The sequence below is a fragment of the Phenylobacterium sp. genome, assembly GCF_041919955.1.
Taxonomy (GTDB): Bacteria; Pseudomonadota; Alphaproteobacteria; order Caulobacterales; family Caulobacteraceae; genus Phenylobacterium.
Genome location: NZ_JAYRSU010000011.1, coordinates 55,918 through 109,519 on the forward strand (window position 1 = coordinate 55,918; position 53,602 = coordinate 109,519).

Here is a 53,602-nt window from a genome sequence, read left to right on the forward strand (position 1 = left end):
TCGTGAGTATCGCGAAGGCCAGCGGTGTCCGCGACCAGCACCTTGTAGCCGGCCAGACGCATCGGCGCCTCGATCACGTCGCGCGTGGTGCCCGGGGTGGCGGTGACGATGGCCGCCTCGCGACGAGCCAGGGCGTTGAGAATGGTGCTCTTTCCCGCATTGGGCGCGCCGACCAGGGCGATCCTGAAGCCCTCGCGCACCCGCTCACCCCGTTTCACGTCGACCAGGGCCTGTTCCAGATCGCCGGCCAATTCGGCCAGGGCAGGACGCGCACGGGCGGCGACATCGGCCGGCACCTCCTCGTCAGGGAAGTCGACCGCCGCCTCGAACATGGCCAGGGCCTCGATCAGCCGGTCGCGCCAGCGCGCCTGCGCATGGCCCAGCGCCCCGCCGAGCTGATCCAGGGCCTGACGCCGCTGGGCGTCGGTCTCGGCCTCGATCAGGTCGGCGACCCCCTCGGCCTGGGCCAGGTCGAGCTTGCCGTTCTCGAAGGCCCGGCGCGTGAACTCGCCCGGTTCGGCGAGCCGCAGGCCAAGCGCCGCCAGCGCCTCCAGCAGGCTGGCGACCACGGCCGGCCCGCCGTGCACGTGAAACTCGGCGCAGTCCTCGCCAGTGTAGCTGGCCGGTCCCTCGAACCACAGCACCAGGGCCTGGTCGATGCCCTGCCCGCCCGCATCGCGCAGGGTGCGGACCGCGGCCTGACGCGGCTTCGGCGTCGCGCCGGCCAGGGCCCTCACGGCGGCCCCGGACATCGGCCCCGACAGGCGCACGACCGCGACCGCCGCACGGCCGGCGGCGGTGGCCGGTGCGAAGATGGTGTCGGTCATTTGGACCGGGCGGCGCCCATGCTGGCGTCGACCGCGGCGCTCATCAGATTGCGGAACTGCTCCTGCGCCCCGACTCCGAAGGCGGTCCAGTTCTTGATCAGCTCGTCGGGGGAGAGGATCGCCATGTTGGCGCTCATCCGCTTCTGCATCTCTTCGACGAGTTTGTCGTTGAGGACGGAGACGTCCGGCAGACCAAGGAAGGTTCGCGCTTCCTGCGGGGTGCAGTCGATTTCAATCGTCATCTTCATTCGGATAACTCTACAGCCGGGGCGGTCCTTGACCACATTGTTATGAGCGCAGCCGCGCCCTCTCCGCTAGTAGCCGCGCGAGGGCCTGGTTTTTCAAGACGGGAGACGCCGATGGGCGAGACGACGACGATCAAGACGCAGGACGGCGAGTTTTCGGCCTATGTGGCGCGTCCAGGCAATCCCAAGGCGCCGGCCGTGGTGGTCATCCAGGAGATCTTCGGCGTGAACGCCGTCATGCGCGGGGTCTGCGACGAGCTGGCCGCCGCGGGCTTCCTAGCCGTCTGCCCCGACCTGTTCTGGCGGATCGAGCCGGGCGTCGACATCACCGACCAGTCCGAGGCCGAGTGGAAGAAGGCCTTCGAGCTCTACAACGCCTTCGACGTCGACGCCGGCGTCGCCGACATCGCCACGACCATCGACCATGTCCGCGCCTTACCCGAATGCAGCGGCAAGGTCGGGGCGGTCGGCTACTGCCTGGGCGGGCTGCTCGCCTTCCTGACCGCCACTCGCACCGACAGCGACGCCTCGGCCGCCTATTACGGCGTCGGCATCGAGAAGCACCTGGCCGAGGTCGAGAAGCTGGCCCATCCGCTGCTGATCCACATCGCCGAGGAAGACCAGTTCGTGCCGAAGGAAGCCCAGGCGCTGATCCTCGCCCAGCTGAAGAACCACCCGCAGGTCCAGATTCACACCTATGCGGGCCGCGACCACGCCTTCGCCCGGGTCGGCGGCGAGCACTACGACGCGGCGGACGCCAAGCTGGCCAACGGCCGCACCCTGGCCTTCTTCCAACAGAACCTGGCCTAGGGGGTGGCGATGAAGGCGATCCGTATCGAGCGCACCGGCGGCCCCGAGGTGCTGGACGTCGCGGAGGTGGAGGTTCCCTCCCCCAAGGCCGGCGAGATCCTGGTCCGGCACGAGGCGGTGGGGGTGAACTTCATCGACACCTATCACCGCAGCGGCCTCTATCCGGTGAAGCTGCCCTCGGGCCTGGGCATGGAAGCGGCCGGGGTGGTGGAGGCGGTCGGCGACGGCGTCGAACGCTTCAAGGCCGGCGACCGGGTGGCCTACGCCTCCGGGCCGCTCGGCGCCTATTCGGAACTGCACGCGACCAGCGCCGCCCGCGCGGTGAAACTGCCCGAGGGGATCGACGCCAGGATCGCGGCCGCCTGCCTGCTGAAGGGCATGACGGCCGAGTTCCTGGTCCGGCGGACCTATCCGGTGAAGGCCGGCGAGACCGTCCTGGTCCACGCCGCGGCGGGCGGGGTCGGCTCGATCCTGGTCCAGTGGGCCAAGCACCTGGGCGCGCGGGTGATCGGCACGGCCGGATCGGAAGAGAAGGCGCAGCTCGCCCGCGGCCACGGCGCCGACCACGTGATCCTCTATCGCGAGCAGGACGTAGCCGCCGAGGTTCGCCGCCTGACCGACGGCAAGGGCGTGCCGGTCGCCTATGACTCCGTCGGCGCGGCGACCTTCGAGGGCACGATGGGCAGCCTGGCGCGGCGCGGCATGTTCGTCTCGTTCGGCAACGCCTCCGGGCCGGTCCCGCCGTTCGCCCCACTGAGGCTGTCGCAGGCCGGCTCGCTGTTCTTCACCCGGCCGACCATGTTCGACTACACCGCCACGACCGAAGACCTGGACGCCAGCGCCGCGGCGCTGTTCGAGGTGATCAGGTCGGGCGCCGTGAAGATCGACATCGGCCAGACTTTCGCGCTGGGCGACGCCCGGCGGGCGCACGAGGCGCTGGAAGGCCGCGAGACGGTCGGGGCGAGCTTGCTGATCCCCTGATCCGTTGCTCCCCGGCTGGGGGGAGGCTGACTCCGTCACGGGAGTCAAAGTCCCCCTCAGTCAGCTTCGCTGACAGCTCCCCCAGAGGGGGAGCAATTAAGGAACCACACGAACGAGCGACTCTCCCTCCCCTTCATGGGGAGGGAGAAATGAGGCGTTTCACGTGAAACGCCTTGTGAATCAGTGGGTTAAACACCGGCGTACCACTGGTATCCCTGGTCTTCCCAGGAGCCGCCCTTGCCGCCGCCCAGGTGGTCCAGGCGGTCCACCACCTCGATGCGCTCGATGTACTTGGCCATCTTGTAGCCGAGCTGGCGTTCCAGCCGCAGGCGCAGGGGCGCGCCGTGGGCGAGCGGCAGCGGAGCGCCGTTCATCGCATAGGCGAGGATGGTCTGGGGGTGAAAGGCGTCGATGAGGTCGATGCTCTCGTAATAGAGCGAGCGGCCGCGGAAATAGCGCGGATGTTCGTCGGCGCAGTGGAAGACGATGAAGCGGGCCTCCGGCTTCAGCCCCACCCGCCGCAGCACCTGGCTGAGCGGCGTTCCCGTCCAGCCGCCGATGCAGCTCCAGCCCTCGACGCAGTCGTGGCGGGTGATCTGGCTGCGGGCCGGCATGGCGACAAGGTCGGCCAGGGTGAAACGGGTCGGCCGCCGGACCAGGCCATGGACGGTCAGGCGCCAGGCGTCGAAGCCGGCGGTCATCATGTCGAGATAGCCGGGCGGCAGGCTCTGGGCGTCCTGGGAGCCGTTCGGCCGGAAGGTGCGGGAGATGTCCGCAGCCTGATACTCGCGGGCCAAGGTGTCGCGGCCCATCAGGGCTCGGTGAGCGCGCTGGGTCAGCCCCTCGCTATGCGTCAGCAGTTCGCGGAGCGAGGGGGAGTCGTAGATCCGATTGCAGCCGCCCAGCAGCAGCGAGCCGGCGCCGGCCGCGCCAGCGGCCAGCAGGGCGCGGCGGTTGGTCTGATCGCTCATGGCCTGCCTCCCCTGGCCCCAATGATCATCGCCGCGAGCTTCCGGGGCGAACGCAGGGCCAGCAGGGCGTGGCCGAGGGCGAAGGCCGCCAGCATCCAGGCGACCACGAAATGGACAGTCCGCGCCGACTGCCGGCCCCCGAACAGGTCGGCCAGCCAGGGCGCGACGGCCAGGACCGCGGGCGACATGCAGAGCCCGGTGGCCACCATCACCGGAAGGAAGATGAACACCACGGCCAGATAGGCGCCGCGCTGGACGGGGCTGTAGGCTCCCTCCGCTCGGAAATCCCGCGCCACGCCGCGGCGGGCCAGCAGGTGGATAAGGTAGGTCAGGCTCGCGGCGACCAGCACCCAGGCGAAGAAGAAGTGCCAGACACGGCCGGTGGCCAGGTCCTGGCGGTTGGGTATGGTCAGCCAGGCCGGGAAGGCGCCCTGGTCCAGCTCGCCCTTCTTCCAGGTCCAGCCGAGCGCGCCGGTCGTATCGAAGGCGTGTCCGAATACGGTCGTGGTCGCTACCGGATCACCGTCGAGCGTCCAGTCGGCGACGATCGCCGCCAGCGGCGCGTCGAGGTCGGAGGCCTGGCCCCAATAGAGCGCCGGATGGGCGTTGAAGATCTGCAGCCCGCTCATGAACAGCACCAGCAGGCACAGGGCGATCAGCCAGTGGGCGAGGCGGACGATCCAGCTCCGCGACGGTCCCTCCTGCATGTCTCGCCCCTGACGCCGTCGCCCGCGCGCGGCGACCGGGCATCTAGGCCAAGCGGCCTGCGGGCGGTCAATGGCTGAGCCGATCTCGGCGGCTTGACCCCGGGCCGCGGCCCGCGCGAACTCGCGAGGTCTGGGGGTAAGGCAGAGGATGGCGATGAGCGGGCGCAGCGGACCAGGGCGACGTCGGATGCGGCCGGCGGCCTTGCAGGCCTTGGGATTCGCCGCGGCGGGGAGCCTATGCCTCGGCCATGCCGCCGTCGCGGAAGGCCCGGCCGGGCCGCCGCCGCCGCCCCTGCCCGCCGGCGTGTTCAGGGACTGCCCGGACTGTCCGCAGATGGTCCTCGTTCCGCCTGGCGAATTCACTATGGGTTCGCCGCCTGGCGAGCGGTTCCGCGCCGCCGAGGCGCCGCGGCGGGTGAAGATCGCGCAGCCCTTCGCGGTCGGGCGGTTCGAGGTGACCTTCGCCGAGTGGGAGGCGTGCGTGGCTGGGGGCGGCTGCGGCGGGCATCGGCCGGACGACCACGGCTGGGGCGGCGGCGACCAGCCGGTGGTGGGCGTGACCTGGGACGACGCCATGGCCTATGTCGGCTGGCTGTCCCAGAAGACCGGCCGGCGCTATCGGCTGCTGTCGGAGGCGGAATGGGAATATGCCGCCCGCGCCGGGACCGAGAGCGCTTTCGGCTTCGGCGAGGCGCTCTCCTCGGACCAGGCCAATTTCGACGCCAGCGAGGCGACGCCGCTCAGCCCCAAGGGCCAGGCGCGCGGACGCACGACGCGGGTCGGCAGCTTTCCGGCCAACGCCTTCGGGCTGCACGACATGCACGGCAACGCCTGGGAATGGACGGCGGACTGCTGGAACGACGACTATACGGGCGCGCCCAGCGACGGCTCGCCCTGGCTGAGCGGCGACTGCACGGGCCGGGTGCTGCGCGGCGGGTCGTGGGAGGACTATGTCGGCGAGGCCCGTTCGGCGGCGCGGGTGGCCAGCCACACGGGCGAGAGCACCTGGTCGGACGGGCTGAGGGTCGCGCGGGAGCCCTAGGGTTCAGGTGTCATCCCGGAAAGCGCAGCTCGCGCTTGTCCGGGATCCATGACCACCGGATGGACGAGGATACGGCTCGGCCTCGCCCCGTTCGTCCTGATCGGGCGCGAATGGGCCCCGGTCTTGCTTCGCAAACCGGGACGACACTCGCAACGCGCCCCTACGTATTCATCGACTGGAAGAAGTCTTCGTTGTTCTTCGACTGGCGCAGCTTGTCGAGCAGGAACTCGATCGCGTCCTGGGCGCCCATCGGGGTGATGATGCGGCGCAGGATGAAGGACTTCTGCAGGTGTTCCTTCGGCGTGATGAGGTCTTCCTTGCGGGTGCCCGACTTGATGACGTCGACAGCGGGGTAGATCCGCTTGTCGGCGACCTTGCGGTCCAGGATGATTTCCGAGTTACCGGTGCCCTTGAACTCTTCGAAGATGACCTCGTCCATCCGGCTGCCGGTGTCGATCAGGGCGGTGGCGATGATGGTCAGCGAGCCGCCTTCCTCGATGTTCCGCGCCGCGCCGAAGAAGCGCTTGGGACGCTGCAGGGCGTTGGCGTCGACACCGCCGGTCAGCACCTTGCCGGACGACGGCACCACGGTGTTGTAGGCGCGGCCGAGGCGGGTCACCGAGTCCAGCAGGATGACCACGTCGCGCTTGTGCTCGACCAGGCGCTTGGCCTTTTCGATCACCATCTCGGCGACCTGGACGTGGCGGGTGGCCGGCTCGTCGAAGGTCGAGGACACGACCTCGCCGCGGACGGTTCGGCGCATGTCGGTCACTTCTTCCGGGCGCTCGTCGATCAGGAGGACGATCAGGTAGCACTCGGGGTGATTGGTCTCGATCGACTTGGCGATGTTCTGCAGCATCACCGTCTTGCCGACCCGCGGCGGGGCGGTGATCAGGCAGCGCTGGCCCTTGCCGAGCGGGGCGACGATGTCGATGACCCGGCCGGTGCGGTCCTTCAGCGTCGGATCCTCGATCTCCATCTTCAGCCGCTGGTCGGGATAGAGCGGCGTCAGGTTGTCGAACAGGACCTTGTGGCGGACGTTCTCGGGGGCTTCGAAATTGATCTGGTCGACGCTGACCAGGGCGAAGTAGCGCTCGCCCTCGCGCGGGGCGCGGATGCCGCCCTCGACCGTGTCGCCGGTGCGCAGGCCGAACTTCCGGATCTGCGAGGGGCTGACATAGATGTCGTCCGGGCCGGACAGGTAGTTGGCCTCGGGGCTGCGCAGGTAGCCGAAGCCGTCCTGGACGACCTCGAGCGTGCCCGAGCCGGAGATCTGCACGCCTTCCTCGGCCAGGGCCTTGAGGATGGCGAACATCATGTCCTGCTTGCGCATGGAGTTCGCGTTCTCGATCTCCAGGGTCTCGGCGAAGGAGAGCAGGTCGGCGGGCGACTTGTCCTTCAGCTCCTGGAGCGACATGCGGGTGAGGCCCATGGCGGCGATGGCCTGGGCGACTTCCGACGGGCCTTCGTCCTCGTCGTCCTCGGACTCGACCGCAGCTTCGGCGGCGGCTTCGAGGACCGGGGTTTCGGCGGTGTCGACCGGGGTTTCTTCGGTCGGGGCGTCGGCGGGGGTGTCTTGGCTCATAGGTTTACTCTGATAGGCGGCGCCGAGCGGTTCTCGGGCGCCGGGAGAATCTGGCGTTGGCGCGGGAAGCGCCGGTGAATGTCTTGGGACCGGGCCGCGGCGGCTGGCGTCCAGCGCGCGGCGCACGGGTAAAGGCGGGGCGTGGCTTCGCGGCGCGACTCCACGTGCGATGAGCGGAACCACATGCCGCGCCTGGGGTCAAGCGGGGCTTCGGGTCGCTGGAGCTCAGATAGGATCAGCTCTGGCCGAATTGAAGGGTCACGGCGAGGACGGCGATCACCGCGGCCAGGAACGGCAACTCGTTGGTGGCGCGCCAGAACTTGGCCGACTTCGGACGCTGGCCGGCCAGGAACTGCTTGTAGGACTTGGCCAGGAACCCGTGCCAGCCCGAGATGAAGATCACCGCCGCCAGCTTCACGATCATCCACGGCTGGGCCAGGAAACCCCAGCCCTCCCTGGCCGCATAGACATGGAAGAGGATCAGGCTGACGCCCAGGATCCAGACGATGATCATCGCGGGATTGATGATGATCTTCAGGAGCTTGCGCTCCCAGGTCAGGAAGTGCTGGTCGAACTCCGTGCCAGGCGGCGCGGTCTCGGTGTGGTAGGCGTAGAGCCGCGGCAGGTACATCATGCCGGCCATCCAGGCGATCACCGCGATGATGTGCAGTCCGCGCAGCAGGTCGTAGTGGTTCATTGCGAAGCTCCCCTAACCTCTGCAGGCGCACTTGCCATGCCCGGCCGGGCACGTCCACGGCCCGAACGGCGCCGGCGCCGCCCCGCGGTCTAGCGCCTCCAGCGTCGCCTGGGACAGGGCGTCGATCAATGCGGGATCCACGGTCGGCGTCGGGCTGCGCAGATAGGGCGCGCAGCCGATCTCGCGCGCCAGGTCGGCATATTCGTGGTCGAGCTCGACCAGGGTCTCGACATGCTCGGAGACGAAGGCGATCGGGCTGACCAGCACGCCCTTGCCGTCGGCGGCGGCGGCGCGGATGGCGTCGTCGGTCGACGGGCCGATCCACTTCAACCGCCCGACCCGGCTCTGATAGCACACCTGCCAGTCCGGCAGTTCGGGCAGCAGGGCGGCGACGGCGGCGGCGGTCGCCTCGACCTGGGCCTGGTAGGGATCGCCGGCGGCGATGATCTTCTCGGGCAGGCCGTGGGCCGAGAACAGCAGGCGCACGTTGGCGGGCCGCCCCGCCTTGATCCAGGTCTGGCTGATCGCGCGGGCGTGCGCCTCGACCAAGCCCTGGGCGGTCGGATAGCAGCAGACGGTGTGACTGGCGCCCGGACCGCGATAGGCCCGCGCCCAGTCCTTCAGCGACGAGGCGCTCGTGGTCGTGGAGAACTGCGGGTAAAGGGGCAGCAGCACGACCTGGTCCGGGGCGAAGGCCGCCACCTCGCGCGCCGTCTGGTCGGCGAACGGCTTCCAGTAGCGCATGGCGATGAACACCCGGCTCTCCAGGTCCGGCCGCGCGCTCGCCAGCGCCGACTGCAGCGCCTGCGCCTGACGCTGCGTCTCGGGCAGCAGGGGCGAGCCGCCGCCCATGATCGCGTAGTTGGCCTTGGCCGCCGCCTCGCGCCCGCCGGCGATGATGCGCGCCAGCGGCAGGCGGACGATGGCCGGCAGGGTGATGATCGCCGGATCGCTGAACAGGTTGGTGAGGAACGGCTTCACCGCCTCGGGGCCGTCGGGGCCGCCGAGGTTGAAGAGGACGACGGCCAGCCTGGTCACTTGCCCGTCACCCTGCGAACCGCCCGCTCGATGTGCTCGACCGGCGTGTCGGGCATGACCCCGTGGCCGAGGTTGAAGATATAGGGTCCGTCGTTCCACTGGGCGATCAGGGCGTCGATGCGCGCGTCCAGCGCCGGGCCCCCGGCCCGCAGCAGGAGATTGTCGAGCGCGCCCTGGATGGTCTTGCCGCCGGCCTGGATGCTGCGGCCGAGCGCGGCGCTGGCCTGGGTGTCCAGGGCCACGGCCTGGACCGGGACCTGGTCGGCATAGTTCTGGACGAGGGCGCCGGCCCCCCGCGGGAAACCGATGAAGGGGACGTCGACGCCCGCCGCGCGGACCTTCTCGACGATGGCCTTGTGCGGACCGATGACGATGCGCTCGAACATGTCCTCGGCCAGGCTCTCCGCCCAGCTCTCGAACAGCTTCAGCGCCTGGGCGCCGGATTTCGCCTGCATGACCAGATAGCGGGCGGTGGACTCCACCAGCACCTCGAGCAGGGCGTCGAGCTGGGCCGGATTCTGGTAGGCGTAGGTCCGGGCCGCCTCGCGCTGGGAACCGCGGCCTTCCAGCATGTAGGTCGCCACCGTCCAGGGCGCGCCCGCGAACCCGATCAGGGCGCGTTCGGGCTCCAGCTCGGCGCGGACCCTTTGCAGGGTTTCGCCGATGTCGGCGAGGCGGCCGGTGGACGCCTCGATCTGATCGCGAAGAGACTCTATCGGCGGCAGCTCGCCGAGGCGCGGGCCCTCGCCGGCTTCGAACCAGACCTCCTGGCCAAGCGCGCGGGGGATCAGGAGGATGTCGGCGAAGACGATGGCCGCGTCGAGCGGGAAGCGCCGCATCGGCTGCAGGGTCGCTTCGGCCGCCATCTCCGGATTGTGGCAGAACGAGATGAAGTCTCCGGCACGGGCCCGCAGCTCGCGATATTCCGGCAGGGATCGCCCCGCCTGGCGCATGAACCAGACCGGCGGCCGTTCCAGGGTTTCGCCCGCGAGCGCCCGCAGGAGGCGCGGTTTTGAACTTTCCGACATGCCGGCCGTTAAACCGGCTTCGGACGAAAGGCTCAAGCCCGGCCACCCTCCTTCTTCCTATCTAGATTTTAGAAATAGGAAGTGGAGATAGAGGTAGGGCCGTGGACGGCTGGGGAAAACACCGTGGCCATACCCCTCGCCAACCCCTTTTCAACAAGGTGAAAACCGCCTGTCCCGATATGGGACTGCGACCCTGTGAATTGCGGGGAAAGTCGTTAAACCCTCGTTAGGATTTACTTTTCGTTAGGAGGTTAACGGGGAGTTAACGTCAGCGAACCGGAGTCATCAAACCGTGGCGGACAAGCGGGGCTGTTCATACTTTTTTAACCAACATCTCCGTGGACGGACGCCGTGCAAACGGGGCGGTTCATCCCGCAGCTTCACAGGGGGCTCGGAAGCGCGCCGGCTATTCCCCAAAACGCTCCGACGTCGTTAAGAAGGTTTCGACTCTTTCATCCCCAACTTCCTGGCGAGCGCCTTCACGTTCTCCCTTTACGCGCCGAAACGAGCCCAATGACCGGCAACCCGCGCCTTGCGACCTATTTCCACGTCCACCTGGTGTCGGATTCGACCGGCGAGACCCTGAACGCCATGGCTCGCGCAGTCTGCGCGCGGTTCGAGAACGTGCTGCCGATCGAGCACATCTACGCTCTGGTGCGCTCGCCCCGGCAGCTGGAGCGCGCCCTGCTCGACATCGAGGAAGCGCCGGGGGTGGTGATCCACACCATCGTCGACGACAACCTGCGCAGCGCCCTGGAAGAAGGCGTGCGGCGCATGGACATGCCCTGCATCGCGGCCCTCGACCCGCTGGTCTCCTCGCTGCAGCGCTATCTGGGCGCTTCGATCAGCCGGAAGGTCGGGGTGCAGCACGCCCTCGACAACGACTATTTCAACCGCATGGACGCCCTGAACTACGCCATCGGCCACGACGACGGCCAAGGCGGCCAGGATCTCGAGCAGGCCGACGTGGTGCTGGTCGGCGTCTCGCGGACCTCCAAGACCCCGACCTGCATCTATCTGGCCCACCGCGGGGTGCGGGCGGCCAACGTGCCCCTGGTGCCCACCCGCTCGCCGCCTGAGAAGCTGTTCGAGTTGAAGAACACCCTGGTAGTTGGCCTGACCATCTCGCCCGACCGACTGATCCAGATCCGCCGCAACCGACTGCTGAGCCTCAAGGAGAACCGGGAGTCGACCTATATCGACATCGAGGCGGTGCGCGAGGAGACGGTGAAGGCGCGCCGGCTCTATGAACGCATGGGCTGGCCGGTGATCGACGTGACCCGGCGCAGCGTCGAGGAGACGGCCGCGGCGGTGCTGAACCTGCTGCACGGCGGCCATGGTCAGGTCGAGGTGCTGGGCTGATGAGCGATGTGATCCTGGCGTCGAAGAGCGCCGCGCGCCGCGCGGTGCTGACCGGGGCGGGCGTGCCGTTCGAGGTGGTGGTGGCCGGCGTCGACGAGGATGCGGTCAAGACCTCGATGCTGGCGCAAGGCGCCACGCCGCGCGACGTCGCCGACGCGCTTGCCGAGATCAAGGCGGTGAAGGTATCGGCTTCGCGGCCAGGCTTCGTGATCGGTTCGGACCAGACCCTGGAATTCGAGGACAGGCTGTACGACAAGGCCGAAAGCGTCGACGCCGCCCGCGAGCGGCTCAGGACCATGCGCGGCAAGCCGCACAAGCTGCACTCGGCCGTGGTGGTGGCCCGCGATGGCGCGCCGATCTGGCGCGAGGTGGTCTCGGCGACCCTGACCATGCGCGACTTTTCCGACGAGTTCCTGGAGAGCTACCTGGCCGGCGAGGGCGAGCAGGCCCTGGGCTCGGTCGGCTGCTATCGGCTGGAGGGGCCGGGCGCGCAGCTCTTCAGCGCCATCGAGGGCGATTATTTCACCATCCTCGGCCTGCCGCTGATGGGCCTGCTGGACCTGCTGCGCCGGCATGGGGTGCTGACGCCATGAGCTTGTCGGGCGCCACCCGGGTCGCCGGCGTGGTCGGCCGCCCCATCGCCCATTCGATGAGCCCGATCCTGCACAACGCCTGGCTGGCGGCGGCGGGGATCGACGGGGTCTATGTGCCGTTCTCCACCGAGCCGGGCCGGTTCACCGCCTTCGCCGAGTCCCTGCGCGGGGGCAGCGTCGCCGGGCTGAACGTCACCTTGCCGTTCAAGGGGCAGGCCCTGGCCCTGGCCGACGAGGCGACTTTCCGTGCCACCAGCGCCCAGGCGGCCAATGTGCTGGTGTTCCGCGAGGACGGGACGATCCTGGCCGACAACACCGACGGCCTGGGCATGCTGGGCGCGTTCGCCGAGCAGGCGCCGGGTTTCGACGCCGCGGCCGGACCGGTCGTGATCCTGGGAGCCGGCGGGGCGGCGCGCGGCGCGGCGGCGGCCTTCGTGGAGGCCGGCTGCCCGCAGGTGCGGATCGTCAACCGCACGCTTCTGAAAGCGCAGGAGATCGCAGAGCCGCTTGGCGCAGTCGCCTTGTCGTTGAACGAGGCGGCGGCGGCGTTCGAAGGCGCGGTCGCGGTGGTCAACGCCACCTCGGCCGGGCTCTCGGGCTCGGCGGCGCTGGACGTACCGCTGGAGGCGACCCCGCCCGGCGCCGTGGTGATGGACATGGTCTACAAGCCGCTGAAAACCCCGTTTCTGGCGCAGGCCGAGGGACTGGGCCGGCGCACGGTCGACGGCCTGGCCATGCTGATCGGCCAGGCGGTCCCGAGCTTCGAGTACTTCTACGGCCGTCCGCCGCCGAAGGATGTCGATGTACGGGCGCTGGCGATCGCGGCGCTGGGGCTGTGAAAGGCTCGCGCGACATCGGCCGCCATCTGGTGTTCTTGGGTCCCGGTCTTCGGCCTCTGGCCGAAACCGGGATGACACTTTTTAGTACGAGGACCACATGCTCATCATCGGCCTGACCGGCTCCATCGGCATGGGCAAGTCGACGACCGCAAAGATGTTCCGCGAGGCGGGCGTGCCGGTCTACGACGCCGACGCGGCCGTGGCCGACCTCTACGAGACCGGGGGGGCGGCGGTGGACCCGCTGGAGGAAGCCTTTCCCGGCGTCACCAAGGACGGGGCCGTCGACCGCGAAGCCTTGCGCCAGCGGGTGCTGGGGAACGACCAGGCGATGAGCAAGCTCAACTCCATCGTCCATCCGCTGGTCGGCGCCGACCGGGTGCACTTCTTCAAGGACGCGGAACGCGCAGGCGCCGACATGGTCGTGCTGGACATCCCGCTGCTCTACGAGACCGGCGGCGACGCCAACATGGACGCGGTTGTGGTGGTCTCGGCTCCCCCCGAGCAGCAGCGCGAGCGGGTGCTGGCGCGGCCGGGCATGACGCCGGACCGGCTGGACGCCATTCTGTCGCGCCAGATGCACGACGCCGAAAAGCGCGCCCGCGCCCATTTCGTGGTCGACACAGGCCGCGGCCTGGAGCCGGCGCGGGAACAGGTCGCCGAGATCATCGCAGTCATGCGCGATCCACAGAGACGTCCTGCTCGCGACAAGTCGCGCGCTTGATGGCCGCTGCGAACCAGCCGAAGTAGAACCCATGGCGCGTGAGATCGTCCTCGACACCGAAACCACCGGCTTCGAGCCGCACCTGGGCCACCGGCTGGTGGAACTGGCCTGCCTGGAGATCGAGGACTATCTGCCCACCGGGCGCAGCTTCCACGTCTATATCGACCCCGAGCGCGACATGCCGCCCGAGGCTGAGAAGGTGCACGGCCTGTCGGCCGCCTTCCTGCGCGGCAAGCCGAAGTTCCGCGACAAGGAGATCCACGCCGATTTCCTCGAGTTCGTCGGCGACGCGCCGATAATCGCCCACAACGCCACCTTCGACCGCACCTTCGTGAACTACGAGCTGGAAGCGCTGGGTGTCGCCGGCATTCCCGAGGAGCGCTGGATCGACACCCTGGCCCTGGCGCGCAAGCGCTTCCCGGGAATGCACAACTCGCTCGACGCGCTCTGCAAGCGCTTCAAGATCTCGCTCAGCGAGCGCGAGAAGCACGGCGCCTTGATCGACGCCCGCCTGCTGGCCGCCGTCTACCTGGAACTGAAGGGCGGCCGGGCGCTGACCCTGGAGCTGACCACCCGCGAAATGGCCGCCCAGGCCGTCGCCATCGCCAAGACCGCCGCCTACGGTGCGCGGCCACGCCCCCTGCCCTTCCGCTCCACCGACGCCGAGCGCGAACTGCACGCCCAGTTCGTGCGCGAGGTCATGAAGAACGACGAGTTGTGGGGGAAGTTCGGGCTTTAAGCCCCCTCATCGACGACCGGCATGGGCTTCGGCTTGGATGAAGCGAACATGATGGGCCTCGATCAGGCCTAACTTGCCTTCCAACTCGGGCGTGCCCGGCCAGGCAGTGACCTCGACCATCACATGGGCATGGTCCATCCGCTCGATATCGGCCCAATCGAAGAACCGCACGAACCGCAGGGTCGCTGACGGGTCGATCGTCGTGACGGGATGGTCCCAGTAGCCGGACGAGCGTTCGCGGTTGAGCATGATGGGGGTTTCGGCCGATCTCGGGGCGACGAGCAGATCGGGTTGCGGATCGCCGTAGGCCGCTGGGCTCAGCCCGTTAGGCGTGATGACCAGGGCCGTGAACAACGCCTGGCGCACGGGTTCGTACAGGTCGCGGCTGTCCCAGGCCGCATTTGGATCGGACCACGGCTGATGCAGACGGAAGTAATTGTTGAACAGCTCGCGGCTCGCCACCGCGAAGCGATCCATGCATTGGTCCAGCGCCACCATGATGGCTCCGTCGATCGACCTAGAATATAGTATTGTCATTCATACACTCCAAGACTGTGGCCGTGGAACATCGGACCCGTCAGATAACCGCCGAATGGCTTCATCATCGCGGCGGCTTGCATGATGCGGACATCGTCGGGGTTCGCGCCGACGGCGACGCCGTCGTGCTCGAGATCAACGACGAGTGGTCGGCCTTCAGCGACGAAAGCTCCGACAGCGGGATAGCGGGCGCGATCCGCCTTGGCGCGACGACGCTCACCGACGGCCTTGCGGCGCTGGAAGGCGGCTGGATCAGCGACATCGAGTTCAGGGCCGACGGGCGGTTGCACATCGTCATGTGCGATCGCGAGGCGGTCGTCGTCGACGCGCCCTGCGTGGAATGGATTCCCGGCGAGATCCGTCGCCACGCCGAAATGCTCTGGGCCTTCCACGCGCGCAGCGACGAGGTCGGGGAGCCGGCGGCGATCGTCTGCCTGGGCAGCTACGACCTGCGGGTGGCGCATCGGGCCGCCGACCTGGCCCTGGCCCATCCGGCCGCGCGGGTGGTGGCGACCGGGGCTCATGGCAACTGGACGCGCGGACTGTTCGAGGCGACCGAGGCCGAGGTATTCGGCAAGGTGCTGGCCGAGCGCGGCGTGCCGCAGGACCGCCTCATGCTGGAGACCCGGGCGACCAATATCGGCGAGAACATCGCCTTTTCGCGCGACATCCTGGGGTTCACGGGCGGCGAGGCGGTGGTGTTCGTGACCAAGCCGCAGACCCAGACGCGGGTGCGCGCGACGGTTCCGGTGCATTGGCCGCTGATCCAGGCGCGCATCACAGCGCCGTTACTGACCCTGGACGACTACGGACAGACGGAACGCGGCCTGGCGCCGGTGATCGAGGAGATGGTCGGCGACCTGGAGCGGATGGCCGCCTATCCGGCCCGCGGCTTCCAGGTTCCGGTCGAGATCCCGGCGCAGGTGCTGGCGGCCGCCGAGGCGCTGAAGGCGGCCGGCTTCGACGGGCATGGGCTGAGGGCGGGATAGTTGCTCCCCCGCTGGGGGAGCTGTTAGCCGTATGGCTGACCGAGGGGGACGACTGAACTCAGCAGGCCCCCTCCGTTTCGCGGTCTGGCCGCGAGCCGCCTCCCCCGGAGGGGAGGAGATCTTCGTCTTGATCTTAGGCGTGGCCGACGGCTTCGCCGCCCATGGCCTGGGCTCGGCGCGCCGCATAGACGCCCGCGAAGTCGATCGGGTCGAGCATGAAGGGCGGATAGCCGCCGTCGGAGGTGACGCCGGCGATGATCTGGCGCGCGAACGGGAACATGAAGCGCGGGCACTCGACCAGCAGCACAGGCTCCAGCTCTTCCTGCGAAACGCCGGTGATCTGGAAGACGCCGCCATACAGCAGTTCCACGTGGAACACCGGGCCGTCGTCGCGCTCGGCGCGGGCCGACAGCTTCAGGTCGACCTCGAACAGGCCGTCCTCGCGGCCGCGGGCGTTCATCTCGACGCCCATCTCGATCTGCGGCTGCGCGGCGTTCTGGGCGCGCAGGCTCTCGGGCGCGCGCGGGTTCTCGAACGACAGGTCGCGGATGAACTGGGCGAGGATGCGGATGCCGGGCTCGGGGGCGCCCGCGCCGTTGGTCTCGGGGCCGGCGGCGTCGGTATCGGTCATGAGTGGGAAAATCCGGTTGATCGGACGTCATTCACGTCCTGTTGTCGCCCCGGCTGCTATCACGCGACCCAGGGCATGGCAACGTCGCCCCTGACGCGGGCGTTTCCTTGTCCTATATTGAAGTTTGAACGTCCCGAAGAGCTCCAAGAAGTTGCAAGTCCTCGAACTGATCATTTTCGCCGGCCTGGCCGGAGTGGTGCTGTACCAGCTCTATGCGGTGCTGGGCCGGCGCGTCGGCCGCCAACCGGAGGACGCGCCTGGCGACAAGGCTGCGCCGGCCGCGGCCCGGCAACCGGCGGCGATCGATCAGGCCGATGACGACGGGGTGGGCCTGACCGGCCTGCCGGCCATCAAGCACCGCGACCCGAGTTTCGATCTCGGCCGGTTCCTGGCCGGGGCCAAGGGCGCGTACGAAATGGTGGTCCGCGCCTTCGCCGGCGGTGACCGCGAGACCCTGAAAAACCTGCTGGCCCCCAACGTGCTGTCCAGCTTCGAGAGCGTCATCGCCGACCGCGAGGCGGCGGGCGCCACCGAAACGGTGGAGTTCCTGCACCCGCCGCGCGCCGACATGGAGCGCGCCGACCTGCGCGGCGACGTGGCCAGCATCACCGTCCGCTTCCTGGCCGAGTTCCGCAGCCGCACCAAGGGCCCGGACGGCGAGGCCGTGGACGACAAGCGCACCGCCGAACTCTGGACCTTCGAGCGCAGCCTGAAGAGCCGAGACCCGAACTGGCTGCTCGTCCACGTCGACGCAGCCGAGGCCTGATAAGGGCTTCGTTAACCCTTCCGCCGCTTTCCCGCCCGTATGGAAATCTAAGACAGGCCCGCGGCGCGTCGTGCGCCGAAGACGGGCCTGGGCGAGGGCGACTTGGAACTACTACATCTTTCGCGTCTGCTGCCGGCGCTGATCCTGACCCTGCTGGTCGCGGCCTGCGCGACGCCCAGCGCCGTGCCGCCGCCGCGCCCGGTTCCGCCGCGCCCGACCCAGCCGCCGCGTCCGCCGGAGCCGGTGCGCCCGCCCGCCCAGCCAGAGACTTTCGCCGAGCTGCCCGGCTGGGGCGAGGAAGACCACGCCGCCGGCTACGAGGCCTTCCGCGTCACCTGCGGGGTCGCACGGGACGCGGCGCTCGCCGAGGTCTGCCGCCGCGCCCGGGCCATCGGCCCGCTGGACGCCCCGCGGGCCCGCGCCTTCCTGGAAGAGAACTTCCGGCCCGAGCGGGTGATCGGCGAGGGCGTGCTGACCGCCTATTTCTCGCCGGAGTACGAGGCGCGCGAGCGGCCGGACGCGGAGTTCTCCGCTCCCGTGCGGCCCAAGCCCGCCGACATGGTCGGGGCCGGGGTCGCCGGCAAGGAGGCCCTGCGCCGTCGCCCCGACGGGGCGACCGAGCCCTATCCCGACCGCACCGCCATCGAGACCTCCTCGCCCGGCCAGGCCCTGGCCTGGATGCGGCCTGAGGACCTGTTCTTCCTGCAGATCCAGGGCTCGGGCGTGCTGACCTTCCCGAGCGGCCGCCGGTCCAAGGCGGTGTTCGCCGCCACCAACGGGCGCACCTTCGCCGGCATCGCCAATCCCATGCGCGACCGCGGCCTGCTGGCCGCAAACAACACCTCCGGCGAGGCGATCCGCGCCTGGCTGGCCGACAACCGCGGGCCGCGGGCCGACGAGGTCATGCGCCTGAACCCGCGCTACGTGTTCTTCACCCTGGCCCCGGACGACGGCCGCCAGCCGGTGGGCGCGGCGGGCATCCCGCTGCCGCCGGGCCGTTCGATCGCGGTGGACACCGGCCTCAACGGCCTGGGCGAGCTCTTCTTCATCGACGGCACGGCGCCGATGCTGAACGGCGCCTTCCCCAGCTACCGCCGCACGGTGGTGGCGCTGGACGCCGGCGGGGCGATCAAGGGGCCGGTGCGCGCCGACCTCTATCTGGGCCTGGGCGCGGCGGCCGGGGCGGAGGCGGGCCGGGTGCGCCACACCCTGCGCATGCACCGGCTGGTCCCGAAGGTCGGCCCCTATAGATGAAACGGCCCATCCGCCCCGACGAGCAGAAGCTCTGGGCGATGGTCGCGGCCACCGTTCACGCCAAGCCCGGCCGCAAGGGCGAGCTGAACCTGGCCGCGCCGGCTCCTGCAGCCAAGCCGAAGCTGCCGGGCGGCCGCGTGGTCGATCCGGCCGCGCGTCTGCCGCTGTCGGAGGCCAAACCCGCGCCGCGCACGGCCCTGAAGCTCGAAGTCGACCCTATCGAGCCGCGCCGCAAGCACCGGATCACCAAGGAGCGCGACCCGATCGGCGCGCGCATCGACCTGCATGGCATGGACCAGGACCGCGCCCGTGCAGCGCTGGAGGCTTTCGTGCTGCGCGCCTGGGACGAGGGGGCGCGCGCGGTGCTGGTGATCACCGGCAAGGGAACCCGCGGCGACGGCGTGTTGCGGCGACGCGCCCCCGAATGGCTGGGCGGAACAGCGCTGCGCGGCGTGGTGGCCGGCATCTCCGAAGCCCACCGCCGCCACGGCGGTGAGGGCGCGCTCTATGTCGCCCTGAAGCGTAAGCCGCGCGGATGAACGGGAGCCCGCGCCGCGCCTGGCCGTTATAGCCGCACGGAGGTATCGCCATGGCCAAGCCGATCGTCGTCAGCATTCCCCACGAACTCGGGCGCGAAGAGGCGCGGCGGCGGATCGAGGAGGGGATCGGCCGCATCACCCATCAGTTCGGCGAGGGCGTGAAACTGACCAAGGCCTGGGAAGGCGACTGCCTGGCGTTCTCGGCCAAGGTGGTGGGTCAGGCGGTGGCCGGCCGCCTGGACGTGCTGGAGGACGCGGTCCGCATGGAGGTCGACCTGCCGCCCTTCTTCGCCATGATCGCCGACAAGGTGAAGGGCCGGCTGAAGAAGGAAGGCCAGCTCATGCTCGAGAAGAAATAGGCCCCATCAGCCGGGTCATCTTCCGCGTGATCTCCACCGCCCAGACGGTGTAGAAGGCCAGCATCACCTCGCCGAACACGTCCTCGAGCCCGCCGGTGACTTCGCCGTCCTCGGGCAGCATCGGCGCCTGGAAGAGCGCGATCATCAGGTTGGTCGCCACGTGCGCGCCGATGGCGAACTCCAGCCCGCCCAGCCGCAGGGCCGCCCAGGCGAATGCCGCCCCCGCCAGGGCCCGCGCGGCCAGCGCCGCCGGATCGAACTCCAGGTGGGCCAGGGCGAACATCGCCGCGTTGATGGCGACGATCAGCCAGACGTTCGGGGTGAAGGCGGCGGTCTGCTGCAGCAGATAGCCGCGAAAGACCACCTCCTCGGCGGTCGCGGCGACGAACAGGCCGATCAGCACGGCGGCGACATAGAAGAGCTTCAGCGCCAGCCCCGAGCCGGGGTCGAGGATCGGCGGGGCGAACTGGCCATTGCCGGTCAGGACGTCGGCGGTCATCACCACGGCGACGCCGGCCGCGGTCACCGCCGCGCCCCAGCCGACCAGGCCCCAGCGGAAGTGCGGGGCCGCGGTCAGCCAGGTGATCAGCTTGCGGGCGAAGATCACCCGGGCGGCCAGCATCACCGCCAGGGCCAGGGCGCCCAGTCCGGCCCCCAGCTGCAGTACATAGACCGCCGAGCGGCGCAGCCTGGGCAGGTCGCTGACCGCGAACACCTCGCCGCCGGTCAGGATCGAGAGCACCATCGCCACGGCCATGGCCAGGAGCATCACAGCCACCGGCGCGCCAGCGGCCATCAGCGCCAGCCGCGGCCAGCGACGGTCGCGTTCGGTCAGGGCCTGGAGGAAGGGAAACTGGGCGATCACGGCCCGACTATGCGCCCCGCCGATGCGCTTGCCCAGCCGTCGCCGAGCCGCCTTCAGCGCGAAGCTTCAAGTCATTCGCCCTATAGGCGACTAGGCTCTTGACCTTCGCTCCACATAGCCGCGTTGTGGGCGCCCCATGCTTGGCCTTGGCGACCTCAACCTGCGCGCCCGACTGGCGCCCGGCACCCCGACCTGGGTGACCGAATGGGTATGCGCGAGCATCTGCGCGGCCCTGGCGGGCCTGCTGCGGCTGGGGCTGGATATGATGCTGCCGGCCCCGCCGCCCTATGTCTTTTTGTTCCCCTTCGTATTGCTGGCGACCCTGCTTGCGGGGTGGCGTTCGGGGCTGATCGCTCTGGCGCTGATCCTGCTGGGGGTCTGGTACATGGTGCTGTTCCACGCCCGGTTCGGGCCGCTGGATTCCAGCGAGGGCGCGGCGCTGGCCCTGAACGCCCTCAGCGGGGCGGCGGTGGTGGGTGTGGCCCAGGCGTTCCGCACCGCCTACGCCCAGGTGGAGGCCGAGCGCGCCGCCAAGCTGGAGACCCGCGAGCTGCTGCTGCGCGAGCTCAATCACCGCGTGAAGAACAATTTCCAGATGGTCGAGAGCCTGATCGACATGCAGCGCCGGCGTGCGGCCGATGCGGGCTCGGAACAGGCGCTGGGCGACGCCCTGCGGCGGGTGCGCTCGATGGCGACGGCCCACGCCTATCTCTATTCGCCCGACGACGCGGGCGAGACCATCGACCTGGGCGCTTATCTCGGCGAGCTCTGCGAAAACCTCGCCGACGGCCTGCTGCTCAGCGGCCGCGTGCGGCTGGAGACGGCGCTCGGCGCCTGCCCGGTCGGCCGCGACCGGGCGGTGGCGGCGGGGCTGGTGGTCAACGAACTGGTGACAAACGCGGCGAAGTACGCTTTTCCGGACGGGCGGGCCGGACGCATCCTGGTTTCGCTTCGGGACGACGGCGCGGGCTGCAGCCTGACCGTCGCCGACGACGGGGTCGGGATGGCGGCCGGCGCCCTGGCGACGAGCCGCGGGCTGGGGCGCAAGCTAGTCGAAGGCTTCGCCAAGCGGTCCGGGGGGACGCTTGTCCGGAACGAGGGTCCCGGGGTCAGCCACACCCTCGTCCTGCCGCATTAGAACCTTTGCTTTAGATCTTTGTTGTGTGCGTGCTGGAGATTGCCCATGACGTTGAAACGTCCGCTCAACCCGATGCCGAGCTTCGTGCGCGAGGCGCTGGCTGCGCGGAACCTGACCGCCGCCTACGAGGCCCGCCCGCCATTCCAGCGCAACGACTACGTCGGCTGGATCACCCGCGCGCGGAAGGAAGAGACCCGCCGCAAGCGGCTGGAGCAGATGCTCGACGAACTGGAAGAGGGCGATATCTACATGAAGATGCGCTGGACCCCGGCGACTTAGATCCTAAATCCGAGCCATGAGCGCGCCTCCGATCCGACAGCGCCTGGCGCCCGGTCAGCAGATCACCTGCCACCGGCACGAGGAGGCCTATGTCTCGCTGGTGCTGGAGGGCGGCTACGAGGAGGCCGGCGACCAGGGCCGGCGGCTGCTCGGTCCCGGCGACGTGGCCATGCACGGCCTCTACACCTGCCATCGCAACGGCGTGGCGCGGGCCGGGGCGGTGATCCTCAACCTGCCCGCCCATGGCGTGAGCGGATATTTCGGTCGCGTGGCCGACGCCGATGCGGTGGTGCGGGCGGCCGAGCGCGACCCGGTCGCCGCGGCCATGGCGCTCAATAGGTCGGTGATACGGCTGCAGGCCCAGGCCCTCGACTGGCCTGACGAACTGGCCGCGGCCCTGACCGCCGACCCGCAGATCTCGCTGGCGGACTGGGCCCAGGCCCGAGGCCTGGCCGCCGAGACCATCTCGCGCGGGTTTCGCCGCGCGTTCGGCGTCGTCCCCAAGCGTTTCCGGCACGAGGTGAAGATGCGCCGCGCCCTGGCCGGCGCCATCGAGACCGCCGCGCCCCTGGCCCAGGTCGCGCTCGACGCCGGCTTCTCCGACCAGGCGCAGATGAGCCGCGCGGTCAGCGCGGTGACCGGAGCGGCGCCCGGCGCTTGGCGCAAGGCGTCAAGTGGAGACAAGACCGGGCGCTGACCGGACGGGCACAGAAGGGGCATGAACAGACGCGCCCTTCTTTCCGCCGCCGCCCTGCTGGCCCTGCCCTTTCCCGCGCTCGCCCAGGCGGCGGGCGGGACCCGCTGGAAGGTCCGCCCCAGCGAGGGCATGGACGCCATCGCCTTCCTCGGCCCCTTGTCGGGCAAGGAATTCTACGCCCGCTACTACGGCGACGAACTGGCCGCCTTCAAGCCGAAGCTGCCGGCTGACGCGCTGGAGGCGCTGGCCAGCCTGCACGCCGAGGCGGACGCCGCCGGCGGGCTGCTGTGGCCGGGCCTGACGCTGATCTTCTCGGGCGGGCCCACCGACCGCCTGGACGACGTGCTGGCGAGTCTCGCCAAGGCCGAGACCGTGCTGAAGCCCTCATTTGCGGCGAGCACATATTGGGACGAGGCCGACTGGAATCGTTTCCTCGCCGGGCGCGAGCGGTTGGCCAAGGTGCTGAACGCCCTGAAGGCCGCCGATTTCGCCGGTTTCCGCCATGGGCTGATCGATGCGCCCCTGGCCAAGCGCACCGCCGAACTCGACACCCTGCTGTCGGGGCTGGACGTGATCAGCGAGCAGCAGCGGCTGACCGGCCGCAAGTTCGATCCGGAGATCCACATCGACCTGCTGTGGTTCTGCCGCCCGCACGGGGTGAAGGTGCAGGGCCAGCGGTTTCTGACGCATGTCGGCGCGCGCGACCAGGTGGTGGTGCTGACCGCCGCCCACGAGATGCTGCACCCGCCGTTCGACATGAAGGGCCCGGTGGCGATCGCCTGCCTGGACGTGCTGGGCAAGGACCCGCTGTTTGCGAAGATCCTGGCCGAGAAGGACAAGGGCACCGGCTACAACAGCCTCGAAGGCATCCTCAACGAGGACACCATCCAGGCCCTGGACCAGATCATCCAGGAGCGGCTGGGCTATGTGTACAAGCCGGCGGCCGAGCGCTGGACGAACGGCGACCAGGGCATGCACGTGCTGGCGGCGGGGATCTACGGCCTCTTGAAGGCCGAGGGCTACGACCGGACCGGCGGTAACCTGGAGGCCTGGATGCTGGCCGCGGCCAAGGGCGGCAAGCTCTCGCCGGCTGTGCTGCATCCGGCCGCGGCCAGGGTGCTGGGCAAGCCGGTCGATGCGCTGTGGACGACGCCAGTGAAGGGCTGAGGCGTCAATTGCTCCCCTCTGGGGGAGGAACTAAGGCTTCCGCCCCGCCTTCTCGGCGATGCCGGAGACGCCTTCGCGGGCTTCCAGCCGCTCGGCCACGGCGTCGAGCGAGACGCCGGCCCGGGCCAGGACCACCAGCCAGTGATAGATCAGGTCGGCGCTCTCGGCGGCCAGGGCGTCGGCGTCGCCCTGGATGGCGGCGATCACGGTCTCGACCGCTTCCTCGCCAAGTTTCTTGGCGGCGCGCTCGACGCCTTCGCTCAGCAGCTTGGCGGTATAGGAACTGGCCGGATCGGCGCTCTTGCGGGCCTCGATGGTCGCGGCCAGGCGCTCCAGGGTGTCGGAAAAGCGGCTCATGCGGCCTCCGTGATGCGCACCGGGATGTGGGCCTTGGCCATTTCCCGCTTCACCTCGCCGATCGAGACCTCGCCGAAGTGGAAGATCGAGGCGGCCAGCACCGCGTCGGCCCCGCCCTTCACCACGGCGTCGACCATGTGCTGGGCGTTCCCGGCCCCGCCCGAGGCGATCACCGGCACGTTCACGGCGCTGGTCACAGCCTTGAGCAGGTCGAGGTCGTAGCCGGTCTTGGCGCCGTCGCGATCCATCGAGGTCAGCAGGATCTCGCCCGCGCCGCGCTTCACCGCATCTGCGGCGTAGTCCACGACGTCGAGCCCGGTGTCGGTGCGCCCGCCATAGGTGAACACCCGCCAGCCCCCATCGGTGCGCTTGGCGTCGATGGCCACGACCACGGCCTGGGAGCCGAAGGCGTCGGCGCAGGCGCTGATCAGGTCGCGGTTCTCGACCGCGGCGGTGTTGACGGAAATCTTGTCGGCGCCGGCCAGCAGCAGGCGGCGGGCGTCCTCGACTTGGCGGATGCCGCCGCCGACGCTGAGCGGCATGAAGCAGACGTCGGCGGTGCGCGCGATGACGTCGAGGATCGCGCCGCGCCGCTCGTGGCTGGCGGTGATGTCGAGGAACATCAGCTCGTCGGCGCCGGCGGCGTCATAGGCGGTGGCCTGCTCGACCGGATCGCCGGCGTCGCGCAGCGAGACGAAGTTCACGCCCTTCACCACGCGGCCGTCCTTGACGTCCAGGCACGGAATGACGCGGACCTTCAGCATCAGGCGGCCGCCTTCAGGGCTTCTTCTGGGGTGATCGCGCCGTTGTAGAGAGCGCGGCCCAGCACGGCGCCGGCGATCGGCACGCCCTTGCGGGCCTTGATCTTGACGATGTCCTGCACGCTGGCGAGGCCGCCGGCGGCGATGACCGGGATCGAGACGGCGTCGGCGATGGCGCCGAAGGCCTCGACGTTGAAGCCCATCACCGTGCCGTCGCGGTCGATGTCGGTGATGATCAGCGCGCCGACCCCGGCGTCCTCGAAGCGCTTGGCGACGGTGACCGCGTCGAGGTCGGAGCTCTCGGTCCAGCCCTGGGTCGCCACCTTGCCGCCGCGCACGTCGACCGAGACGGCGATCTGCTCGGGCCAGAGGCGGGCGGCATCCCGGACGATTTCGGGCTCGGTGACAGCCACGGTGCCGAGGATGACGCGGGAGACGCCGGCCTCGATCCAGCGCTCGACGTCCTTCAGGCTGCGGATGCCGCCGCCCAGCTGGACGGGGATCGAGACGGCCTGGAGGATCGCCTCCACCGCCTGCTCGTTCACGGCCTTGCCCTGCACGGCCCCGTTCAGGTCGACGACGTGGACCCAGTGGAAGCCGGCTTCCACGAAGCTGGCCGCCTGGGCGGCGGGCGAGGTGTTGAACACCGTGGCGGTGTCGAGGTCGCCGTGCAGCACACGGACGCACTGGCCGTCTTTGAGGTCGATGGCCGGATAGAGGATCACGGTCGCCACTCCAGGAAACGCGCCAGCAGGGCGATGCCGGCGCTTTGCGACTTTTCAGGGTGAAACTGTACGCCTGCGACATTGCCCCTGGCGACCGCGGCGGGGAACCTGCCCCCGTGGTCGACATAGGCCGCCACGTCCGCCGGATCGGTCGGATGGAAGGCGAATGAGTGGGTGAAGTACATCGGCGCCTGGCCGATCCCGGCGATCAGCGCAGGCCCGCGAAGGTCGGTGAGGCCGTTCCAGCCCATGTGCGGGACCTTGGCGGCGGGATCGGCCGGTTCGATGCGGCGCACGTCGCCGGCGATCCAGTCGAGGCCCCGGGTCTCGCCGAACTCCAGCCCGCGGCTGGCCAGCAGCTGCATGCCGACGCAGACGCCGAGGAAGGGCGCGCCCTTCTCCTTGACCGCCACGGTCATGGCCTCGATGAGCCCGGGGCGCTCGCCCAGCGCCCGCATGCAGGCGGCGAAGGCGCCGACGCCAGGCAGCACGATGCGGTCGGCGCCGGCGACCCTGTCCGGGTCGCTGGTGACGACGATGTCCGCGCGGCCGTCGGCGGCGCGCACCAGGGCCTTTTCGGCCGAGCGAAGGTTGCCCGACCCGTAGTCGATCAGGGCGACGCTCTGCATAGGGATGCTTCCTACAGGACGCCCTTGGTCGACGGGGCGTGACCATGGGTCTTGGGGTCGATCTCGACGGCCGCGCGCAGGGCGCGGGCCAGGGCCTTGAAGCCGCTTTCGGCGATATGGTGGCTGTTGTCGCCGTAGAGCGTCTCAAGATGCACGCAGGCGCCGAGGTTCATGGCGAAGGCGTGGTGGAATTCCTTGAACAGCTCGGTGTCGAACTCGCCGATCTTCGGGGTCTTGAAGGCGACCTTCCAGACCAGGTAGGCGCGGTTAGACAGGTCGACGGCGCAGCGCGTCAGGGTTTCGTCCATCGGAATATAGGCGTGGCCGAACCGGCGGATTCCCTTGAACCCGTCCAGCGCCTTGTGGATCGCCTGGCCGATGACGATGCCGGTGTCCTCCACCGTGTGGTGGAAGTCGATGTGCAGATCGCCCTGGGTGCGGACATGGAGGTCGATCCCGCTGTGGCGGGCGAAGCTGTCCAGCATGTGGTCGAAGAAGCCGACGCCGGTTTCGACGTCGGCGACGCCGGAGCCGTCCAGATCGACGCGGACCGTGATCTGGGTCTCCTTGGTGTTGCGGACCACTTCCGCGGTGCGGGCCATCCGTCAGAGTCCTTTCGACGCCGCCAGGTCTTTGAGGCTGACCTGGGGCCGCGGGCCATAGTGCGAGATCACCTCGGCCGCCGCGAGCGAGCCGAGCTGGCCGCAGACATTGAGCGGCCGGCCGGTCGCGAGGCCGAACATGAACCCGGCTGCGTATTGGTCGCCCGCGCCCGTCGTGTCCACGACTTTCTCGACCGGGAAGGCGGGAACCGCGAAGGTTTCGCCGCCCGCAATGATCACCGAGCCCTTCTCGCTGCGGGTCACGGCGGCGATCTTGACCTTGCCGCGCATGGCGTCGACGGCGGCGTCGAAGTCGCTGGTCTGGAAGAGGGCGGTCAGCTCGGTCTCGTTGGCGAACACCAGGTCGACCTGGGTCTCCAGGAAGCCGAGCAGGCCCTCGCGGTGGCGCTCGACCACGAAGCCGTCAGACAGGGTGATGGCGATCATCCGGCCCGAGGCGTGGGCCAGGCCCGCGGCTTTGGCGAAGGCGCGGCGGGCCGCTTCGGCGTCGAACAGGTATCCTTCGAGATAGACGATCTTGGCCGCCTCGATCACCGCCGGGTCGATGTCGTCCGAGGCGAACTCGGTCGAGGCGCCCAGGAAGGTCGACATGGTCCGCTCGCCGTCGGGCGTGACGTTGATCATCGAGACCGCGGTCGCCTTGCCGTTCAGCAGCGGGGCGTTGTCGAAGTGGGCGCCGATGGCGCGCATGTCGTGGGTGAAGACCTTGCCGAGCTGGTCGTCGGCGACCTTGCCCAGGAAGGCGCCGCGGCCGCCGAACGAGGCGACGCCGGCGATGGAGTTGGCGGCCGAGCCGCCCGAGGCCTCGACGCCCGGCGCCATGGCGGCGTAGAGCGCGGCGCTGCGGGTCTCGTCGACCAGCATCATGGCGCCCTTGTCCATATTCTGCTGGACCAGGAATTCGTCGGTCGCCGGAGCGATCACGTCGACGATGGCGTTGCCGATGGCGGCGACGTCGTAAAGTTCGGCCATATGCTCTTTTCCGGGGAAAGGGTCGGCGGCTTGCTACAGCGAAAGCACCGGCCGGGCAACGCTTTGCGCCAAGAGGCCCCTGCGGCGCAACCGCCGCGCGCGCCATGAGTTGATCCCTCGACACCCAAGGGAGAACCAGATGGGCATCCTGAAGAAAGACAAGCCTGCCGACCGATCGATCGGCTCCGGCGCTGCGGCGGCCGACGCGGCCGTCGAGGGCCGCCCGCAGATGGGCGACCATCGGGCCGAGGCGCCGCACGCGCGCCCGGCCAAGCCGCTTGGCGAGAACGAGAAGCACGACCAGCTCGCCGACAAGGAAAAGGAAGCCGAGGACCGGCAGGAAGCGCTGCTGGACGAGGGCCTGGAAGAGAGCTTCCCGGGCAGCGACCCGGTCAGCGTCAAGCGGATCACCTGACCGCGGCGCGACCTTGTGCGCATTGACGCTGGAACGCGCGGGGCCTAAAGCCCCGCCATCCGCGTGACTGGCGAAATCAAGGTGGGCGACCACCGGGGAGCGCGGATCTCATAGCGCCGCTCGCCTGGGCAATTTCCTTTTGAACCGTCTTTAGGAGAGCGCCTTGCCTGCCGCCCCCGACTTCCCGCCGGCTCCCGACCGCGTCGCACCGAAACGCGCCCTGATCTCGGTCTCGGACAAGACCGGCCTGATCGAGGCCGCCAAGACCCTGGCCGCGGCCGGCGTGGAACTGGTCTCGACCGGCGGCACGCGAAAGGCCATCGCCGACGCCGGCCTGCCGGTGAAGGACGTCTCGGACCTGACCGGCTTCCCGGAGATGATGGACGGGCGGGTCAAGACCCTGCATCCCATCGTGCACGGCGGCCTGCTGGGCGTGCGCGACGCCGCCGATCACGCCAAGGCCATGGCCGATCACGGCATCGGCGCCATCGATATCGTCTATGTGAACCTCTATCCGTTCGAGGCCACCGTCGCGAAGGGCGGCAGCTTCGAGGACTGCGTCGAGAACATCGACATCGGCGGCCCGGCCATGGTCCGCTCGGCGGCCAAGAACCACGGCTATGTCGCCATCTGCACCGAGATCGCCGACCTGGAAGAGGTGCTGGCCGAGCTGAAGGACGCCGGCGCGACCTCGCTGGCCCTGCGCAAGACCCTGGCCGCCCGCGCCTATGCCCGCACCGCGGCTTACGACGCCGCCATCTCGGCCTGGTTCGCCCAGGCGCTGGGCGAGGAAGCCCCGCGCCGCCGCGCCTTCGCCGGCGAGCTGGTCCAGACCATGCGCTATGGCGAGAACCCGCACCAGAAGGCCTCGTTCTACCGCTTCGCCAATCCCCGCATCGGCGTGGCGACGGCCAAGCAGCTCCAGGGCAAGGAGCTCAGCTACAACAACATCAACGACACCGACGCGGCCTATGAGCTGATCGCCGAGTTCGATCCGGCCAAGGCCCCGGCCTGCGCGATCATCAAGCACGCCAACCCCTGCGGCGTGGCCACCGGCGGGACGCTCGCGGAGGCCTATGAGCGCGCCCTGGCCTGCGACCCGACCAGCGCCTTCGGCGGCATCGTCGCCCTGAACAGCAAGCTGGACGCGGCGACTGCGGCCAAGGTGCTGGAGATCTTCACCGAGGTGGTCATCGCTCCCGACGCCGATCCCGAGGCGGTCGAACTGTTCCGCAAGAAGAAGAACGTGCGCCTGCTGACCACCGGCGGCCTGCCGGACCCGCACGCGCCGGGCGACGTCTTCCGCTCGGTGGCCGGCGGCTTCCTGATCCAGAGCCGCGACACGGCCAACCTGACGGCGGCCGACCTGAAGGTGGTGACCAAGCGCGCGCCCACCGACGAGGAAGTGCGCGACATGCTGTTCGCCTTCACCATCGCCAAGCACGTGAAGTCGAACGCGATCGTCTATGCGAAGAGCGGCCAGACCCTGGGCGTCGGCGCCGGCCAGATGAACCGCAAGGACTCGGCCCGGATCGCCGCCCTGCGCGCCGCCGACTTCGGGCTGGACCTGAAGGGTTCGGCCTGCGCGTCGGAAGCCTTCTTCCCGTTCCCGGACGGCCTGATCCAGGCCGCTGACGCCGGCTGCACCGCCGTGATCCAGCCGGGCGGCTCGATCGGCGACGACAAGGTGATCGAGGCGGCCGACGAGCGCGGCCTCGCCATGGTCTTCACCGGCGTGCGGGTGTTCCGGCACTAGGGGCGAGTCGGATGCTCCCCCGCTGGGAGCAATTGCACTGTCATCCCGGTCTTCGCCTTTGGCGAAACCGGGATGACACATGATGGCGGCGCTACTTCCCGTCGGCCATCGACAGTTCGCGCAGCGCCGCGTTGGCGATGGTGAGCTTGGCGAAGGACCAGGCGCCGCCGGCCGCCTCGATCTCCTCGACAGCCTTGCGGGCGGCCTCGGCGGCGTCGCGGCGCAGAGCCGCCCAGGAGGCGATCGCGGCGGCGGCCGCTTCCTCGCTGGCGCCGGCCTGGGCGTTTCCGGAGAAGGCTATCACCGCGCGGGTGACGGCCGCCTGTTCGGCCAGCAGGTCCTCGACCAGCCGGCGCACGGCGGTCCGCTCGAAGGCGTCGCCGGCGGTGAAGCCGCCAGCCGCCGCCCGCAGGCGGTCGAAGGCGAAGGCCTTGCCGACCTGCTGGTAGAGCCGTGCGGCCGGCTCCAGAGTCCAGCTCGAGGCTTCGGCCAGGTCCACCAGGTCCACCGCCACGGTCAAGGGCTGCAAGCCCGCGACCTGGCGAGCCAGGGCCTCGGGCGCGCCGGCGTCGGTCAGGCGCTTGACCTGCATCTCCAGGCGGTCGCGATCGACCGGCGAGAGGATCTCGGGCACCAGCTTCTTGAGCGTCGCCGCGCCGGGGCCGTAGCGCTTGATCAGCGCCTCGACGCCCAGGCCGCCGCGCGCCGCCCGCCGAGCCAGCCAGAAGGTCTCGCCGCGCAGGGTGTAGGCCAGGCGCCGGTAGAGGGCCATCTGGCCCGCGGCCGGGATCTTGCCGTCCAGGGCGCCGACCGCGTCCCAGATCGCCGGCAGGCCGATCACCGCCTTAGCCGCCTCGTAGGCGGTGACGAAGGCGGTCACGTCGCAGGAGGCCGCCGCCTTCAGGCGCGTCGGGAAGGACGGGCCGCAGCGGTTGATGGCGTCGTTGGCGACCACGGTGGCGATGATCTCGCGGCGCAGGCGGTGGCGGCGCAGGGCCTCGTCGTACTTGCGCACCCCCTTGGGGAAGTAGCCTTCCAGCAGGTCCTCGAAATAGGGGTCGTCGGCGACCGGGCTTCCGGCCATGTCGCCCTTCAGCTCCAGCTTGCCGTAGGCCAGCAGCACCGCCTCCTCGGGCCGGGTCAGGCCCTTTCCGGCCTGGCGGCGTTCGGCGATGACCACGGCGTCCGGCAGGCCCTCGACCGCGCGGTCCAGCTGGCCGCGGGCCTCCAGATGGGCCATGTAGCGGGCGTGGGGCTCGAGCTCCCCGACCGCGTCCATGTCCATCAGCGAAAGCGCCAGGGTCTGGTCGTAGTTGTGGTCGAGCACGTGCGCCGCCACGTCGCCCGTCATCGACTTCAGCAGCTTGTCGCGCTTCTTGCGGTCCAGGACGCCGGTGCGCTCGAGCATGCCGGTGAGGATCTTGATGTTGACCTCGTGGTCGGAGCTGTCGACCCCGGCGGAGTTGTCGATGGCGTCGGTGTTGACCCGACCGCCGCGCAGGGCGAACTCGATACGGCCGGCTTGCGTCAGGCCCAGGTTCGCGCCCTCGCCCACCACCTTGACCCGCAGGTCGCCGGCGTTGACGCGGATGGCGTCGTTGGCCTTGTCGCCGACCTCGGCGTTGCCCTCGCGCCCGGCCTTCACATAGGTGCCGATGCCGCCGAGATAGAGCAGCTCGGCGGGCGACTTCAGGATCGCCGTCATCAGCTCGGCCGGCGACAGGGCGTCGGCCTCGACCCCCAGCATGGCCTTCACTTCCTTGCTGAGCGGGATCGACTTCAGGCTGCGGGCGAAGACCCCGCCGCCCTTGGAGATGACCTTGCGGTCGTAATCGTCCCAGGACGAGCGCGGCAGCTCGAACATCCGCTGGCGCTCGGCATAGGACTTGGCGACGTCCGGGGCCGGGTCGAGGAAGATGTGGCGGTGGTCGAAGGCGGCCAGCAGCTTCGTCTCCTTCGACAGCAGCATGCCGTTTCCGAACACGTCGCCCGACATGTCGCCGACCCCGACCACGGTGAACGGCTCGGCCTGGATGTCCTTGCCCATTTCGCGGAAGTGGCGCTTGACCGCTTCCCAGGCGCCGCGGGCGGTGATGCCCATCTCCTTGTGGTCGTAGCCGGCCGAGCCGCCGGAGGCGAAGGCGTCGCCCAGCCAGAAGCCGTAGGACTCGGCCACGCCGTTGGCGATGTCGGAGAAGGTCGCCGTGCCCTTGTCGGCGGCCACGACCAGATAGGGGTCGTCGCCGTCATGGATGATCACCCCCTGCGGGTGGATCACCTTGCCCTCGGCGTCGAGGTTGTCGGTGATGTCCAGCAGGCCCTGAAGGAAGGTCTTGTAGGCGCGGACCGCCTCGGCGCGCATCACGTCCGGCGCCCCGCCCTTGGGCAGCTGCTTGGGATAGAAGCCGCCCTTGGAGCCGACCGGCACGATCACCGCGTTCTTGGTCTGCTGGGCCTTCACCAGACCGAGCACCTCGGTGCGGAAGTCGTCGCGGCGGTCGGACCAGCGCAGGCCCCCGCGGGCGACCGGCCCGAAGCGCAGGTGCACGCCCTCGATGTGCGTCGCCCAGACGAAGATCTCGCGATAGGGCTTGGGCAGCGGCAGGTCGGCGAGCTCGCCCGAGGCGACCTTGAAGCTGATATAGGGCTTGGGCCGGCCGTCCTCGCCGAGCTGGTAGTAGTTGGTGCGCTTGATCGCCCCGACCAGCAGGGCGAGGCGACGCAGGACCCGGTCGTCGTCGAGGCTGTCGACGTGCTGCAGCGCCTGGACGATCTCGTCCATCACCTTCACCGCCTGGGCGGTGCGGGTGGCCAGGTCCGCGGCGATGGCCGGGTCGAACTTGGTGCGGAACAGGTCGAGGATCAGCCGCGCCACCCCCGGATGGTTGGACAGCGCGGTTTCCTGCACGCGCTGGCTGGGATCGAGGCCCGACTGCTGGCGGTAGCGCGCCAGGGCGCGGATCAGCGCCGCCTCGCGCCACGAGATCGACAGCTCCAGCACCATGCGGTTGAAGCCGTCGTTCTCGGTCTCGGCGGTCCAGACCGCGGTGAAGGCGTCCTCGAAGGCGGCCTTGATGTCCTCGAACACCAGGTGCTCGCCGTGCTGGTCGTCCAGCTCGAACTCGTGGACATACACGCGCCGCCCGCCGGCCGGCATGACCGGATAGCCGCTTTCGACCATGGCCTTGAGGCCCATGTTCTCAAGAATCGGCAACACGTCGGCCAGCGGCGCGGGGGCGCCCGGATGATAGAGCTTGAAGCGCAGCTGGGTCTTGGAGTCGGCGGCGCGGCGGAAGGCGCGGATCCGGACCGGCTCGCCGTCCTTCAGGCTCTCCAGCACGGCGATGTCGGCGAGGGCCTCGGCTGCGTCGTAGCGCTCGCGATAGCCGGCGGTGAAGGCCTCGGCGTAGCGGGCGACCATGTCGGCGACCTGGCTCGTCTCGCGGCCGGAGTCGCGCACGGCGGCGGCGAAGCGGTCGCCCCAGGTGCGCGTGGCCGCGGCGATCTGAGCCTCGAGCGCCTTCAGGTTCGGCTGCAGGTGATGGCCCGGCTGGAAGCCGATGATGAAGTGGACGCGGGCCAGGGGGCTGTCGGAGAAGGTGGGATAGTAGGCCGAGACCCGGCCGCCATAGGCCTCGGCCAGGATCTCGCCGGCGCGCTGGCGTAGGTCGGAGTCATAGCGCTCGCGCGGCACGAACAGCAGCACCGAGGCGAAGCGGTCGAACGGGTCGCGCCGCTCGAACAGCCGCACGCGCGGCCGGTCGTAGAGATGCAGGATGCCCAGGGCGGCGGCCAGCAGGTCGTCTTCCGAGGCCTGGAACAGCTCGTCGCGCGGATAGGTCTCCAGGATGTTGCGCAGGCGCTTTTCGTTATGGCTGCCGGGGGCCTTGCCGGCGCGGTCCAGCACGCGGGCGAGCTTGGCGCGGATCAGCGGCACCTCGTGCGCCGGCTCGTCATAGGCCTCGGCGGTGAACAGGCCGACGAAGCGGATCTCGCCCGAGGGCTTGCCGTCGGCGCCGTACCGCTTGACCCCGACATAGTCCATGTAGCCGCGGCGGTGGACGCGCGAGCGCAGGTTGGACTTGGCGACCGTCACCGGATCGGCGCCCAGGCTGGCGGCGATCTGGGCGGTCAGGATGGCCGGCTCCGAGGTGCGGCGCAGCACCGTGCGTTCGGGATCGCGCAGCACGCCCAGCCCGTCCTCCGGCTGGAACAGCGGCTCTTCCTTGGCGTAGCCGCCGTCCTTCAGGCGCGGATACTCGTAGATGCGCGCGCCCAGATAGACGAAATGCTCGTCGTGCAGCCAGCGCAGGAACTCCAGGTCCTCGGCGCGCACGCCCTGGACGTCTTCCAGTTCCTCGATGGTGCGGGCCATCAGGGCCAGCATGGCGGGGAAGTCGTCGACCGCCGCCCCGACGTCGGCCAGGGCGGCCTTCACGCCCTCGATCAGCGCCTTCTCGCGGTCGGCGCCGACGCGCTCCAGGATCACCTGGATCATCGACTCCCGGCGGGTCGCGCCTTCGGCCTGGCGCGCGCCCTTCCTGTCGCGCGCGACCTCCACCACGGGGTGGAACATGGCGCGGACCGACAGGCCCTGGTCGGCGATCTCGCCCATGATGCTATCGACCAGGAACGGCGCGTCGTCCTGCAGGATCTCGAGCCGCTCCAGGCTCGGCGCGCCTTCAACGGGGGCCAGGCGGATGACGGGCGCATCGCCCTTGCGCGTGGCGGCGAAAGCCCAGAAGTCGGCCAGCACGCCGGCCAGCTGCCCGGTGGAAAGCTCGGGGACTTCGTCAGGGGCGGCGTCCTCGGCCGCCTGCAGAATGAAGGCCTGGGCGCAGGGCGCCTCGCCGGCCAGCTTCGTGAAGGCGGCGACGAGATTGCGCTGCGCGGTGGTCAGCTTGGGCCGCTTGCTCATTGGAAGACCCCCTTCGGCGCGAGGGCGCCGCCGGAGGAGAGAGTCCGGCGGCGCTTAGCTCCACCCTGGGGGGACAGGTAGAGCGCTCGGGGCTCGCAGCGGCGGGGGCTGACGCCTGAGCCGCCTTGGTTTCGGGGGTTTCCCGAACGGACTTTAGATAGGAAGAGAGCGGACAAGTTGAAGGCCCTGGGTTTCAGCTTTTGGTTTCACGCTTGCGTGACGGCCGGGAACGCGGCGCGTCGGTCGGAGGTTCGTCGGGAGACCCGGCGGGATGTTCGCGCAATTTCTCTGGCTGGCCGTCGGCCGACAGCAGCACCGCCAGCCAGCGGGCGCCGTCGAACTGGGCCAGGATCACCATGGCCATGACGGTCAGGGGCGTAGACAGGAACATGCCGGTCATGCCCCAGATCAGGCCCCAGAAGGCCAGGCTGAGCAGCACCACCACGGGATCCATGTTCAGGCTGTCGCCCTGCATGCGCGGCAGCACGATGTTGCCGACCACGAACTGGATCGCCTGCAGCACCGCCAGCAGGATCACAGCCGGCCAGAAGGTCTCGAACTGGATCAGGGCAAAGATCGGCGGCGCCAGGATGCCGACCGCCCCGCCGATGACCGGGATGTACGAGGCGATGAAGATCAGGAACGCCCAGAAGACGGCGTTGTCGAGCCCGACCGCGACCATGGCGATCCAGGACGCGACGGCGATCATCAGTCCGGTGACCGTCTGGACCCACAGGTACCGCTCCACGCCGTCGCGGATGCGGCGGAAGGCCGCCAGCGCCTCCTTGCGTTCGGCCTGGTGCGGGAAGAGCCCGATGACCTTGCGCTGGAAGCCGCGCCGCGAGGCGATGATGAAGCCGAGATATATCAGGATGAAGAAGGCGTCGGATGCGAAGCCCTGCAGGCCCTTGGCGAAGTCGCCGAGATAGGCGCTGACGTTGAGCTGGGCGAACAGCTCGTTGATGGTCGGCGGCACCTCCATCCCGAACAGGCCGGCGACCTGGGCGATCAGGTTGTTGAGCCGCGGGGTGTAGGCGACCAGCTGGCCGACGAAGGTGCTGGCGTTGTCGGCGATGACCAGGCCGGAGACGCCGAACAGCACGACCGACAACACGATGGCCAGGATCAGGGCGGCGCGCTCGCTGATCACCGGCAGGCGCGAGCGCAGCACGCGGGCGAAACCGTCGATCATCACCGCCAGGAAGACGGCCAGCGCCAGGGGCGTGAGGATGCCGCGCAGCCAGTACAGCGCAGCGCCGGCGGTGATCACCGCCAGGATGACGAGTGAGACGCGGACGGTATGGGACTCTGAAGCAGGCGCGGGCATGGGTTCTTTTTGAAGTGGCGGGGTTCGGCCGACTGTCGAGGCCCAGGCCCGCCGCGTCAATTTCGACCATCCCTACCCCCGTTCGACGGGCATGGGGAGTGTCTATGCCGTCAAGACGCGGAACTGCGGCAGAACCTCATCGTCACCGAAGAAAATTCGGCAATGAGCTTTCGTGATCGGTGATCAGGAACGAAATTCCGCGCCGCAGCGCCTCGACCCGAAAGGGGCGGGGTCGCGCCGCGTCCCGACCCCTCCGGCGTTCATGGGCTTGCTGCGCAAACCGGGATGACGGCCGGGGACGATCGAAAACTGCCTATCGCGCTGACGCCGCGGGGCGGCTAGCTTCGCCCTCACCAGATTTGCGGAGACCTCCATGTCCGACGGCGTCCTGATCGGCTTTTCGGATCACCTCGAAAACCTGCTGCTGAATCGGACCAACCGCCACGGGCTGGTCGCGGGCGCGACCGGCACCGGCAAGACCGTGACGCTCCAGATCCTGGCCCAGGGGCTGTCGGACGCCGGGGTGCCGGTGTTCGCCGCCGACGTGAAGGGCGACCTCTGCGGCGTGTCGGCGCCGGGGACGCCGAACCCGAAGTTCGAGGAGCGGGCCAAGCTGATGGGCCTGACCCTGGAGCCGCGCGCCGCGCCGGTGGTGTTCTGGGACCTGTTCGGCCAGCAGGGCCACCCGATCCGCGCCACGGTGTCGGAGATGGGCCCGCTGCTGATCTCGCGCATGCTCGACCTCAACGACGTGCAGGAGGGGGTGCTGACGGTGGTGTTCCGCGCCGCCGACGAGGAAGGCCTGCTGCTGCTGGACCTCAAGGACCTGCAGGCGGCCCTGACCTATGCCTCGGAGAACGCCAAGGAGCTGGGCGCCAAGTACGGCAACGTCTCGCCGGCGACGGTGGCGACCATCCAGCGCAAGCTGCTGGTGCTGGAGGACCAGGGCGGCGGCGGCTTCTTCGGCGAGCCGGCCCTGCAGCTCTCGGACATCATGCGCACCGACGCTTCGGGCCGCGGCTACGTCAACATCCTGGCGGCCGACAAGCTGATCGCCAGCCCGCGGCTCTATGCGACCTTCCTGCTCTGGCTGATGAGCGAGCTGTTCGAGGAGCTGCCCGAGGTGGGCGACCCGGAAAAGCCGCGGCTGGCCTTCTTCTTCGACGAAGCGCACCTGCTGTTCCGTGATGCGCCCAAGCCGTTGCTGGAGAGGGTCGAGCAGGTGGTGCGGCTGATCCGCTCCAAGGGGGTCGGGGTCTATTTCGTCACCCAGAACCCGGCCGATATTCCCGAGACGGTGCTGGGCCAGCTCGGCAACCGCATCCAGCACGCCCTGCGCGCCTATACGCCCACCGAGCAGAAGGGGCTGAAAGCCGCCTCGAACTCGTTCCGCGCCAATCCGGCCTTCGACACCGCCGAGGCGATCCAGGGCCTGGGCGTTGGCGAGGCCCTGGTCAGCGTGCTCGACGAGAAGGGCGCCCCGACGGTGGTCCAGAAGACCCTGATCCGCCCGCCGGTCTCGCGCCTGGGGCCGATCACCCCGGCCGAGCGCACGGCGATCATGGGCCAAAGCCCGGTCCGCGGCCTCTACGACACGGTCAAGGACCGCGAGAGCGCCTTCGAGATGCTGAAGGCGCGCGCCGACGGCGCCGCGGCCGCGGCCGCGCGCGAGGCCGCCGAGGACGCCCAGCCCGCCAGCCGCCCAGCCGCCCAGCCGAGGGCGCGGGCCTCCAGCCGCCAGTCGATGGGCGAGGCTTTCGCCAAGTCGCTGCTGCGCCAGGCCGGCAGCACCATCGCCCGCGAGCTGATGCGCGGCATCATGGGCAGCCTGAAGAAGCGGTAGGGGCGTTCCCTCCCCTTGCGGGAGGGAGCCGTCACGCCGCAAACCCGTGTTATGCTGGCGCCGCCCCTCAAGGGAGGACGCCATGACGGACGCCGCCTTCGTCGGTTCGATCCCGGACCTCTACGAGCGCTACCTCGGCCCGATGCTGTTCGAGCCCTACGCTCGCGACACGGCGCGAAGGTTCGAGGGGTTCGAAGGCGACCTGCTGGAGACCGCCGCCGGAACCGGCCGCGTCACCCGCGCCCTGGCGCGGGCGGCCCCTCGGGCCAGGATCACCGCCACCGACCTCAACCAGCCGATGCTCGACACCGCCGCGGCCCTGGGCGCTGCGCCGAACGTGGCCTGGCGGCAGGCCGACGCCCAGGCCCTGCCCTTCGCGGACGCCAGCTTCGACGCGGTCGTGTGCCAGTTCGGGGTGATGTTCTTCCCGGACAAGGCGGCGGGGTTCGCCGAGGCGCGTCGGGTCCTGGCGCCCGGCGGGCGCTTCGTGTTCAGCGTCTGGGACGATCTGGCCGCCAACGACATCTCGCGCATCGTCGCCGAGGCCGTGGCGGAGGCCTTTCCGAAGGACCCGCCGACGTTCTTTGCGCGCACGCCCTTCGGCTATCACGACCGCGAGGCGATCGGGCCGGCGCTGCTGGCGGCCGGCTTCGGCGCTGTGCGCTTCGACGTGGTGAGCCTGGAGTTGCGCTCGCCCTCCGCGCGGGATGCGGCGAGCGGCCTCTGCCTGGGCACGCCGCTGCGCGGCGAGATCGAGGCCCGCGATCCCGAAGGACTGGACGCGGCGACCGAAGCGGCCGCCGCCGCCCTGGCCGAAGCCTTCGGCGACGGCGAGATCGTCGGCATGGGCCGGGCGATCACCGTGACGGCGGAAGTTTAGGCGTCAGCCGCGCAGCTTGCGCAGGAGGACGTCGAGGTCGCGGGCGATCATCGGGTCTTCGGCCTTCAGGGCGTCGATCCGGCGCACGGCGTGCAGGACGGTGGTGTGGTCGCGGCCTCCGAAGCGGCGGCCGATATCCGGCAGCGAGCGGGTGGTGATCTGCTTGGCCAGCCACATGGCGACCTGGCGCGGACGGGCGACCACGCGGGCGCGGCGTTCCGAGATCAGGTCGGCCTGCTTGAGCTGATAGTGCTCGGCCACGGTCTTCTGAATCTGGTCGACGGTCACCCGGCGCTCGGTGCAGGCCAGGTTCGGACGCAGAATGGCCTGGGCCTCGTCCAGGGTCATGCGGGAGATCTCGCCGCCCACGCGGGCCACCAGGGTGTTCAGCGCGCCTTCCAGCTCGCGCACGCTGTCGGTGAAGCGGTCGGCCAGGAACTGGAGCACCTCGGGGCGCGCCGAGGGCATGAAGCGGCCCTGGGCGGCCAGTGTGGCCAGCTTGCGCTCGAGGATGCCGAGGCGAAGGGTGCGGTCGGCCGGCTCGATGCCGCAGACCAGGCCGGCCTGCAGGTGGCTGCGCAGGCGCGGCTCCATCTCCTGGAGCTCCGAGGGCGAGCGGTCGGCGGTCATCACCACGCGGCGGCCGTCCTCGACCAGGGCCAGCAGGGTGTGGAACAGCTCTTCCTGGGTCGAGGCCTTGCCGGCCACGAACTGGACGTCGTCGATCAGCAGCAGGTCGGCGTTGCGCAGCTCGTCCTTGAAGGCGGCGGTCTGGCGGTCCTGCACGGCCTTGACGAAGGTCGAGGTGAAGCGCTCGGCGGTGATGTAGACCACGCGCTTGTCCGGCGCGGCCTGCATGGCTTCCCAGGCGAGCGCGTTCAGCAGGTGGGTCTTCCCGAAGCCGTAGGGGCCGTGGAAGATCACCGGATTGAAGTGTCCGTCGGCCCAGGCGGCCACCCGGCGCGCCACGGCGAAGGCGAATTCGTTGGCGGGGCCCGAGACGAATGTCTCGAACGAGAAACGGTCCTGCAGGCCCTGCTGGCGGCCGTTGCGGGCGCCGGCAGGCGCCGGGGCGATCGCGTCCAGGGCGACTTCGATCTCGACCACCTCGGGCTTCAGCATCACCGGCGCGGCCGGCGCGCCGGGGGCGGGGTCGGCGTCGAATTCGAGGCGCGATTTCAGGTCGAGGCTGCGGCCCATGGGGTCGTTCTGGGTCCACAGTTCGCAGATCCGGCGCCACGCATGGCGGCGGATCCAGTCACGGGCCATGCCGGTGGCGGCGACCAGGCACAGTTCGTCCCCGCGCTCGCGCAGAACAGCCTGGCCCAGCCACGAGCCGAAGGTGGCTTCGCCGAGCTCGCGTTTCAGCGTCGCACAGGTCTTCGACCAGACGGTCGTCGCCTGCGTATCGACAACAGAATTCGCAACGCCCCCAGCAGCCATCATCCCAACCTCTTTTGTCGTCATCCGTCGAAGCGCCCCCGCACCAGACGTACTTTGTTTAACAAACACAAAGCCTTATCCGGCGAGCGCAATGCCCCCGCCGCCGCCTCTATCATCCGCAATCAGATGGAAGGTCGTCTCTAAGGTTTGTCACCCTAGTCGGGGCCGTTGGGGGGTCAACGGTGATTCTTCGCCGCTCCAGCGGATATTTTCGTTGACTCAAAATCAGCCCCCGCACGGCAAGGGAATCTGAATTTCAACGTTCCGTTAACTGAGAAGATTCGCCGCATGCGTGTATGGTTGCGGTGCGCCGCAAAATAAAACGCCCGCGGGTCTTTCAACCCGCGGGTGCGTCGGAAATCCGTATTTTTCTGGGAGGTTAGCGGCCAAGCTCGAAGCTTGGCCCTTCAACCTCAGGCCGCAGCCATCTTCTTCAGCTGGGCGGCCAGACGGGACACCTTACGCGAGCCCGTGTTCTTGTGAACGACGCCCTTGGTGACGGCGCGCATCAGCTCGGATTGGGCTTCGACGAAGGCGCTCTTGGCGGCGCCGGCGTCGCCCGAAGCGACCGCTTCTTCGAACTTGCGCAGGTAGGTGCGCACGCGCGAACGGCGGGCTTTATTGACTTCGGTACGGCGGGCGATCTTGCGGACCGCCTTCTTGGCGCCGGGCGTGTTGGCCATGTGTCAGCTCTCAATACGGATCGCGCCCGAGCCAAAACCCGGGCGGGCAAATTGGAGGCGCGGATATACGGGACAGCGCTCGCCGGGTCAATGCGCTGTGGACAGCTTTAATCGAGAAGCGTGAAAGCGCGCCAGGCGGGATGGGCGCCGACGAGGTCGGCCATGCGCTGATAGCCGCCCGCGCCGGGGTGGGCGCCGTCCCACGCGAGCTGCTCGGCGCGCCACAGACCGTCGGCCTCCAGCGGCTGGTAGACGTCGATGAAGGGGACCTTCAGGCGGGCCGCCAGGGTCTTCAGATGCTCGTTCAGGGTTTCGAGCCGTGCGGAGACCCCGGGGTCGCCCATCGGCGGCGGTCCCACCATCATGACGGGGCAAAGGGCCGCGGCCTCAGTCAGCATGCCCTGCGCGTTCTTCAGCGTGCCGGCCTGCGAAACGCGCGGCGCTCCGTTTTCCAGGTGGCAGTCGTTGGCCCCGAACGAGAAGACGATGCGCATCGGCTCCTGGTCGCTCAGCCGCGCCTGCGCCTCGGCTCGCCAGCGGGCGGCGATGTCCGACGAAGTGTCGCGCCGGACGCCCAGATTGTAGAGGGTGATCGAGCGGCGCCCGAGCAGCACCCGGCCGATCCAGCCCAGGTGGTCGGGGTCGCCCGCCCCGGCGACCATGGAGTCGCCGAAGGCGATCAGCCGCATCGCTAGACCCTTTCCGATTCAGGCGGCTTCGCCTGAAGCGGACAAAAAGGGTCTATCTTCAAAAATATGGAGCTTGACGGTCGCTTCAACCGGTTTCCACTTGAAGCTGTCACGCTCTAGGAGCCCTTGAAGTCGGGTTTGCGCTTCTCGACGAAGGCGGCCATGCCCTCCTTCTGGTCGTCGAAGGCGAAGAGGGAGTGGAACAGCCGCCGCTCGACCGCGACGCCCGTGGACAGCGTGGTCTCGTAGGCGGTCTCGACCAGCTCCTTGTTCATCATCACCGCCAGCGGCGATTGGCCGGCGATCTTGGCGGCGGCGGCCAGGGCTTCCTCCACCAGCTTGTCGGCGGGAACCACGCGGCTGACCAGGCCCGAACGCTCGGCCTCGGCGGCGTCCATCATCCGGCCGGTCAGGATCATCTCCATGGCCTTGGACTTGCCGACGAAGCGGGTCAGGCGCTGGGTGCCGCCGATGCCGGGCGCGACGCCCAGGTTGATCTCGGGCTGGCCGAACTTGGCGGTCTCGGCCGCGATGATGAAGTCGCACAGCATGGCCAGCTCGCAGCCGCCGCCCAGGGCGTAGCCGGCGACGGCGGCGATGATCGGCTTGCGGAACTGCTCGATGCGCCGGGCGCTGGCGCCGAAGAAGTCCTGCTTGAACATCTCGGCATAGGTCTTGGTCGACATCTCCTTGATGTCGGCGCCGGCGGCGAAGGCGCGCTCGGACCCGGTGATCACCACGCAGCGCACGGCCTCGTCGGCCTCGGCCGCGTCCAGGGCGGCGGAGAGCTCGCCGAGCAGCTGGCTGTTGAGCGCGTTCAGCGCCTCGGGCCGGTTCAGGCGGACCAGGGTCACGCCCGCGCTGGGGGTCTCGACGATCAGGGTCTCGTAGCTCATGGCCCGCTCCTTACCGAATGCCGGGAAACGGCCTTAAGGCCCTTCGACCTCGTAGCCAAGCGCCCGCAGGCGCATGGGAAGGCCGTCGGCCCCGACCAGGTGGCCGACGCCGACCACCACCACGGTCTTGCCCGATCCGTCCATGCGGGCGCGAATGGCCTTGATCCAGCGCTCGTTGCGCTGGGTGACCAGCCGCGCATAGAGGCCCGGCGCGGCCTTGCGGATCGGTCCCAGGGCGTCGTCGTCCAGGGCCTTGAGGTCGCCGGCCATCCAGACCGCGACCAGCTCGTCATAGGCGCGCGGATTGCGCTCCAGCTCGCGCAGCGACTCCTCCAGCGAGGCGATCTGTTCCGGCAGGGGCGCTGCGTCGAAGATGGCGATCTGTTCCTCGGGGCTCTCGAAGGCCTTGCGGGCGGCGCTGGCCGGGGCCGAAGCGGCCAGGGTCTTCTCGACCCCCGAATTGGCGTCGGCGCCCGACTTCATGAACTGGGCGCCGGCCAGGGCGACCTCGGCGAACCACGGCTCCAGCCGGTCCAGCACCGCCATCGAGACCCCGAGGTCGGCGGCGGCCCTTTCCAGGCGCTGGGCGCCGTCCGGCGACAGCATCCTCGACAGCGACTGGTCTGGCGGCAACATGCCCCTGGCCGCGGCCAACTGGCCGACCTTGGCCTCGGAGGCGGCGTCGATCGGCAGCTCGAACCACAGGTCGTCGGCCTTGGCGAGCGCGGCGTCCAGGGCGGGCGGTCGCCAGTCCAGGCCCGGCGGCAGCACGTGCACCGAGCCGAACAGCACGAGTTCGGAGTCTGCGTCGCGCACCACCCAGATCGGCGGACGCGCGCTCGCCTCCTGGGCTGCGCAACCGGCGAGGAGGACACCGGCGAAGGCGCCGAGAGCGCGTCTGATCATGGCGAAACTCACGTCTGGCACTTGGGGCAATAGAAGGTGGACCGTCCGGCCTGCACCTCGCGCGCGATGGTCCCGCCGCAGCCGGGGTTCAGGCACGGCTCGCCTTCGCGGTCATAGGCGCGGAAGCGGTGCTGGAAATAGCCCAGCGCCCCGTCGGCGGCGGCATAGTCCTTGAGCGTCGAGCCGCCGGCCTCGATCGCCTCCTCCAGCACCTCCCGGACGATCCCGACCAGGGGCTTCAGCCGCGCCGCCTTGATCGACCCGGCCGGCTTGAACGGCGAGATCTTCGCCCGGTTCAGCGCCTCGCAGACATAGATGTTGCCCAGGCCCGCCACGACGCGCTGGTCCAGCAGCAGGGTCTTGGGCCCCTGCTTGCGCCCGGCGAAGGCGCCGGCCAGCCGCGCCCCGTCGAAAGCGTCCGACAATGGCTCCGGCCCCAGCCCCGCGAACCAGGGATGGCGGGCCAGGGCGCTGGTTTCGATCAGGTCCATGTAGCCGAAGCGCCGCGGGTCGTAATAGGTGACGCGCCCGCCGCCCTCGGTCTCGAAGACCACGTGGGCGTGCTTGGGATCGGGGTCGGCGGCGTAGTGGAACTCGCCGGGCCGCTCCTCGCCCTCGGGCCGTGCGATCTCGAAGCGGCCGCTCATGCCCAAGTGCATGACCAAGGTCTCGCCGCGGTCCAGCCGCGCCATCAGGTACTTGGCCCGCCGTTCCAGCGCCTCGATCCGCGCGCCGGTCAGCCGCTGGACGAAACCCTCCGGGAACGGAAAGCGCAGGTCCGCGCGGCGGGCCTCGACGCGCGACAGGCGCGCGCCCTCGAGCACCGGCTGCAAGCCGCGCCGGACGGTTTCGACCTCGGGAAGCTCAGGCATGCCGCTGAAGTGGCATTTCAGGAGCGTGGGCGCAATTGTTCCCCCCGCTGGGACCTCCGGCCATGAAGCGGCTTTCCTTCTCTCCTTGCGGGAGAAGGTGGCAGGCGAAACCTGACGGATGAGGGGTTCTCCGCAGAGCCGCCCGAACTGTCTGGGTGCTGGAACGTCGTTTGCCCCTCATCCGACCCCGCCGCGCGGGGCCACCTTCTCCCGCAAGGGGAGAAGGGTATCGATCACCTCGCTGGAGGAGGAACGGGCCGACCGACTGGCGCGGCTGGCGTCCGCGGGCTAAGACCCTGGCCTATGACCGGACCTTCCGCCACCTTCGGCTTCCGCGACGTCGACGCCTCCGAGAAGGCGGGCCTCGTGCGCGGGGTCTTCGACAGCGTCGCCAGCCGCTACGACCTGATGAACGACCTGATGAGCGCGGGCGTGCACCGGCTCTGGAAGGACGCCACAGCCGCGCGGCTGAACCCGCAGCCGGGCGAGGTGATCGTCGACTGCGCCGGGGGCACCGGCGACATGGCTCGCCGCTTCGCCAAGTTGGCCCGCAACGCCCAGCAGCGCCGTGGCGGCCCCGACGCCCAGGTCATGATCATCGACTACAACGCCGAGATGATCGCCGCCGGCCGCGCCAAGGGCGGAGAGCCGGAGATCACCTGGAACGTCGGCGACGCCCAGCGCCTGCCGCTGCCCGACGCCTGCGCCGACGCCTATGTGATCTCGTTCGGCATCCGCAACGTCACCGACATCCCCGGCGCCCTGCGCGAGGCCCGCCGCGTGCTGAAGCCCGGCGGCCGGTTCCTGTGCCTGGAGTTCTCGCACCCGGCCACCGAGATGCTGCGCAAGGCCTATGACGCCTATTCGTTCAAGGTGATCCCGCAGATCGGCGAGTGGGTGACCAAGGACCGCGACAGCTACCAGTACCTGGTCGAGAGCATCCGCCGCTTCCCCGACCAGCGGACCTTTGTCTCGATGATCGAAGCGGCCGGCTTCAGGAAGGCCGGCTACACCAACTTCACCGGCGGCGTCGCGGCCCTGCACCACGGCTGGGCGCTCTAGAGCATGACAGCTTCAAGTGGATGCCGGTTGAAGCGACCGTCATGCTCTATACTTTTGAAGATAGACCCTTTTTGTCCGGTTCAGGTGAGATCACCTGAGCCGGAAAGGGTCTAGGCTGATGGGTAGCCTCGCAGCCTTCGGACGGCTGGCCGCCGCCGGCTGGTCGCTGGCCCGCAACGACGCCCTGTTGCCGCGCGAGCTGGACGAGCTCTATCCGCCGGCGGTGAAGGCGCTGTCGAAGTCTCTGCGCATCTTCGCCGGCCGCCAGGCGCGCGACGGCCGCCCGGGCGAGCGCCTGGCCCGCTCGCTGGAGAAGCTGGGCCCGGTGGCCATCAAGCTCGGCCAGCTGCTCTCCACACGCGCCGACATCTTCGGGGCGGCCTTCGCCGAGGACCTGTCGCGGCTGAAGGACAGGCTCGACCCCTTCCCCACCGAGATCGCGCGGCGCGAGGTGGAGCTGGCCCTGGGCCGGCCGATCGACACCCTGTTCGCCAGCTTCGGCGCGCCGGTCGCCGCCGCGTCCCTGGCCCAGGCGCATGAGGCGGCGCTGCTGGACGGGCGCAAGGTGGCGGTGAAGGTGCTGCGCCCCGGCATCGCCCATCGCGTCGCCCAGGATTCCGAAGTGCTGTGGCTGGCCGCCAGCCTGGTCGAGAAGGTCTCCGTCCCGGCCCGGCGGCTGGAGCCCAAGGCCCTGGCCGCGACCGTGATCCGCGCCACCGAGCTGGAGCTGGATCTGCGGCTGGAGGCGGCCGGTGGCGACGAGCTGGCCGAGGTCATGGCCCGCGACGGGTACATGTCGGCGCCCAAGGTGGTCTGGGACGGCGTCGGCAAGAAGGTCCTGACCCAGGAGTGGGCGCAGGGGGCGCCGCTGTCGGACCCCGCGACCCTGGACCTGCCCGGCCTGGACCGCCCGGCCCTGGCCGACAAGCTGCTGCGGGCGTTCCTGTCGCAGGCGTTGGACCACGGGGTGTTCCACGCCGACCTGCACGAGGGGAACCTGTTCGTCGCCGCCCCGGCGCAGATCACCGCCGTCGATTTCGGCATCGTCGGGCGCCTGGCCCCTGCCGAGCGGCGCTACCTCGCCGAAATCCTCTGGGGCTTCCTGCAACGCGACTACGAGCAGATCGCCCGCACCCATTTCGAGGCCGGATATGTGCCGCGCACCCATTCGGTCCACGCCTTCGCCCAGGCCCTGCGGGCGGTGGGCGAGCCGCTGTTCGGCCGCACCGCGCGCGACGTCTCGATGGGCCGGGTGCTGACCCAGCTGTTCGAGATCACCGCCCTGTTCGACATGCGGCTTCAACCTCAGCTCGTGCTGCTGCAGAAGACCATGATGACGGTCGAGGGCGTGGCCCGGCGGCTCGACCCCGACCACGACATCTGGAAGGCCGCCGACCCGGTGGTGCGCCGCTGGATGCTGCGCGAGCTTGGTCCTCAGGCGCGGGTGAAGCGCTTCGTCGACGAGGGGCTGGAGGCGCTGCGCGCCCTCCACCGCCTGATCGAAAACCCGCCGCAGGCGCAGGCGGCCGTGGCGGTGGTGCAGAAGGAGGGCTCGGGGCTGGCCTGGTTCGCCATTGGCGCGGCTGCGGCGGGCGCGGCCTTCGCCCTGGCGGCGTGGGTGTTCTAGCGCGCATCAAAAGGTGTCATCCCGGAAGCCGCGCCGCGGCTGTCCGGGAACCATGAACACCTGACAGGTGGGGCGCGGCCTTCGCCAACCGTCCGAAACGGGGGCAATGGGTCCCGGTCTTCGGCCTGCGGCGGAAACCGGGATGACACTTCAGGACGTTAAAGCGCCTCGCCCCGCAAGAGCCGCGGCAGGTCGCCGCTGGCGCCGCCGGCGTCTTCCATGAAGAAGCGCCGGGCCGGGCCGATGCGGTTGACGGCGGCCATGCCGACGCCGCGCGCCAAGCGCAGCACCGGGTTGTCGTTCGAGAACAGCCGCGTGAAGACGTCGGTCGCCGCCGCCAGCATCACGGTGTCGAAGCTGCGCCAGCGGGCATAGCGCTCCAGCACCAGCTCGCTGCCGATGTCCTCGCCCAGCCGTGCGGCCTCGACCAGCACCTGCGCCAGGGCCGCGGCGCCCTTCAGGCCGAGATTCAGACCCTGGCCGGCGATCGGATGGATGCCGTGGGCGGCGTCGCCCAGCAGCACGGCGCGCGGCGCGGTCATGCGCGCGGCCAGTTGCAGCGACAGCGGATAGGTGAACACCGCCCCGTCGAGGGTCGCGGCCCCCAGGAACTCGCCGAACCGGCGCTGCAAATGCGCGTGGAAGGCCGGGGGCGAGGCGGCCTTCAGCGCCGCGGCCTTGGCCCGGCTCTCGGTCCAGACCAGGCTGGCGCGGTCGTCGGTCAGCGGCAGGATCGCGAACGGCCCGCCGGGCAGGAAGTATTCGTGCGCGACGCCCTCGTGGCCGCGTTCCAGCTTCACGGTCGCGACCACGCCGGTCTGGGGGTAGTCCCAGCCGGTGACGCCGATGCCGGTCGCCGCCCGCACGACCGAGCCGCGGCCCTCGGCGCCGACCACCAGCGGGGCGGTCAGCACGCGGCCGTCCTCCAGGGTCACCCGCGCGCCCGCGGTCTCGAATTCGACGGACTTCACCCGGGCCGGAGCCTCGACGCGGATGCCCGCGCGCCCCACGCCGGCGGCCAGGGCCGCGCGGCTGCGCCGGTTCTCCAGCATGTAGCCCAGCGGCTCGCCCTCCGTGCGGCCTGCGATCTCTGCGGAGTCGAAGCGCAGGTAGAAGGGGCTGGGCGCGCGCGCAGCCGCCCCGGGCGAGAAGCCGTCGGTCACCAGGATCTGCTCGATGCGCTGGGCGTAGGGCTCGATCTCGGCGGCCAGGCCCAGGGTTCGCCACTGGCGGAACGAGGCGAACGCAATCGCCGAGGCGCGGCCGTCGAAGCTCGGCGCCACCTGGTCGTCGAATACGACCGGGTCGATCAGGATCGGCTCCAGCCCCGCGCCCTTGAGGGCCAGGGCCAGGGTGGCGCCCGCCATGCCGGCGCCGGCGATGATCACGTCCGCATCGAATGCCATGGCGGTGATCTAGCACTCCTGGAATGGCGTCGGGAGCTTCTTTCCTCCTCGCATGTCGGGGTGAGCCGGTCCTTCTCCCCTCGCGGGAGAAGGCGGCCCCGCGCAGCGGGGTCGGATGAGGGGGCGGCGCTTGCGGTTTTGATCGTGATCCCTATTCAGGCGGTGCTGCGGAGAGGTCGAAAACCCCTCATCCGTCAGGCTTCGCCTGCCACCTTCTCCCGCAAGGGGAGAAGGAAACCTGGCTCAAATCCACATCCGCGCTCCAGGGTTGCGCTCTGCTCCGATCGCGTGTGAACCTGTCGGCGGGAGGATCTCCATGGGGCATGCGCGATCCCTGCGGCGGCTGGGGGCGGAGATGGCCGGCACGGCCGCGTTCCTGCTGCTGGTGGCCTCGGTTCCGAGCTGGATCGTCTACGAGACCTGGGCCGACCGCATCGAGACGGCGGCTCTGTGGTCGGTGGCCGGCCCCGACTGTCCCGTCGTCGCGCCGGCCGCCGAGCTGTTCGGGGCCAAGGGGCCCTACACCTTCTCCTATGGCGGCGCGCAGTTCTCGCGGCGCTTCGGCCATGTCAGCTGCGCCGCGCCCCAGGGCGGGGGCCTGATCCCCGGCGAGGTCTATCACGTCTGCCAGTTCAACGGCCCGGCCGCCCTGGCCGTCGCCACCCCGGAGGGCGTCACCTATTTCAAGCCGGGCGTCGGCCGCCCGGCCACGGTGACGGTGCGTGGCGGCAAGGCCTCCTGCGTCGTCGGCGGCTGGTTCCGGGCTTAGGCCTGCCGGAAGGTCGTTCCGTCGTACGGATAGGCCCAACCCAGGGCTTCATAGTAGAAATGCTTCACCTCTCTCTTGTTACGAGGTGATTTGCGCAGCTTACACAATGTAATATTGCTCAGTTCCTCAGAAGAAAGTGGGCGTCCCAGCTTCTTCTCGCATCTATCGACAAACCTCTTTTCGACACCGTACTGCATAATTCATCTCTAAAAATTGATCGTAATATCATCTGAACTTACCTTAACTGAGCCGTTGGTCGCAATATTTTTGGTAGAGGCTTTTCTTGGACGAATGCGTCCACTTTACCCATTGCCTTGTCCGGCAAGCCGCCCTACTTCGGTCTTGATTGGACCGATGCGTCCATTTTTGAGCTATTTCAGGCGTATCCCATGGCGGTTTTGCCCAAGACGTTCGTTCCCCTCGCCGTCGGCGGGGCGGTGGCCGTGCTCCTGGTGGTTGGGGGCGGCGCCTGGTGGATGGACAAGCAGCACTATGAAAAGACCGACAACGCCTTCATCGCGGCCGACAAGGTCTCGGTGGCGCCCCAGGTCGACGGCTACGTGGCCGAGGTGCTGGTCGGCGACAACCAGCAGGTTGCGGCCGGCCAGGTGCTGGTGCGGCTAGACACCGCCCCGCTGAAGGCTGCGCTGGCCCAGGCGGAAGCCAATGCGGCAGCCCTCGACGCCGCCGTCCGCGCCGTCGACGACAAGGCCCGGCTGGAACAGGCGATGATCGCTCAGAAGGCGGCGGGCGTCGCTTCCGCCCACGCCCAGTCGCAGCTCGCCCAGGCCGAGCTCGCCCGCTACGGGACGCTCGCCGGCCAGGGCTGGGTATCGCCCCAGCGCGCCCAGACCGCCAAGGCCACCGCCAGCCAGGCCAGCGCCGGGGTCGAGCAGGCCAAGGCGACGCTCGAGGCCGAGCGCCGCGCCGCCCAGAGCCTCGGCTCCAGCCGCGCCCAGACGCTCGCCCAGGCCCAGGCCGCCCACGCGGTGGTCGAGCAGGCGCGCATCAATCTCGACCGCGCCGAGATCAAGGCCCCGGTCGCCGGCGTGGTCGGCGCCCGCGCGGTGCGCCCCGGCCAGTACGTGCGCCCCGGCAGCGCCCTGATGAGCGTGGTGCCGGTGCAGCACGCCTACATCGTCGCCAATTTCAAGGAGACCCAGGTCGCGCGGCTGAAGATCGGCCAGCCGGTCACCATCCACGCCGACGCGTTCGGCAAGCAGGCCTTCACCGGCAAGGTGGACAGCTTCGCCCCGGCCACCGGTTCCGAATTCGCCCTGATCCCGGTCGAGAACGCGGTCGGCAACTTCACCAAGATCGCCCAGCGCCTGCCGGTGAAGATCGTGGTCGACCCGAACTCGCCGCTGGCCGGCGCCCTGCGCCCGGGCCTGTCGGTCGAGGTCAAGGTCGACGTCACCGCCGACACCGGGCCGAGCTTCGCGCAGGCGGTCCCGGCCGCCCAGCTCGCCCGCACCGGCGTCTCGCGCTAGGCGCCCGGTCGTGGCCGACAGCGCCGCCATCGCCAACCCGCCCCAGCCGGCCCCGCCCGGCGGTCACGTGACCGCAGCGGGCGAGATTGACTGGATCAAGGTCTTCCTGGGCTTCGGCGGCATGGTCGTCGGCCAGTTCATGGCCACGCTCGACATCCAGATAGTCGCCTCTTCCCTCAGCCAGATCCAGGCCGGCATCGGCGCCAGCTCTGACGAGATCAGCTGGGTCCAGACCATCTACCTGCTGGCCGAGGTGGTGATCATCCCGCTCACGGCCTACCTGACCAAGATGTGGGGAACGCGGCCGGTCTATGTGGCCGCCGCCGCCGGCTTCATCGCCACCTCGATCCTGACCGGCCTGTCGACCAGCATCGAGATGATGATCGTCACCCGGGCGCTCCAGGGCCTGACCGCCGGCGCGATGATCCCCGCCGTCTTCGCCACCGCCATGACCGTCTTCCCGCCGGAAAAGCGGGTGATGGCCAATGTCACGGTCGGGCTGATCGTCACCCTGGCGCCGACCATCGGCCCGACCCTGGGCGGCCACCTGACCGAGGCGTTGAACTGGCGCTGGCTGTTCTTCGTCAACGTGCCCCCCGGCCTGCTGGTGATGTTCCTGGTCGGCCGCTACGGCGACTTCGACAAGGGCGACCCGGCGCTGGCCAAGGGCATCGACTGGCTCGGCCTGATCGCCATGACCGTCTTCCTGCTGTCGATGCAGTACGTGATCGAGGAAGGCTCGGGTGAGGGCTGGTTCGAGGACGACCTGATCCTCTGGCTGACGGTGACGGCGGTGATCACCGGCGTGCTGTTCATCTGGCGCCAGCTCACCTACCGCCAGCCGATCGTCTCGCTCCGGCCCTTCACCGACCGCAACTTCACCCTCGGCTTCCTGATGAACGCCGTCTCGGGCATGAGCCTGTTCGGCGGCACCTTCATCCTGCCGCTGTTCCTGGGCCAGATCCGCCAGTATTCGGCGGCCGAGGTCGGCACCACCATGCTGGTCTCCGGCCTGACCATGTTCCTGAGCGCCCCGGTGGTCGGCCGCGTGGTGCGGCTGATGGATCCGCGCATCTCGCTGGTGGCCGGCTTCGCGCTGGCGGCCTACGGCGTGGGCCTGGGCGTCCGCGTCACCGCCGAATGGGGCTTCTGGGAGTTCGCCGCCCTCCAGGCGATCCGCGGCTTCGGGGTGATGGTGGCGATGATCGCCGCCCAGGCCCTCTCGGTCTCGACCCTGCCGGTCTCGATGATGAAGGACGCCTCGGGCCTGGTGAACCTGATCCGCAATGTCGGCGGAGCGATCGGCCTGGCGATCCTGACCACGGTGCTGACCGACAAGACCGCCCTGCACCTCAGCGAGCTGTCGGCGGCGATGAGCGTCTCCAGCCTGCAGGGCCAGGACATGCTGGCCGGCCTGACCGCCATGATGCAGGAGCAGGGCGTGGCCAATCCGGAAGGGGCGGCGCGCAAGTTCCTGTCCATGGGCCTGCGCCGCGACGCCGCCGTGCTCGGCTTCGGCGACGGGTTCTTCTTCCTGGCCGCGGGCTGCGCGGTCGCCGCTCTGCTGGGCTTCCTCGCCACTCCCGGAAAAAACCAGGCCGCGCCCGGCGGCGGGGGACACTGATGCCGCGCGCCCCGGGCCAGATCGACCGCGCCAAGACCCAGGCCATCCTCGACGCCGCCGCCCAGGTGTTCGGCGAACGGGGCCTGGCCGCCTCGATGGAGGAGATCGCCCGCCGCGCCAAGGTCTCCAAGCAGACCATCTACAACCACTACGGCTCCAAGCAGGAGCTGATCCGCGCCATCGTCGACCGCCGCGTGCTGGAGATCACCGCCCCGCTGATGGCGCCGGGTTCGGCCGAGCGCCCGGAAGCGACCCTGGCCACCTTCGCCCGCTTCATGCTGAGCGCGGTGATGCAGCCGCGCGGCGGCGCCATGCTGCGCATGACGGTCGAGAGCGCCGCCGAGCAGCCGGACCTGGCGCGCGCGTTCTTCGAGGCCGGTCCCGCCACCTCGCGCCGCCGCCTGGCCGACTTCCTGGCCATGGAGACGCAGGCCGGCCGCCTTTCCGTCGACGATCCGGTGCTGGCCGCCGAGTTCTTCGCCAGCATGGTGATCGGCGCCCACCAGCTCGCCCACCTGCTGGGGGTCGGCAAGTATTACGACGAGGGGCAGATCGATCGCGTGGCCCGCGAGGCCACCCGCCGTTTCCTGCGCGCCTACGCGCCGGAGTAAAAACTTCATCGAACCGTAAAGCCCGCGCCACATCGGCGGGCGAATGGCCTTCGAGGTTAATTCGAGGGTAACCATGTCCATCAAGTCGCTGGGTCTCGCCGCCCTGGCCGCCGCCTCGCTGGCGGTCGCCGCTCCCGCCTCCGCCGCCGTCATCACGCCGGTCGGGGTCACCGCCTCCAACACCTTCCCGTTCTGGGGAATCTACGACGCCAGCCACCTGATCGACGGCAGCGGCCTTTCGGGCGGCCTGCACGACGCCACGTTCTCGAACATGTGGATGACGGACCTGGGCGTCGACAACGCCGTCCTCACCTTCGACCTCGGCGGCGCCTTCAAGCTGAGCGGCCTCAGCGTCTGGAACTACAATTTCGGAACCGAGGGCTATGCCTCGACCCTGGATCGCGCGGCCAAGGCCTTCACCGTCTCGGTCTCGACCGACGGGGTGAACTACGTCCAGGTGCTGGGCGGGAACCTCTCGCGCGGGACCGGCAATCTGCTGGCCGCCGAGACCTTCGGCCTGTCGGGCCTCGCCCGCTACGTCCAGATCGGTCTCAACGGCAACCACCAGCAGGACCCGCAGACCTACGGCTACGCGCCGGTCGGCCTGTCGGAAGTCCGCTTCTCGGGTTCTGCGGTGCCGGAACCGGCGACCTGGGCGATGATGATCGCCGGCTTCGGCCTGGCCGGCGTCGCCCTGCGCAGCCGCCGGATGCTGGGCCAGGCGGCCTAAGCCTCCCAGACCACGACCGTCATGGCCGGCACGGCCATGACGATTGTGGATGGGATCAGCGGGCCGTCAGCGGTCCCCAGGCCGCCATGGCGCCGTCGGCGATCTTCATCAGGGCATCCTCGCTCGCCCCGTCGCGGGCCTGGATCGACATGCCCTGCTGGACGGTGATGAAGAAGGCGGCC

The 53,602-nt window shown here is 69.5% G+C and carries 55 protein-coding genes and 1 riboswitch (2 of these 56 running past the window's edge); of the genes, 28 read left to right on the forward strand and 27 right to left on the reverse strand.

Annotation, left to right across the window (positions count from 1 at the left end; translation table 11 throughout):
• Positions 1 to 827 carry the 5' portion of a tRNA uridine-5-carboxymethylaminomethyl(34) synthesis GTPase MnmE gene (gene mnmE / locus ACE3T2_RS11080; protein WP_374657236.1) on the reverse strand. The gene continues 508 nt to the left of window position 1, outside the view, so 827 of the gene's 1,335 nt are visible here — the first part of the coding sequence; its start codon is at positions 825 to 827; the stop codon falls past the left edge of the window.
• Positions 824 to 1,075, reverse strand: coding sequence for a DUF6489 family protein (locus tag ACE3T2_RS11085; RefSeq protein ID WP_374657238.1), 252 nt, complete (start codon positions 1,073 to 1,075; stop codon positions 824 to 826). The genes mnmE and ACE3T2_RS11085 overlap by 4 nt, the downstream gene beginning before the upstream one ends.
• A gap of 111 nt (positions 1,076 to 1,186) precedes the next feature.
• On the opposite strand from ACE3T2_RS11085, the gene ACE3T2_RS11090 reads away from it, so the two are divergent.
• Together ACE3T2_RS11090 and ACE3T2_RS11095 are read left to right on the forward strand one after the other, a co-directional pair.
• Positions 1,187 to 1,882 (forward strand): dienelactone hydrolase family protein, encoded by a 696-nt coding sequence (locus tag ACE3T2_RS11090; protein WP_374657240.1) that lies wholly within the window; start codon positions 1,187 to 1,189, stop codon positions 1,880 to 1,882.
• 9 nt (positions 1,883 to 1,891) lie between these two features.
• Positions 1,892 to 2,863, forward strand: coding sequence for a quinone oxidoreductase (locus tag ACE3T2_RS11095; RefSeq protein WP_374657242.1), 972 nt, complete (start codon positions 1,892 to 1,894; stop codon positions 2,861 to 2,863).
• Between the two features lie 188 nt (positions 2,864 to 3,051).
• Here ACE3T2_RS11095 and ACE3T2_RS11100 read toward each other — a convergent pair whose 3' ends face one another.
• Both ACE3T2_RS11100 and ACE3T2_RS11105 read right to left on the reverse strand, forming a co-directional pair.
• On the reverse strand, positions 3,052 to 3,834 hold the full coding sequence (locus ACE3T2_RS11100; protein ID WP_374657244.1) for a molybdopterin-dependent oxidoreductase: 783 nt from the start codon (positions 3,832 to 3,834) through the stop codon (positions 3,052 to 3,054).
• Positions 3,831 to 4,541, reverse strand: a complete 711-nt coding sequence (locus ACE3T2_RS11105; protein WP_374657246.1) for a cytochrome b/b6 domain-containing protein — start codon at positions 4,539 to 4,541, stop codon at positions 3,831 to 3,833. Before ACE3T2_RS11105 ends, ACE3T2_RS11100 begins: the two co-directional genes overlap by 4 nt.
• A gap of 334 nt (positions 4,542 to 4,875) precedes the next feature.
• On the opposite strand from ACE3T2_RS11105, the gene ACE3T2_RS11110 reads away from it, so the two are divergent.
• On the forward strand, positions 4,876 to 5,583 hold the full coding sequence (locus ACE3T2_RS11110; RefSeq protein WP_374657380.1) for a formylglycine-generating enzyme family protein: 708 nt from the start codon (positions 4,876 to 4,878) through the stop codon (positions 5,581 to 5,583).
• A 160-nt stretch (positions 5,584 to 5,743) separates the two neighbouring features.
• On the opposite strand, the gene rho is transcribed toward ACE3T2_RS11110, so the two are convergent.
• The 4 genes from rho to hemE all read right to left on the reverse strand — a co-directional run bounded on the left by rho (position 5,744) and on the right by hemE (position 9,931).
• Positions 5,744 to 7,168 (reverse strand): transcription termination factor Rho, encoded by a 1,425-nt coding sequence (gene rho, locus ACE3T2_RS11115; RefSeq protein ID WP_374657248.1) that lies wholly within the window; start codon positions 7,166 to 7,168, stop codon positions 5,744 to 5,746.
• Positions 7,169 to 7,403: 235 nt separating this feature from the next.
• A complete protein-coding gene (locus ACE3T2_RS11120; RefSeq protein ID WP_374657250.1) occupies positions 7,404 to 7,865 on the reverse strand; it encodes a CopD family protein in 462 nt (153 codons plus the stop codon).
• A 12-nt stretch (positions 7,866 to 7,877) separates the two neighbouring features.
• Positions 7,878 to 8,903 carry a ferrochelatase gene (gene hemH, locus ACE3T2_RS11125; protein WP_374657252.1) on the reverse strand — a complete coding sequence of 342 codons (1,026 nt, stop codon included), beginning with the start codon at positions 8,901 to 8,903 and terminating at the stop codon, positions 7,878 to 7,880.
• A complete protein-coding gene (gene hemE / locus ACE3T2_RS11130) occupies positions 8,900 to 9,931 on the reverse strand; it encodes a uroporphyrinogen decarboxylase (protein ID WP_374657382.1) in 1,032 nt (343 codons plus the stop codon). Before hemE ends, hemH begins: the two co-directional genes overlap by 4 nt.
• Before the next feature lie 513 nt (positions 9,932 to 10,444).
• Here hemE and ACE3T2_RS11135 point away from each other — a divergent pair.
• The 5 genes from ACE3T2_RS11135 (at position 10,445) to dnaQ (ending at position 14,185) form a co-directional block, all read left to right on the forward strand.
• Positions 10,445 to 11,293 carry a pyruvate, water dikinase regulatory protein gene (locus tag ACE3T2_RS11135; protein ID WP_374657254.1) on the forward strand — a complete coding sequence of 283 codons (849 nt, stop codon included), beginning with the start codon at positions 10,445 to 10,447 and terminating at the stop codon, positions 11,291 to 11,293.
• A complete protein-coding gene (locus ACE3T2_RS11140) occupies positions 11,293 to 11,886 on the forward strand; it encodes a nucleoside triphosphate pyrophosphatase (protein ID WP_374657256.1) in 594 nt (197 codons plus the stop codon). Before ACE3T2_RS11135 ends, ACE3T2_RS11140 begins: the two co-directional genes overlap by 1 nt.
• On the forward strand, positions 11,883 to 12,725 hold the full coding sequence (gene aroE / locus ACE3T2_RS11145) for a shikimate dehydrogenase (RefSeq protein ID WP_374657258.1): 843 nt from the start codon (positions 11,883 to 11,885) through the stop codon (positions 12,723 to 12,725). Before ACE3T2_RS11140 ends, aroE begins: the two co-directional genes overlap by 4 nt.
• A 97-nt stretch (positions 12,726 to 12,822) precedes the next feature.
• The gene (gene coaE, locus ACE3T2_RS11150) at positions 12,823 to 13,446 is read left to right on the forward strand and encodes a dephospho-CoA kinase (protein ID WP_374657260.1); all 624 of its coding nucleotides are present in this window, start codon (positions 12,823 to 12,825) and stop codon (positions 13,444 to 13,446) included.
• Between the two features lie 31 nt (positions 13,447 to 13,477).
• Positions 13,478 to 14,185 carry a DNA polymerase III subunit epsilon gene (gene dnaQ / locus ACE3T2_RS11155; RefSeq protein ID WP_374657262.1) on the forward strand — a complete coding sequence of 236 codons (708 nt, stop codon included), beginning with the start codon at positions 13,478 to 13,480 and terminating at the stop codon, positions 14,183 to 14,185.
• 6 nt (positions 14,186 to 14,191) lie between these two features.
• On the opposite strand, the gene ACE3T2_RS11160 is transcribed toward dnaQ, so the two are convergent.
• A complete protein-coding gene (locus tag ACE3T2_RS11160) occupies positions 14,192 to 14,683 on the reverse strand; it encodes a hypothetical protein (protein WP_374657264.1) in 492 nt (163 codons plus the stop codon).
• Between the two features lie 116 nt (positions 14,684 to 14,799).
• Here ACE3T2_RS11160 and ACE3T2_RS11165 point away from each other — a divergent pair, with 116 nt between their 5' ends.
• The gene (locus ACE3T2_RS11165) at positions 14,800 to 15,711 is read left to right on the forward strand and encodes a YdcF family protein (RefSeq protein WP_374657266.1); all 912 of its coding nucleotides are present in this window, start codon (positions 14,800 to 14,802) and stop codon (positions 15,709 to 15,711) included.
• Positions 15,712 to 15,844: 133 nt separating this feature from the next.
• Here ACE3T2_RS11165 and secB read toward each other — a convergent pair whose 3' ends face one another.
• Positions 15,845 to 16,342, reverse strand: coding sequence for a protein-export chaperone SecB (gene secB / locus ACE3T2_RS11170; protein WP_374657268.1), 498 nt, complete (start codon positions 16,340 to 16,342; stop codon positions 15,845 to 15,847).
• Between the two features lie 151 nt (positions 16,343 to 16,493).
• Between secB and timA the strand changes: the two genes are divergently transcribed.
• From timA to ACE3T2_RS11190, 4 genes are all read left to right on the forward strand, one after another.
• Positions 16,494 to 17,108, forward strand: coding sequence for a TIM44-related membrane protein TimA (timA, locus tag ACE3T2_RS11175; protein ID WP_374657270.1), 615 nt, complete (start codon positions 16,494 to 16,496; stop codon positions 17,106 to 17,108).
• A 102-nt stretch (positions 17,109 to 17,210) separates the two neighbouring features.
• Positions 17,211 to 18,362, forward strand: coding sequence for an MltA domain-containing protein (locus tag ACE3T2_RS11180; protein ID WP_374657272.1), 1,152 nt, complete (start codon positions 17,211 to 17,213; stop codon positions 18,360 to 18,362).
• Positions 18,359 to 18,901: a Smr/MutS family protein gene (locus ACE3T2_RS11185; RefSeq protein WP_374657274.1), complete on the forward strand. Its 543-nt coding sequence runs from the start codon at positions 18,359 to 18,361 to the stop codon at positions 18,899 to 18,901. Before ACE3T2_RS11180 ends, ACE3T2_RS11185 begins: the two co-directional genes overlap by 4 nt.
• A 50-nt stretch (positions 18,902 to 18,951) precedes the next feature.
• Complete coding sequence (locus ACE3T2_RS11190; RefSeq protein WP_374657276.1) at positions 18,952 to 19,260, forward strand: polyhydroxyalkanoic acid system family protein; 309 nt, start codon at positions 18,952 to 18,954, stop codon at positions 19,258 to 19,260.
• Here ACE3T2_RS11190 and ACE3T2_RS11195 read toward each other — a convergent pair.
• Complete coding sequence (locus ACE3T2_RS11195) at positions 19,241 to 20,125, reverse strand: CPBP family intramembrane glutamic endopeptidase (protein WP_374657278.1); 885 nt, start codon at positions 20,123 to 20,125, stop codon at positions 19,241 to 19,243. The two genes, ACE3T2_RS11190 and ACE3T2_RS11195, sit on opposite strands and share 20 nt — an antisense overlap.
• Positions 20,126 to 20,261: 136 nt before the next feature.
• Here ACE3T2_RS11195 and ACE3T2_RS11200 point away from each other — a divergent pair, with 136 nt between their 5' ends.
• The 4 genes from ACE3T2_RS11200 to ACE3T2_RS11215 are packed head-to-tail and all read left to right on the forward strand — an operon-like array spanning position 20,262 to position 23,406.
• The gene (locus tag ACE3T2_RS11200; RefSeq protein WP_374657280.1) at positions 20,262 to 21,263 is read left to right on the forward strand and encodes a sensor histidine kinase; all 1,002 of its coding nucleotides are present in this window, start codon (positions 20,262 to 20,264) and stop codon (positions 21,261 to 21,263) included.
• A 45-nt stretch (positions 21,264 to 21,308) separates the two neighbouring features.
• Positions 21,309 to 21,542: a YdeI/OmpD-associated family protein gene (locus ACE3T2_RS11205; RefSeq protein WP_374657282.1), complete on the forward strand. Its 234-nt coding sequence runs from the start codon at positions 21,309 to 21,311 to the stop codon at positions 21,540 to 21,542.
• A gap of 16 nt (positions 21,543 to 21,558) precedes the next feature.
• Positions 21,559 to 22,239 (forward strand): helix-turn-helix domain-containing protein, encoded by a 681-nt coding sequence (locus ACE3T2_RS11210; RefSeq protein WP_374657284.1) that lies wholly within the window; start codon positions 21,559 to 21,561, stop codon positions 22,237 to 22,239.
• A 21-nt stretch (positions 22,240 to 22,260) separates the two neighbouring features.
• The gene (locus tag ACE3T2_RS11215) at positions 22,261 to 23,406 is read left to right on the forward strand and encodes a hypothetical protein (protein ID WP_374657286.1); all 1,146 of its coding nucleotides are present in this window, start codon (positions 22,261 to 22,263) and stop codon (positions 23,404 to 23,406) included.
• 30 nt (positions 23,407 to 23,436) lie between these two features.
• Here the strand turns inward: ACE3T2_RS11215 and ACE3T2_RS11220 are convergent, their stop codons facing one another.
• From ACE3T2_RS11220 to ACE3T2_RS11245, 6 genes are read right to left on the reverse strand one after another with little or no spacing between them, the layout of a single operon-like run.
• Positions 23,437 to 23,763, reverse strand: coding sequence for a phosphoribosyl-ATP diphosphatase (locus ACE3T2_RS11220; RefSeq protein WP_374657288.1), 327 nt, complete (start codon positions 23,761 to 23,763; stop codon positions 23,437 to 23,439).
• Positions 23,760 to 24,527: an imidazole glycerol phosphate synthase subunit HisF gene (gene hisF, locus ACE3T2_RS11225; protein WP_374657290.1), complete on the reverse strand. Its 768-nt coding sequence runs from the start codon at positions 24,525 to 24,527 to the stop codon at positions 23,760 to 23,762. The genes ACE3T2_RS11220 and hisF overlap by 4 nt, the downstream gene beginning before the upstream one ends.
• Positions 24,527 to 25,249, reverse strand: coding sequence for a 1-(5-phosphoribosyl)-5-[(5-phosphoribosylamino)methylideneamino]imidazole-4-carboxamide isomerase (gene hisA / locus ACE3T2_RS11230; RefSeq protein WP_374657292.1), 723 nt, complete (start codon positions 25,247 to 25,249; stop codon positions 24,527 to 24,529). The genes hisF and hisA overlap by 1 nt, the downstream gene beginning before the upstream one ends.
• Positions 25,246 to 25,878: an imidazole glycerol phosphate synthase subunit HisH gene (hisH, locus tag ACE3T2_RS11235; RefSeq protein WP_374657294.1), complete on the reverse strand. Its 633-nt coding sequence runs from the start codon at positions 25,876 to 25,878 to the stop codon at positions 25,246 to 25,248. Before hisH ends, hisA begins: the two co-directional genes overlap by 4 nt.
• Before the next feature lie 11 nt (positions 25,879 to 25,889).
• Positions 25,890 to 26,480: an imidazoleglycerol-phosphate dehydratase HisB gene (hisB, locus tag ACE3T2_RS11240; protein WP_374657296.1), complete on the reverse strand. Its 591-nt coding sequence runs from the start codon at positions 26,478 to 26,480 to the stop codon at positions 25,890 to 25,892.
• 3 nt (positions 26,481 to 26,483) lie between these two features.
• The gene (locus tag ACE3T2_RS11245; protein WP_374657298.1) at positions 26,484 to 27,473 is read right to left on the reverse strand and encodes an adenosine kinase; all 990 of its coding nucleotides are present in this window, start codon (positions 27,471 to 27,473) and stop codon (positions 26,484 to 26,486) included.
• Positions 27,474 to 27,612: 139 nt separating this feature from the next.
• On the opposite strand from ACE3T2_RS11245, the gene ACE3T2_RS11250 reads away from it, so the two are divergent.
• Complete coding sequence (locus tag ACE3T2_RS11250) at positions 27,613 to 27,888, forward strand: hypothetical protein (RefSeq protein WP_374657300.1); 276 nt, start codon at positions 27,613 to 27,615, stop codon at positions 27,886 to 27,888.
• 53 nt (positions 27,889 to 27,941) lie between these two features.
• A riboswitch (ZMP/ZTP riboswitch) is annotated at positions 27,942 to 28,025 on the forward strand.
• Positions 28,026 to 28,051: 26 nt separating this feature from the next.
• Positions 28,052 to 29,644: a bifunctional phosphoribosylaminoimidazolecarboxamide formyltransferase/IMP cyclohydrolase gene (gene purH / locus ACE3T2_RS11255; protein ID WP_374657302.1), complete on the forward strand. Its 1,593-nt coding sequence runs from the start codon at positions 28,052 to 28,054 to the stop codon at positions 29,642 to 29,644.
• 91 nt (positions 29,645 to 29,735) lie between these two features.
• On the opposite strand, the gene ACE3T2_RS11260 is transcribed toward purH, so the two are convergent.
• Both ACE3T2_RS11260 and ACE3T2_RS11265 read right to left on the reverse strand, forming a co-directional pair.
• On the reverse strand, positions 29,736 to 34,562 hold the full coding sequence (locus ACE3T2_RS11260; RefSeq protein ID WP_374657304.1) for an NAD-glutamate dehydrogenase: 4,827 nt from the start codon (positions 34,560 to 34,562) through the stop codon (positions 29,736 to 29,738).
• A gap of 193 nt (positions 34,563 to 34,755) precedes the next feature.
• A complete protein-coding gene (locus ACE3T2_RS11265; RefSeq protein WP_374657306.1) occupies positions 34,756 to 35,889 on the reverse strand; it encodes an AI-2E family transporter in 1,134 nt (377 codons plus the stop codon).
• A gap of 373 nt (positions 35,890 to 36,262) precedes the next feature.
• On the opposite strand from ACE3T2_RS11265, the gene ACE3T2_RS11270 reads away from it, so the two are divergent.
• Complete coding sequence (locus tag ACE3T2_RS11270; RefSeq protein WP_374657308.1) at positions 36,263 to 37,732, forward strand: helicase HerA-like domain-containing protein; 1,470 nt, start codon at positions 36,263 to 36,265, stop codon at positions 37,730 to 37,732.
• Positions 37,733 to 37,814: 82 nt separating this feature from the next.
• Positions 37,815 to 38,612, forward strand: a complete 798-nt coding sequence (locus ACE3T2_RS11275) for a class I SAM-dependent methyltransferase (protein ID WP_374657310.1) — start codon at positions 37,815 to 37,817, stop codon at positions 38,610 to 38,612.
• 3 nt (positions 38,613 to 38,615) lie between these two features.
• Here ACE3T2_RS11275 and dnaA read toward each other — a convergent pair whose 3' ends face one another.
• The 6 genes from dnaA to mutM all read right to left on the reverse strand — a co-directional run bounded on the left by dnaA (position 38,616) and on the right by mutM (position 44,101).
• A complete protein-coding gene (gene dnaA, locus ACE3T2_RS11280; protein ID WP_374657312.1) occupies positions 38,616 to 40,058 on the reverse strand; it encodes a chromosomal replication initiator protein DnaA in 1,443 nt (480 codons plus the stop codon).
• A 410-nt stretch (positions 40,059 to 40,468) separates the two neighbouring features.
• Entirely contained in the window at positions 40,469 to 40,738 is a 270-nt protein-coding gene (rpsT, locus tag ACE3T2_RS11285; RefSeq protein WP_374657314.1) for a 30S ribosomal protein S20, read from the reverse strand.
• A gap of 107 nt (positions 40,739 to 40,845) precedes the next feature.
• Entirely contained in the window at positions 40,846 to 41,427 is a 582-nt protein-coding gene (locus ACE3T2_RS11290; RefSeq protein ID WP_374657316.1) for a GDSL-type esterase/lipase family protein, read from the reverse strand.
• Positions 41,428 to 41,543: 116 nt separating this feature from the next.
• Positions 41,544 to 42,323 (reverse strand): enoyl-CoA hydratase, encoded by a 780-nt coding sequence (locus tag ACE3T2_RS11295; RefSeq protein ID WP_374657318.1) that lies wholly within the window; start codon positions 42,321 to 42,323, stop codon positions 41,544 to 41,546.
• A gap of 33 nt (positions 42,324 to 42,356) precedes the next feature.
• Complete coding sequence (locus ACE3T2_RS11300) at positions 42,357 to 43,229, reverse strand: TraB/GumN family protein (protein ID WP_374657320.1); 873 nt, start codon at positions 43,227 to 43,229, stop codon at positions 42,357 to 42,359.
• A gap of 8 nt (positions 43,230 to 43,237) precedes the next feature.
• Positions 43,238 to 44,101 (reverse strand): bifunctional DNA-formamidopyrimidine glycosylase/DNA-(apurinic or apyrimidinic site) lyase, encoded by an 864-nt coding sequence (mutM, locus tag ACE3T2_RS11305; protein ID WP_374657322.1) that lies wholly within the window; start codon positions 44,099 to 44,101, stop codon positions 43,238 to 43,240.
• A 303-nt stretch (positions 44,102 to 44,404) separates the two neighbouring features.
• Between mutM and ACE3T2_RS11310 the strand changes: the two genes are divergently transcribed.
• Both ACE3T2_RS11310 and ubiB read left to right on the forward strand, forming a co-directional pair.
• Entirely contained in the window at positions 44,405 to 45,163 is a 759-nt protein-coding gene (locus ACE3T2_RS11310) for a class I SAM-dependent methyltransferase (RefSeq protein ID WP_374657324.1), read from the forward strand.
• Between the two features lie 118 nt (positions 45,164 to 45,281).
• Positions 45,282 to 46,790 (forward strand): 2-polyprenylphenol 6-hydroxylase, encoded by a 1,509-nt coding sequence (ubiB, locus tag ACE3T2_RS11315; RefSeq protein ID WP_374657326.1) that lies wholly within the window; start codon positions 45,282 to 45,284, stop codon positions 46,788 to 46,790.
• A gap of 158 nt (positions 46,791 to 46,948) precedes the next feature.
• Here ubiB and ACE3T2_RS11320 read toward each other — a convergent pair whose 3' ends face one another.
• On the reverse strand, positions 46,949 to 48,196 hold the full coding sequence (locus tag ACE3T2_RS11320) for a UbiH/UbiF/VisC/COQ6 family ubiquinone biosynthesis hydroxylase (protein WP_374657328.1): 1,248 nt from the start codon (positions 48,194 to 48,196) through the stop codon (positions 46,949 to 46,951).
• 316 nt (positions 48,197 to 48,512) lie between these two features.
• On the opposite strand from ACE3T2_RS11320, the gene ACE3T2_RS11325 reads away from it, so the two are divergent.
• The 5 genes from ACE3T2_RS11325 (at position 48,513) to ACE3T2_RS11345 (ending at position 53,420) form a co-directional block, all read left to right on the forward strand.
• The gene (locus ACE3T2_RS11325; RefSeq protein ID WP_374657330.1) at positions 48,513 to 48,965 is read left to right on the forward strand and encodes a hypothetical protein; all 453 of its coding nucleotides are present in this window, start codon (positions 48,513 to 48,515) and stop codon (positions 48,963 to 48,965) included.
• A gap of 389 nt (positions 48,966 to 49,354) precedes the next feature.
• A complete protein-coding gene (locus tag ACE3T2_RS11330; protein ID WP_374657332.1) occupies positions 49,355 to 50,455 on the forward strand; it encodes an HlyD family secretion protein in 1,101 nt (366 codons plus the stop codon).
• A 10-nt stretch (positions 50,456 to 50,465) separates the two neighbouring features.
• A complete protein-coding gene (locus ACE3T2_RS11335) occupies positions 50,466 to 52,079 on the forward strand; it encodes a DHA2 family efflux MFS transporter permease subunit (protein WP_374657334.1) in 1,614 nt (537 codons plus the stop codon).
• A complete protein-coding gene (locus ACE3T2_RS11340; protein WP_374657336.1) occupies positions 52,079 to 52,690 on the forward strand; it encodes a TetR/AcrR family transcriptional regulator in 612 nt (203 codons plus the stop codon). Before ACE3T2_RS11335 ends, ACE3T2_RS11340 begins: the two co-directional genes overlap by 1 nt.
• A gap of 73 nt (positions 52,691 to 52,763) precedes the next feature.
• On the forward strand, positions 52,764 to 53,420 hold the full coding sequence (locus tag ACE3T2_RS11345; RefSeq protein ID WP_374657338.1) for a PEPxxWA-CTERM sorting domain-containing protein: 657 nt from the start codon (positions 52,764 to 52,766) through the stop codon (positions 53,418 to 53,420).
• A 55-nt stretch (positions 53,421 to 53,475) separates the two neighbouring features.
• Here the strand turns inward: ACE3T2_RS11345 and ACE3T2_RS11350 are convergent, their stop codons facing one another.
• Positions 53,476 to 53,602: the 3' portion of a TetR/AcrR family transcriptional regulator gene (locus ACE3T2_RS11350; protein ID WP_374657340.1), read on the reverse strand. 479 nt of this gene lie beyond the right edge of the window; 127 of the gene's 606 nt are visible here — the last part of the coding sequence; the start codon falls outside the window, past its right edge; it ends in the stop codon at positions 53,476 to 53,478.

What these genes read in the sequence shown, in the direction of transcription:
- dnaQ (WP_374657262.1), top strand. Translation starts at nt 13,478, where the DNA reads ATGGCGCGTGAGATCGTCCTCGACACCGAAACCACCGGCTTCGAGCCG.
- ACE3T2_RS11300 (WP_374657320.1), bottom strand. Translation starts at nt 43,229, where the DNA reads ATGATCAGACGCGCTCTCGGCGCCTTCGCCGGTGTCCTCCTCGCCGGT.
- ACE3T2_RS11325 (WP_374657330.1), top strand. Translation starts at nt 48,513, where the DNA reads ATGGGGCATGCGCGATCCCTGCGGCGGCTGGGGGCGGAGATGGCCGGC.
- ACE3T2_RS11265 (WP_374657306.1), bottom strand. Translation starts at nt 35,889, where the DNA reads ATGCCCGCGCCTGCTTCAGAGTCCCATACCGTCCGCGTCTCACTCGTC.
- ACE3T2_RS11140 (WP_374657256.1), top strand. Translation starts at nt 11,293, where the DNA reads ATGAGCGATGTGATCCTGGCGTCGAAGAGCGCCGCGCGCCGCGCGGTG.
- dnaA (WP_374657312.1), bottom strand. Translation starts at nt 40,058, where the DNA reads ATGATGGCTGCTGGGGGCGTTGCGAATTCTGTTGTCGATACGCAGGCG.
- aroE (WP_374657258.1), top strand. Translation starts at nt 11,883, where the DNA reads ATGAGCTTGTCGGGCGCCACCCGGGTCGCCGGCGTGGTCGGCCGCCCC.
- ACE3T2_RS11270 (WP_374657308.1), top strand. Translation starts at nt 36,263, where the DNA reads ATGTCCGACGGCGTCCTGATCGGCTTTTCGGATCACCTCGAAAACCTG.
- ACE3T2_RS11320 (WP_374657328.1), bottom strand. Translation starts at nt 48,196, where the DNA reads ATGGCATTCGATGCGGACGTGATCATCGCCGGCGCCGGCATGGCGGGC.
- ACE3T2_RS11190 (WP_374657276.1), top strand. Translation starts at nt 18,952, where the DNA reads ATGGCCAAGCCGATCGTCGTCAGCATTCCCCACGAACTCGGGCGCGAA.
- ACE3T2_RS11200 (WP_374657280.1), top strand. Translation starts at nt 20,262, where the DNA reads ATGCTTGGCCTTGGCGACCTCAACCTGCGCGCCCGACTGGCGCCCGGC.
- ACE3T2_RS11105 (WP_374657246.1), bottom strand. Translation starts at nt 4,541, where the DNA reads ATGCAGGAGGGACCGTCGCGGAGCTGGATCGTCCGCCTCGCCCACTGG.
- ubiB (WP_374657326.1), top strand. Translation starts at nt 45,282, where the DNA reads ATGGGTAGCCTCGCAGCCTTCGGACGGCTGGCCGCCGCCGGCTGGTCG.
- hisB (WP_374657296.1), bottom strand. Translation starts at nt 26,480, where the DNA reads ATGGCCCGCACCGCGGAAGTGGTCCGCAACACCAAGGAGACCCAGATC.
- mutM (WP_374657322.1), bottom strand. Translation starts at nt 44,101, where the DNA reads ATGCCTGAGCTTCCCGAGGTCGAAACCGTCCGGCGCGGCTTGCAGCCG.
- ACE3T2_RS11210 (WP_374657284.1), top strand. Translation starts at nt 21,559, where the DNA reads ATGAGCGCGCCTCCGATCCGACAGCGCCTGGCGCCCGGTCAGCAGATC.
- ACE3T2_RS11340 (WP_374657336.1), top strand. Translation starts at nt 52,079, where the DNA reads ATGCCGCGCGCCCCGGGCCAGATCGACCGCGCCAAGACCCAGGCCATC.
- ACE3T2_RS11330 (WP_374657332.1), top strand. Translation starts at nt 49,355, where the DNA reads ATGGCGGTTTTGCCCAAGACGTTCGTTCCCCTCGCCGTCGGCGGGGCG.
- ACE3T2_RS11100 (WP_374657244.1), bottom strand. Translation starts at nt 3,834, where the DNA reads ATGAGCGATCAGACCAACCGCCGCGCCCTGCTGGCCGCTGGCGCGGCC.
- ACE3T2_RS11260 (WP_374657304.1), bottom strand. Translation starts at nt 34,562, where the DNA reads ATGAGCAAGCGGCCCAAGCTGACCACCGCGCAGCGCAATCTCGTCGCC.
- coaE (WP_374657260.1), top strand. Translation starts at nt 12,823, where the DNA reads ATGCTCATCATCGGCCTGACCGGCTCCATCGGCATGGGCAAGTCGACG.
- ACE3T2_RS11275 (WP_374657310.1), top strand. Translation starts at nt 37,815, where the DNA reads ATGACGGACGCCGCCTTCGTCGGTTCGATCCCGGACCTCTACGAGCGC.
- secB (WP_374657268.1), bottom strand. Translation starts at nt 16,342, where the DNA reads ATGACCGATACCGACGCCGCCGGCCCCGAGACCAACGGCGCGGGCGCC.
- hemE (WP_374657382.1), bottom strand. Translation starts at nt 9,931, where the DNA reads ATGTCGGAAAGTTCAAAACCGCGCCTCCTGCGGGCGCTCGCGGGCGAA.
- rho (WP_374657248.1), bottom strand. Translation starts at nt 7,168, where the DNA reads ATGAGCCAAGACACCCCCGCCGACGCCCCGACCGAAGAAACCCCGGTC.
- ACE3T2_RS11205 (WP_374657282.1), top strand. Translation starts at nt 21,309, where the DNA reads ATGACGTTGAAACGTCCGCTCAACCCGATGCCGAGCTTCGTGCGCGAG.
- ACE3T2_RS11250 (WP_374657300.1), top strand. Translation starts at nt 27,613, where the DNA reads ATGGGCATCCTGAAGAAAGACAAGCCTGCCGACCGATCGATCGGCTCC.
- ACE3T2_RS11120 (WP_374657250.1), bottom strand. Translation starts at nt 7,865, where the DNA reads ATGAACCACTACGACCTGCTGCGCGGACTGCACATCATCGCGGTGATC.
- ACE3T2_RS11185 (WP_374657274.1), top strand. Translation starts at nt 18,359, where the DNA reads ATGAAACGGCCCATCCGCCCCGACGAGCAGAAGCTCTGGGCGATGGTC.
- ACE3T2_RS11095 (WP_374657242.1), top strand. Translation starts at nt 1,892, where the DNA reads ATGAAGGCGATCCGTATCGAGCGCACCGGCGGCCCCGAGGTGCTGGAC.
- rpsT (WP_374657314.1), bottom strand. Translation starts at nt 40,738, where the DNA reads ATGGCCAACACGCCCGGCGCCAAGAAGGCGGTCCGCAAGATCGCCCGC.
- ACE3T2_RS11310 (WP_374657324.1), top strand. Translation starts at nt 44,405, where the DNA reads ATGACCGGACCTTCCGCCACCTTCGGCTTCCGCGACGTCGACGCCTCC.
- ACE3T2_RS11245 (WP_374657298.1), bottom strand. Translation starts at nt 27,473, where the DNA reads ATGGCCGAACTTTACGACGTCGCCGCCATCGGCAACGCCATCGTCGAC.
- ACE3T2_RS11110 (WP_374657380.1), top strand. Translation starts at nt 4,876, where the DNA reads ATGGTCCTCGTTCCGCCTGGCGAATTCACTATGGGTTCGCCGCCTGGC.
- ACE3T2_RS11215 (WP_374657286.1), top strand. Translation starts at nt 22,261, where the DNA reads ATGAACAGACGCGCCCTTCTTTCCGCCGCCGCCCTGCTGGCCCTGCCC.
- hisF (WP_374657290.1), bottom strand. Translation starts at nt 24,527, where the DNA reads ATGCTGAAGGTCCGCGTCATTCCGTGCCTGGACGTCAAGGACGGCCGC.
- ACE3T2_RS11135 (WP_374657254.1), top strand. Translation starts at nt 10,445, where the DNA reads ATGACCGGCAACCCGCGCCTTGCGACCTATTTCCACGTCCACCTGGTG.
- ACE3T2_RS11085 (WP_374657238.1), bottom strand. Translation starts at nt 1,075, where the DNA reads ATGAAGATGACGATTGAAATCGACTGCACCCCGCAGGAAGCGCGAACC.
- ACE3T2_RS11090 (WP_374657240.1), top strand. Translation starts at nt 1,187, where the DNA reads ATGGGCGAGACGACGACGATCAAGACGCAGGACGGCGAGTTTTCGGCC.
- ACE3T2_RS11295 (WP_374657318.1), bottom strand. Translation starts at nt 42,323, where the DNA reads ATGAGCTACGAGACCCTGATCGTCGAGACCCCCAGCGCGGGCGTGACC.
- hisH (WP_374657294.1), bottom strand. Translation starts at nt 25,878, where the DNA reads ATGCAGAGCGTCGCCCTGATCGACTACGGGTCGGGCAACCTTCGCTCG.
- ACE3T2_RS11290 (WP_374657316.1), bottom strand. Translation starts at nt 41,427, where the DNA reads ATGCGGCTGATCGCCTTCGGCGACTCCATGGTCGCCGGGGCGGGCGAC.
- ACE3T2_RS11220 (WP_374657288.1), bottom strand. Translation starts at nt 23,763, where the DNA reads ATGAGCCGCTTTTCCGACACCCTGGAGCGCCTGGCCGCGACCATCGAG.
- ACE3T2_RS11160 (WP_374657264.1), bottom strand. Translation starts at nt 14,683, where the DNA reads ATGGTGGCGCTGGACCAATGCATGGATCGCTTCGCGGTGGCGAGCCGC.
- ACE3T2_RS11345 (WP_374657338.1), top strand. Translation starts at nt 52,764, where the DNA reads ATGTCCATCAAGTCGCTGGGTCTCGCCGCCCTGGCCGCCGCCTCGCTG.